Source organism: Rhodococcus sp. NPDC049939, from assembly GCF_040656415.1.
Classification (GTDB): Bacteria; Actinomycetota; Actinomycetes; order Mycobacteriales; family Mycobacteriaceae; genus Rhodococcus_F.
The window spans coordinates 1-57,671 of the sequence record NZ_JBFAMC010000007.1 but is presented as its reverse complement, the minus strand read 5'-3'; the positions used below and the strand labels follow the sequence as shown (position 1 = coordinate 57,671).

The 57,671-nt window shown below is 64.1% G+C and carries 50 protein-coding genes (1 of these 50 running past the window's edge); 18 read left to right on the top strand and 32 right to left on the bottom strand.

What is annotated here, in order from left to right:
• The 22 genes from ileS to AB0I57_RS19180 all read right to left on the bottom strand — a co-directional run.
• On the bottom strand, window positions 1-1,473 hold the 5' end (the start) of the coding sequence (gene ileS / locus AB0I57_RS19285; protein ID WP_358338905.1) for an isoleucine--tRNA ligase. The gene continues 1,692 nt to the left of window position 1, outside the view; 1,473 of the gene's 3,165 nt are visible here — the first part of the coding sequence; it begins with the start codon at window positions 1,471-1,473; its stop codon lies off the left edge, out of view.
• A gap of 237 nt (window positions 1,474-1,710) precedes the next feature.
• Complete coding sequence (locus AB0I57_RS19280) at window positions 1,711-1,917, bottom strand: hypothetical protein (RefSeq protein ID WP_358338902.1); 207 nt, start codon at window positions 1,915-1,917, stop codon at window positions 1,711-1,713.
• Between the two features lie 50 nt (window positions 1,918-1,967).
• The gene (locus AB0I57_RS19275) at window positions 1,968-2,804 is read right to left on the bottom strand and encodes a DivIVA domain-containing protein (RefSeq protein WP_358338899.1); all 837 of its coding nucleotides are present in this window, start codon (window positions 2,802-2,804) and stop codon (window positions 1,968-1,970) included.
• Between the two features lie 100 nt (window positions 2,805-2,904).
• Window positions 2,905-3,207: a YggT family protein gene (locus AB0I57_RS19270; protein ID WP_358338896.1), complete on the bottom strand. Its 303-nt coding sequence runs from the start codon at window positions 3,205-3,207 to the stop codon at window positions 2,905-2,907.
• Between the two features lie 134 nt (window positions 3,208-3,341).
• Window positions 3,342-4,019: a cell division protein SepF gene (locus AB0I57_RS19265; RefSeq protein ID WP_358338893.1), complete on the bottom strand. Its 678-nt coding sequence runs from the start codon at window positions 4,017-4,019 to the stop codon at window positions 3,342-3,344.
• Between the two features lie 85 nt (window positions 4,020-4,104).
• Window positions 4,105-4,830, bottom strand: coding sequence for a YggS family pyridoxal phosphate-dependent enzyme (locus AB0I57_RS19260; protein ID WP_358338890.1), 726 nt, complete (start codon window positions 4,828-4,830; stop codon window positions 4,105-4,107).
• A 57-nt stretch (window positions 4,831-4,887) separates the two neighbouring features.
• Window positions 4,888-5,619, bottom strand: a complete 732-nt coding sequence (gene pgeF, locus AB0I57_RS19255; RefSeq protein ID WP_358338887.1) for a peptidoglycan editing factor PgeF — start codon at window positions 5,617-5,619, stop codon at window positions 4,888-4,890.
• Window positions 5,616-6,806: a cell division protein FtsZ gene (gene ftsZ, locus AB0I57_RS19250; protein WP_358338884.1), complete on the bottom strand. Its 1,191-nt coding sequence runs from the start codon at window positions 6,804-6,806 to the stop codon at window positions 5,616-5,618. Before ftsZ ends, pgeF begins: the two co-directional genes overlap by 4 nt.
• A gap of 212 nt (window positions 6,807-7,018) precedes the next feature.
• Window positions 7,019-7,657 carry an FtsQ-type POTRA domain-containing protein gene (locus AB0I57_RS19245; protein WP_358338881.1) on the bottom strand — a complete coding sequence of 213 codons (639 nt, stop codon included), beginning with the start codon at window positions 7,655-7,657 and terminating at the stop codon, window positions 7,019-7,021.
• Between the two features lie 245 nt (window positions 7,658-7,902).
• Window positions 7,903-9,411, bottom strand: a complete 1,509-nt coding sequence (gene murC / locus AB0I57_RS19240) for a UDP-N-acetylmuramate--L-alanine ligase (RefSeq protein WP_358338878.1) — start codon at window positions 9,409-9,411, stop codon at window positions 7,903-7,905.
• Complete coding sequence (gene murG / locus AB0I57_RS19235) at window positions 9,408-10,562, bottom strand: undecaprenyldiphospho-muramoylpentapeptide beta-N-acetylglucosaminyltransferase (RefSeq protein WP_358338875.1); 1,155 nt, start codon at window positions 10,560-10,562, stop codon at window positions 9,408-9,410. Before murG ends, murC begins: the two co-directional genes overlap by 4 nt.
• A complete protein-coding gene (ftsW, locus tag AB0I57_RS19230) occupies window positions 10,559-12,094 on the bottom strand; it encodes a putative lipid II flippase FtsW (RefSeq protein WP_358338872.1) in 1,536 nt (511 codons plus the stop codon). The genes murG and ftsW overlap by 4 nt, the downstream gene beginning before the upstream one ends.
• Window positions 12,091-13,590, bottom strand: coding sequence for a UDP-N-acetylmuramoyl-L-alanine--D-glutamate ligase (gene murD, locus AB0I57_RS19225; protein ID WP_358338870.1), 1,500 nt, complete (start codon window positions 13,588-13,590; stop codon window positions 12,091-12,093). The genes ftsW and murD overlap by 4 nt, the downstream gene beginning before the upstream one ends.
• A gap of 4 nt (window positions 13,591-13,594) precedes the next feature.
• On the bottom strand, window positions 13,595-14,674 hold the full coding sequence (gene mraY, locus AB0I57_RS19220) for a phospho-N-acetylmuramoyl-pentapeptide-transferase (RefSeq protein WP_358338867.1): 1,080 nt from the start codon (window positions 14,672-14,674) through the stop codon (window positions 13,595-13,597).
• Window positions 14,671-16,185: a UDP-N-acetylmuramoyl-tripeptide--D-alanyl-D-alanine ligase gene (murF, locus tag AB0I57_RS19215; protein ID WP_358338864.1), complete on the bottom strand. Its 1,515-nt coding sequence runs from the start codon at window positions 16,183-16,185 to the stop codon at window positions 14,671-14,673. The genes mraY and murF overlap by 4 nt, the downstream gene beginning before the upstream one ends.
• On the bottom strand, window positions 16,182-17,786 hold the full coding sequence (locus tag AB0I57_RS19210; protein WP_358338861.1) for a UDP-N-acetylmuramoyl-L-alanyl-D-glutamate--2,6-diaminopimelate ligase: 1,605 nt from the start codon (window positions 17,784-17,786) through the stop codon (window positions 16,182-16,184). Before AB0I57_RS19210 ends, murF begins: the two co-directional genes overlap by 4 nt.
• 171 nt (window positions 17,787-17,957) lie before the next feature.
• The gene (locus AB0I57_RS19205) at window positions 17,958-19,808 is read right to left on the bottom strand and encodes a penicillin-binding protein 2 (RefSeq protein ID WP_358338858.1); all 1,851 of its coding nucleotides are present in this window, start codon (window positions 19,806-19,808) and stop codon (window positions 17,958-17,960) included.
• Entirely contained in the window at window positions 19,805-20,476 is a 672-nt protein-coding gene (locus AB0I57_RS19200; protein ID WP_358338855.1) for a hypothetical protein, read from the bottom strand. The genes AB0I57_RS19205 and AB0I57_RS19200 overlap by 4 nt, the downstream gene beginning before the upstream one ends.
• Window positions 20,473-21,489, bottom strand: coding sequence for a 16S rRNA (cytosine(1402)-N(4))-methyltransferase RsmH (gene rsmH, locus AB0I57_RS19195; protein ID WP_358339069.1), 1,017 nt, complete (start codon window positions 21,487-21,489; stop codon window positions 20,473-20,475). The genes AB0I57_RS19200 and rsmH overlap by 4 nt, the downstream gene beginning before the upstream one ends.
• Before the next feature lie 198 nt (window positions 21,490-21,687).
• Entirely contained in the window at window positions 21,688-22,119 is a 432-nt protein-coding gene (gene mraZ, locus AB0I57_RS19190; protein WP_358338852.1) for a division/cell wall cluster transcriptional repressor MraZ, read from the bottom strand.
• A 498-nt stretch (window positions 22,120-22,617) separates the two neighbouring features.
• Window positions 22,618-23,067 carry a DUF3040 domain-containing protein gene (locus AB0I57_RS19185; RefSeq protein ID WP_358338850.1) on the bottom strand — a complete coding sequence of 150 codons (450 nt, stop codon included), beginning with the start codon at window positions 23,065-23,067 and terminating at the stop codon, window positions 22,618-22,620.
• A gap of 246 nt (window positions 23,068-23,313) precedes the next feature.
• Complete coding sequence (locus tag AB0I57_RS19180; RefSeq protein WP_358338847.1) at window positions 23,314-23,874, bottom strand: SAV_6107 family HEPN domain-containing protein; 561 nt, start codon at window positions 23,872-23,874, stop codon at window positions 23,314-23,316.
• Window positions 23,875-23,951: 77 nt separating this feature from the next.
• Between AB0I57_RS19180 and AB0I57_RS19175 the strand changes: the two genes are divergently transcribed.
• The 5 genes from AB0I57_RS19175 (at window position 23,952) to AB0I57_RS19155 (ending at window position 28,925) form a co-directional block, all read left to right on the top strand.
• Entirely contained in the window at window positions 23,952-24,563 is a 612-nt protein-coding gene (locus tag AB0I57_RS19175; protein WP_358338844.1) for a GNAT family N-acetyltransferase, read from the top strand.
• A gap of 25 nt (window positions 24,564-24,588) precedes the next feature.
• Complete coding sequence (locus tag AB0I57_RS19170; RefSeq protein WP_358338842.1) at window positions 24,589-26,163, top strand: NAD(P)/FAD-dependent oxidoreductase; 1,575 nt, start codon at window positions 24,589-24,591, stop codon at window positions 26,161-26,163.
• Entirely contained in the window at window positions 26,160-26,993 is an 834-nt protein-coding gene (locus AB0I57_RS19165; RefSeq protein ID WP_358338839.1) for a carotenoid biosynthesis protein, read from the top strand. Before AB0I57_RS19170 ends, AB0I57_RS19165 begins: the two co-directional genes overlap by 4 nt.
• A gap of 79 nt (window positions 26,994-27,072) precedes the next feature.
• Window positions 27,073-27,741, top strand: a complete 669-nt coding sequence (locus tag AB0I57_RS19160) for a DUF3153 domain-containing protein (RefSeq protein ID WP_358338836.1) — start codon at window positions 27,073-27,075, stop codon at window positions 27,739-27,741.
• The gene (locus AB0I57_RS19155) at window positions 27,738-28,925 is read left to right on the top strand and encodes a glycosyltransferase family 2 protein (RefSeq protein WP_358338833.1); all 1,188 of its coding nucleotides are present in this window, start codon (window positions 27,738-27,740) and stop codon (window positions 28,923-28,925) included. The genes AB0I57_RS19160 and AB0I57_RS19155 overlap by 4 nt, the downstream gene beginning before the upstream one ends.
• Here AB0I57_RS19155 and metF read toward each other — a convergent pair.
• Window positions 28,918-29,859, bottom strand: a complete 942-nt coding sequence (gene metF, locus AB0I57_RS19150; protein WP_358339066.1) for a methylenetetrahydrofolate reductase [NAD(P)H] — start codon at window positions 29,857-29,859, stop codon at window positions 28,918-28,920. The two genes, AB0I57_RS19155 and metF, sit on opposite strands and share 8 nt — an antisense overlap.
• Window positions 29,860-30,061: 202 nt before the next feature.
• Between metF and AB0I57_RS19145 the strand changes: the two genes are divergently transcribed.
• The 4 genes from AB0I57_RS19145 to AB0I57_RS19130 all read left to right on the top strand — a co-directional run bounded on the left by AB0I57_RS19145 (window position 30,062) and on the right by AB0I57_RS19130 (window position 35,418).
• Window positions 30,062-31,159: a polyprenyl synthetase family protein gene (locus AB0I57_RS19145; RefSeq protein WP_358339063.1), complete on the top strand. Its 1,098-nt coding sequence runs from the start codon at window positions 30,062-30,064 to the stop codon at window positions 31,157-31,159.
• Between the two features lie 7 nt (window positions 31,160-31,166).
• Window positions 31,167-32,723 carry a phytoene desaturase family protein gene (crtI, locus tag AB0I57_RS19140; RefSeq protein ID WP_358338830.1) on the top strand — a complete coding sequence of 519 codons (1,557 nt, stop codon included), beginning with the start codon at window positions 31,167-31,169 and terminating at the stop codon, window positions 32,721-32,723.
• Window positions 32,724-32,850: 127 nt separating this feature from the next.
• Window positions 32,851-34,461, top strand: a complete 1,611-nt coding sequence (locus AB0I57_RS19135) for an alpha-(1->6)-mannopyranosyltransferase A (protein WP_358338827.1) — start codon at window positions 32,851-32,853, stop codon at window positions 34,459-34,461.
• Between the two features lie 6 nt (window positions 34,462-34,467).
• Window positions 34,468-35,418: a phytoene/squalene synthase family protein gene (locus AB0I57_RS19130; RefSeq protein WP_358338825.1), complete on the top strand. Its 951-nt coding sequence runs from the start codon at window positions 34,468-34,470 to the stop codon at window positions 35,416-35,418.
• Here the strand turns inward: AB0I57_RS19130 and AB0I57_RS19125 are convergent, their stop codons facing one another.
• Window positions 35,419-35,787, bottom strand: a complete 369-nt coding sequence (locus AB0I57_RS19125; protein ID WP_358338822.1) for an Rv2175c family DNA-binding protein — start codon at window positions 35,785-35,787, stop codon at window positions 35,419-35,421.
• A 110-nt stretch (window positions 35,788-35,897) separates the two neighbouring features.
• Between AB0I57_RS19125 and pknB the strand changes: the two genes are divergently transcribed.
• Window positions 35,898-37,973 (top strand): Stk1 family PASTA domain-containing Ser/Thr kinase, encoded by a 2,076-nt coding sequence (gene pknB / locus AB0I57_RS19120; protein ID WP_358338819.1) that lies wholly within the window; start codon window positions 35,898-35,900, stop codon window positions 37,971-37,973.
• Window positions 37,974-38,018: 45 nt separating this feature from the next.
• Here the strand turns inward: pknB and AB0I57_RS19115 are convergent, their stop codons facing one another.
• Together AB0I57_RS19115 and AB0I57_RS19110 are read right to left on the bottom strand one after the other, a co-directional pair.
• Window positions 38,019-39,404, bottom strand: coding sequence for a class II 3-deoxy-7-phosphoheptulonate synthase (locus tag AB0I57_RS19115; RefSeq protein WP_358338816.1), 1,386 nt, complete (start codon window positions 39,402-39,404; stop codon window positions 38,019-38,021).
• Window positions 39,405-39,460: 56 nt separating this feature from the next.
• Window positions 39,461-39,952, bottom strand: coding sequence for a polyadenylate-specific 3'-exoribonuclease AS (locus AB0I57_RS19110; protein ID WP_358338813.1), 492 nt, complete (start codon window positions 39,950-39,952; stop codon window positions 39,461-39,463).
• Between the two features lie 67 nt (window positions 39,953-40,019).
• Between AB0I57_RS19110 and AB0I57_RS19105 the strand changes: the two genes are divergently transcribed.
• The gene (locus AB0I57_RS19105) at window positions 40,020-41,339 is read left to right on the top strand and encodes a glycosyltransferase 87 family protein (RefSeq protein ID WP_358338810.1); all 1,320 of its coding nucleotides are present in this window, start codon (window positions 40,020-40,022) and stop codon (window positions 41,337-41,339) included.
• Window positions 41,340-41,366: 27 nt separating this feature from the next.
• Here the strand turns inward: AB0I57_RS19105 and AB0I57_RS19100 are convergent, their stop codons facing one another.
• From AB0I57_RS19100 to AB0I57_RS19075, 6 genes are all read right to left on the bottom strand, one after another.
• A complete protein-coding gene (locus tag AB0I57_RS19100) occupies window positions 41,367-42,128 on the bottom strand; it encodes a lysophospholipid acyltransferase family protein (protein ID WP_358338807.1) in 762 nt (253 codons plus the stop codon).
• A 137-nt stretch (window positions 42,129-42,265) separates the two neighbouring features.
• Window positions 42,266-43,252 carry an ROK family protein gene (locus tag AB0I57_RS19095; RefSeq protein ID WP_358338804.1) on the bottom strand — a complete coding sequence of 329 codons (987 nt, stop codon included), beginning with the start codon at window positions 43,250-43,252 and terminating at the stop codon, window positions 42,266-42,268.
• A gap of 105 nt (window positions 43,253-43,357) precedes the next feature.
• Window positions 43,358-43,774 carry a hypothetical protein gene (locus tag AB0I57_RS19090; RefSeq protein WP_358338802.1) on the bottom strand — a complete coding sequence of 139 codons (417 nt, stop codon included), beginning with the start codon at window positions 43,772-43,774 and terminating at the stop codon, window positions 43,358-43,360.
• Window positions 43,771-45,012 (bottom strand): ArsA family ATPase, encoded by a 1,242-nt coding sequence (locus AB0I57_RS19085; RefSeq protein ID WP_358339060.1) that lies wholly within the window; start codon window positions 45,010-45,012, stop codon window positions 43,771-43,773. Before AB0I57_RS19085 ends, AB0I57_RS19090 begins: the two co-directional genes overlap by 4 nt.
• On the bottom strand, window positions 45,009-45,446 hold the full coding sequence (locus AB0I57_RS19080; protein WP_358338799.1) for an SRPBCC family protein: 438 nt from the start codon (window positions 45,444-45,446) through the stop codon (window positions 45,009-45,011). Before AB0I57_RS19080 ends, AB0I57_RS19085 begins: the two co-directional genes overlap by 4 nt.
• Before the next feature lie 167 nt (window positions 45,447-45,613).
• A complete protein-coding gene (locus AB0I57_RS19075; RefSeq protein WP_358338796.1) occupies window positions 45,614-45,988 on the bottom strand; it encodes a polyketide cyclase / dehydrase and lipid transport in 375 nt (124 codons plus the stop codon).
• 170 nt (window positions 45,989-46,158) lie between these two features.
• Between AB0I57_RS19075 and AB0I57_RS19070 the strand changes: the two genes are divergently transcribed.
• The 7 genes from AB0I57_RS19070 to AB0I57_RS19040 all read left to right on the top strand — a co-directional run bounded on the left by AB0I57_RS19070 (window position 46,159) and on the right by AB0I57_RS19040 (window position 57,198).
• Window positions 46,159-47,970, top strand: a complete 1,812-nt coding sequence (locus AB0I57_RS19070) for a long-chain fatty acid--CoA ligase (protein WP_358338793.1) — start codon at window positions 46,159-46,161, stop codon at window positions 47,968-47,970.
• A gap of 308 nt (window positions 47,971-48,278) precedes the next feature.
• Window positions 48,279-50,522 (top strand): Ig-like domain-containing protein, encoded by a 2,244-nt coding sequence (locus tag AB0I57_RS19065; protein ID WP_358338790.1) that lies wholly within the window; start codon window positions 48,279-48,281, stop codon window positions 50,520-50,522.
• Window positions 50,523-50,677: 155 nt separating this feature from the next.
• Window positions 50,678-52,090 carry an Ig-like domain-containing protein gene (locus tag AB0I57_RS19060; RefSeq protein WP_358338788.1) on the top strand — a complete coding sequence of 471 codons (1,413 nt, stop codon included), beginning with the start codon at window positions 50,678-50,680 and terminating at the stop codon, window positions 52,088-52,090.
• A 229-nt stretch (window positions 52,091-52,319) separates the two neighbouring features.
• Complete coding sequence (locus AB0I57_RS19055; RefSeq protein ID WP_358338785.1) at window positions 52,320-53,768, top strand: Ig-like domain-containing protein; 1,449 nt, start codon at window positions 52,320-52,322, stop codon at window positions 53,766-53,768.
• Between the two features lie 202 nt (window positions 53,769-53,970).
• Entirely contained in the window at window positions 53,971-55,428 is a 1,458-nt protein-coding gene (locus tag AB0I57_RS19050; protein WP_358338782.1) for an Ig-like domain-containing protein, read from the top strand.
• A 140-nt stretch (window positions 55,429-55,568) separates the two neighbouring features.
• Window positions 55,569-56,204, top strand: coding sequence for an Ig-like domain-containing protein (locus tag AB0I57_RS19045; protein ID WP_358338779.1), 636 nt, complete (start codon window positions 55,569-55,571; stop codon window positions 56,202-56,204).
• 94 nt (window positions 56,205-56,298) lie between these two features.
• A complete protein-coding gene (locus AB0I57_RS19040; protein WP_358338776.1) occupies window positions 56,299-57,198 on the top strand; it encodes an Ig-like domain-containing protein in 900 nt (299 codons plus the stop codon).
• Window positions 57,199-57,671: the final 473 nt, after the last annotated feature.

Sequence of the window (57,671 nt, the reverse complement as noted above, 5' to 3'; positions counted from 1 at the left end):
TGCCGGGTCGTCGGACACCCACACCGGGATTGGACTGCCCCAGTATCTATTTCGGCTGATGTTCCAGTCTCGCGCACCTTCGAGCCACTTGCCGAACTGTCCGTCGCGGATGTGTTCGGGCACCCAGGTGATGTCCTGGTTCAGCTCCACCATGCGGTCTCGGAACTTCGTTACCGCGAGGAACCATGACGGAACCGCCATGTAGATGAGTGGTTTCCCGCTGCGCCAACTGTGCGGATAGGAGTGCTCGATGGTTTCATGCCGCAGCAGCTTTCCGGCAGCTTTGAGATCCTTGATGATAGCCGGATTCGCGTCGAACACCTGGAGACCCTCATAGGGGGGCACCATTGCCGTGAACCTGCCTGCCGGGTCGAGCGGCTGAACGATCTCGATCCCGTTGGCTGTCGCGCACTCCATGTCCTCCTCACCAAAAGCCGGGGCGAGGTGCACGATGCCGGTGCCGGACTCCGTTGTGACGTAGTCGGCGGCGAGAATGCGGTGTGCGTTTTCGTGCCCGGAAAAGAAGTCGAATGGCGGGTCGTAGCTGAGCCCGACGAGATCCGAGCCGGAATGAACGGACACCACGGTCGGTGATTGACCCAATTCACGGGCGTAGTGCGCCAAGCGATCCTGGGCCAATACGTAGCGCTTGTCCTCCACTTCAACCTGGACGTAGACGATGTCGGGGTGAACGCCGACCGCGAGGTTCGATGGCAGCGTCCACGGAGTGGTCGTCCAGATGAGCGCATTCGCGCCGTCGAGCGGTCCGCCGCCACGCAACGGCATGTCGACCGTGACTGCTGGATCCTGACGCATCTTGTAGGCGTCGTCGAGCCGCGTCTCCTGATTCGACAGCGGCGTCTGCTCGTACCAGCTGTACGGCAGAACGCGGAATCCCTGATAGATCAAACCCTTGTCGAAGAGTTCCTTGAATGCCCACATCACCGACTCCATGAAGTCGAGATCAAGGGTCTTGTAGTCGTTGTCGAAGTCCACCCACCGCGCCTGACGCGTGACGTAGTTGCGCCATTCGTCCGTATAGCGCAAGACCGACGACTTGCAGTACTCGTTGAAACTCTCGAGACCCATGACTTCGATCTCGGACTTGTCTTTGATGCCGAGTTGCTTCTCGGCCTCGAGTTCCGCGGGTAGTCCGTGACAGTCCCAACCGAATCGGCGCTCCACCTTCTTGCCCCGCATGGTCTGGAACCGTGGAATGACGTCCTTTACGTATCCCGTCAGAAGGTGGCCGTAGTGCGGGAGACCGTTGGCGAACGGCGGGCCGTCGTAGAACACGAACTCGGAAGCACCGTCACGTTGGGCGATCGAAGCGCGGAAGGTGTCGTCTTGCTCCCAACCTGCGAGCACGCGTTGCTCGACGCGCGGGAAATTGACGCCGGCATCCTGCGCGATGCCGTAGTCGACCTTGGGGTAGGACTCATCGTTGCTGTTCAGGTTGCTGGTCTCGGTCACCGGCGATCTCCTCGTGCCTGACGTACTCGGCACGGGGACGATGGAGACGCCTCCTGCGTCACCACCGCGGTACCACCCCGCTTGCAACCCCGGAGGGTGCCTCTCGGTGCCGGGCTGTGACGGGCCCACCCGTTCGGTTCTACTGAGCCGGAATCCGGCCGTTCTTCCGAAGGCTCCCCGGTGATGGCCGGATCTTCGCCTTGGTCTTGCTGTCTGGAATTCGTTACTGAATGAAGTCTAGTCGGCGCAGCCGGGTCCGACACGGTCGGCGTCGTTACGAAGGCCGACCGTCTTCTTGTCCGAGAGGGCACTCACGAGCAGCAGGACCGCTCCGGCGACGCACACTACGATGCATCCCCAGGCCCAGATGACCGAACCAGTGGTCAGGGCCACCACCAGGAGCGCGAACCCCACCGCCGCGAGGGCGAGTGTCATGACCAGCATGGCTCACCTCTATCCGGGCCCGGCCGGCTGGGCATTCCCCGCCCGCTCAGTCAGCTGCTGCCCTTGGCGTAGGACTGGCTGTAGTTGGATTGCGATCCGCCTTGCGCGAACGAATCCTGACCTCCGTCGACCGGAACGGCTGATCCCCGCTGCTCCAGTTCCTCGAGCTGCGATTCCAGATACGACTTCAGGCGCACGCGGTACTCGCGCTCGAAGGTCTTGAGCTGTTCTATGCGACCCTCCAGCACGGAACGCTGCTGGTTGATCGTCGCCATGATTTCAGTGTGCTTCTTCTCGGCATCGGCCTGAAGCGCGTCGGCCTTCTCTTTGGCTTGACGCAACTGAGTCTCGGAACGAGTCTGCGCGTCCGTTATCAGCGCTTCCGACTTCTGACGAGCATCCGAGATCATTGTCTCGGAACGAGTGCGGGCATCGCTTACGAGCTGCTCAGCGTTGGTGCGTGCATTGCTGAGCAATTGCTCGGATTCGGTCTTCGCATCTGTCGTAAGGCGGTCTGCCATCTCCTGGGCAAGGCCCAGGACCTTTGCGGCCTGCATGTGGGCATCAGCGCCCTGAGCAGAGGCTGCCGCCGCGGCGGCAGGTGCCATCGCGGGAGCCTTCGGTGGTTCGACGTCGTGAGCCTGCTCCGCCTTGCCGGCGGGACTCTCAGCAGTCGGGGTGAGTCGAGGGCTCTTCTTCTCGTCGGCAAGCTCCTGGTCCAACTCGGCCACTCGCTGACGAAGGTCTGCGTTCTCCTCGATCAGGTTCGACAACTCTTGCTCGACGAGATCGAGGAACGCATCGACCTCATCCTCGTTGTAGCCCCGCTTGCCGATCGGCGGCTTGCTGAACGCGACATTATGAACATCAGCTGGAGTCAGCGGCATGGAAGGATCCCTTCGCGCGTCTTTGGCGGTCGAGCAAGCAATCAGTTACAAGCAGTCTACGGAACAATGAAACAAGACTCGATCAACGCTGACCATTCTGTCACACCAAACCAGTGGCACGCGCTTGTCCCTGAACGATCGACATCAGGATGAAGACGATGAACAGCAAGACCATGATGGAAAGATCCAACCGCACCCCACCGAGATTGATCGGGGGGATCAATCGCCGAAGCAGTTTGACGGGTGGATCCGTGACCGTGAATACCACTTCGAGAAGGACGACCACGATGCCGGTCGGCCGCCAGTCCCGTGCGAAAGTTCGGATGAACTCGATAATTATTCTGCTGATGAGCAGCAGCCAAAAGACAAACAGCACCAAATAGATCACCGAGAACAAGGCCACACCTTCACTCTGCCTGACACAATCCGCTTCATTCAAACCACCAGTGCGGCCGGGGCGCTGCCGCCACTGTCACCGCCTCCGCTCCGCTGCGGATATTCGATCCCGCGGATCGCTGAACCAGCCCCGCCCGAGGTCTACTTCTGACTGTAGAACCCTGTCTCCGCGATCCGCCGACGCTCGTCGGCGGACACATCGATATCAGCGGGCGAAAGCAAGAACACCTTCGTCGCCACCTTGTCGATGGATCCACGCAACGCGAATGCGAGTCCCGCCGCGAAATCGACGAGTCGCTTGGCGTCGGCGTTGTCCATTTCGACCAGGTCGATTATGACGGGCGTGCCTTCTCTGAACCGCTCTCCGATGGTGCGAGCCTCGCCGTAGTCGGCAGGGCGGAGCGTCGTGATCTTGGACAGGGGACCGCCCTCGTCGAAAACGGAGCCGCGGTGGCTCTCCACGCGCTCCGAGCGGCTGTCAACGGCAAGCGCGCCACGGATGCTGCCACGGACGACGCCGCTCGTACCCGGACGTGGCGATCGGATGCCCGCAGGTTCTACACGCGAAGAGTGCCGCGAATCCTCGTAGCGATCGAACTCTTCGTCTCGGTCATCACGGCGACCGGGAGCGTAGGCAGCCTTGCCGAAGGCCGGTTCCGCGAAGTCACGGTCGTCGCGGTCGGGATACGGGTCCCGTCCACCGTCGCGGACGGGCCGAGCAATCCGCCGAGCTGGTTCGGGCTCGTCCAGATAGTCGTCCTCATAGTCCTCGAGGGGAACCATGCCGAAGTAAGCCTTGAACTTGTGCAGACTGCTCATTGATCGACCTTCCTTGGCGTGGCGGACAAAATCCTACTGCACCCAGTAGCGGCGGTGCGGACCGACTGTCGATCACCAGGGCGATCTATTTCGAGGTTATAGGCCTCGAACCCAACAGAGCAGTTCCGACACGCACGCAGGTGGACCCGTGTCGAACAGCATGCTCGAGATCATTCGTCATCCCAGCCGACAGTTCCGTCGCCTGCGGGTGCTCGAGTAGTAATCGCGCGTGGATCTCCTGCAGTTGCCCGAATGCCGCATCCGGATCGGCATCGATGGGCGGAACCGCCATCAGCCCGCGGTAATCCAAACCGGGTGACGACTGCACTTGCTCGGCGAGGTATTCGAGATCGGCGATCGCGGCTCCACCCCGTTGTGGGTCACCGTCGAGACTCACTTGGAGCAGTACCCGTATAGGTTCGGTCCGCTCCCCCGCCGCGAGAGCGGTTGTCGCAGCCCGTCCCAACGCGGCGACGAGCCGTTCACGGTCCAGAGAGTGAATAGCGTAGACCCACCGCGCCACCGCCCGGGACTTGTTTCGCTGGAGATGGCCGATCATGTGCCACCGCACCGACTGATCGGCCACCTCGGCACGAAATGCCCTGATCTTGGAAGTGGCCTCCTGCTCCCGCGACTCCCCGAAGTCCCGGCACCCGAGGTCATAGAGAATGCGGACGTCGGACTCCGGAAAGAATTTGGTGACCGGAAGGAGTGAAACCTCCGAGGGGTCGCGATCGGCCGCCCGGCACGCCGCATCGAGTCGTTCGCGCAGCGCCTTCAGCGCGGCATCGATCTCGCCGACTCGGTCCATCGTCTCCACTCCTACACCGAAGTTTCTCATCGTCGCCGACACCGATCACACGCCTGTCTACCCAGTATCCATCCAGATCACCGCCGCGAGCCGACCCGTCGTCGCCTCCCTTCGGTGACTGAACAATGTTCGGTCCTCGATGGTGCACCGCGGATCCTCCGCGACCCCCGAGATGCCTGCATCCAGAAGTTGCCGGCGAATGCCGGCCCGCAAATCGAGCCCGGGCGTTCCCTTGGTCGTGCGAGTAGCGCTACCGGGGAGCACCTTCTCGACATCGGCCTGCATCGCGGCGGGAACCTCGTACCGGCGACCGCTCGCTGCCGGTCCCAGAAAACCGCCAATTCTGTCTGTCCGCGCACCCAAAGCCACCATGGCGTCGAGAACCCGAGGAACGATGCCGATGCGGGCGCCGACTCGGCCCGCATGAACGGCAGCGATCACGCCTGCCTCGTCGTCGGACAACAGCACCGGGACGCAGTCGGCACTCAGAACTGTCAGCGCGAGTCCCGGAACCTTCGTCACCAGGGCGTCCGTAGCGGGCACGGCCGTGTCCCTAGGTCCGTCGACCACACTCACGTTGCGCCCGTGAATCTGCTCCATCCAGATCAGATGGTCGCGATCGAGACCGATCCGCTCGGCCAGCCGACGTCGATTCGCTTCCACGGCCACAGGGTCGTCTCCGACGTGATCACCGAGGTTGAACGAATCGTAGGGCGCAACGGAAGCGCCTCCCTCTCGGGAGGTTACGACCCTCCGAACCCGGAACTGTGGAGTTGGCCGCGAACTCAACGCATGAAATCTGGCACGTTGATATCGTCTTCGCTTTCCTCTTCGAACTCGGGCGTACGAGGCGCGCTCCTGCCTGCAAGTGGCGGCAGACTGTCCGAACTCCGGCGCGGAGCCGCAATCGTTTCGCGTGCCACGGAGACCGATTCGCTCTGCAACTCGGCCGACCCGACATCGCCCGCCCGGGCAGCACCGATCGCGGTACGACTTGCCGCGCCTGACTCGACGGGACGACGAGTCGGAGTGCCCCCGTCGAATCCGGCAGCGATGACGGTGACACGCACCTCGTCACCCAGCGAATCGTCGATGACGGTGCCGAAGATGATGTTGGCGTCGATGTGGGCAGCTTCCTGCACCAGCGACGCGGCCTCGTTGATCTCGAACAGACCCAGGTCGCTTCCACCGGCAATCGACAGCAGCACGCCGCGCGCACCCTCCATCGACGCCTCGAGCAGCGGTGAGTTGATCGCCGCTTCCGCAGCCTTGATCGCCCGACCCTCGCCGCGTGAGGACCCAATTCCCATCAATGCACTGCCTGCCCCCGACATGACGCCCTTGACGTCGGCGAAGTCGACATTGATCAGGCCTGGAGTCGTGATCAGGTCGGTGATGCCCTGAACCCCGTTGAGTAGAACCTCATCAGCGCTGATGAAGGCGTCCATCAGACTGACCGCGGCGTCGCCGAGCTGCAACAGGCGGTCGTTCGGGATGACGATGAGCGTGTCGCAGGACTCCCGCAGGGACTGAATCCCCGTGTCGGCCTGGCTTCCCCGCCGCTTGCCTTCGAACGAGAACGGGCGCGTCACGACGCCGACCGTCAGTGCCCCGAGCTTGCGCGCGATGCTCGCTACGACCGGCGCGCCGCCGGTTCCCGTACCGCCGCCCTCTCCTGCGGTCACGAACACCATGTCGGCGCCCTTGAGGACTTCCTCGATCTCATCCTTGTGATCTTCGGCGGCCTTACGACCGACTTCGGGGTCCGCGCCGGCGCCGAGTCCCCGGGTAAGTTCTCGACCTACGTCGAGCTTGACGTCGGCGTCGCTCATCAGCAGCGCTTGTGCATCGGTGTTGACGGCAATGAACTCAACTCCCTTGAGTCCCTGGTCGATCATCCGGTTGACCGCGTTCACGCCGCCGCCGCCGATGCCGACGACCTTGATTACGGCGAGGTAGTTGTGCGGGGGCGTCATCGGCTCTCGCCTTCCGTGAGTGTGAATCGCGCTTTCGTACAACACATCAGCCGAGACAAACTCTCGACCTAAACCATAGGGTTACGTCTATGTCAAGTGCTCGACTAAAGCGAAACGCTATGCACCGGTTTGGTGATACGCCATTAGGCGCGCCGAGGCACGCCAAGTTATTTGACGAACCCCGTCCGGTTTCGCATCCGAGTCCCGCGCTCTCATCGTACCGTTGGCAGATCGGGACTCGACACGTCGTACGCCTGTCCGGCCTGGGTCAGTAGGGCCAGAGTGACGGCGCCCTTGCGCGCGGAGTTCTCTGTGCTGCCCCACATCACGACTCGGCCGTCGTGCAGGGTCACCACAACGTCCGAAATCGAGTTCGCGGCAATCTGCCCCACCTGACCTCTCAGTTGCGGCGGCATCGACTCCAGTACGTCCAGCGCGGCCTCCGTCGCTGGGTCACCCCAACCGGGGTTCTCCGTTACCAGTCGCGGAACACCGGGTGGCGGTGGCGCGATCTCGTAGTCGATTGCGTCCCGGTCGAGGAGGTGAGTCCCGTCCGGGGTGTCGATGAACACAACGGGGATCCGATCGGTCACAGTGACCCTGATCGAGAACGGATACACACGTTGCACCCGCACAGATTCCACTCTCGGAATATCGGCGACGCGTTGCGCGGCCGACTCGGTGTCGACACGCAACAACGGCTGCCCGTGTGGGATGGCCAAGGTCGAGCGAATCTGTTCCTCGGGTATCGACGTCGTACCCGTCACGTCGACCTCACGCACCGAAAGCAGCGGCGTGAAGAAGATGACGGCGCCAAGCGATACAACCACGAAGACACCGATGGAGCCCATCACTACCGGTCGGCGGTACCACGGCCTGTGTGGCTTGTCGGCTGCAGTCGACCTCCTTGGCGCCGAGGCCGATTCGCGCGTGCGCCCCCCGCCGGAATCGGCCGCCGCCGAGGTCCGTCTACGCGATGTCGTACGCTTCGCAGCCGTACCGCTGGCGCCGGTCGTACGCGCCTGGCGCCGATTGCGCTCGGCGGATCGGCGGCCAGGGCGACCAGGCCGCTCGGACCGACCACGCCGCTCGCGCGTCATCGCAGCGAGTCTTGGCGCTGGCCCGCGCGCAGGGCATCGAGGATCTGGTTCCCGAGCATCGTCACGTCACCTGCACCCATGGTGATCACGACGTCCCCAGGCGATGCGAGAGCCGCTACCTGGCGAGGCACTTGCGACAGGTCCGGTTGATAGTGCACCGGCTTGGACACTGCCTGCGCTACCAGCGCGCCGCTGACACCCGGGAGCGGTTCTTCTCTGGCCCCGTAGACGTCGAGGACGACTACCTCGTCTGCCAGGTCGAGTGCGTTGCCGAACTCTTCTGCAAACGTTGCCGTGCGAGAGTACAGGTGGGGCTGAAAGACAACGACGACCTTGCCTCTGCGCACTGAGGCGTCGTTTTCGGAACGGTCGGCCTCATGGGGTTGGCGAACCAGATCGGCCGCGGCACCGAGTACGGCGCGCACCTCCGTCGGGTGATGGGCGTAGTCGTCGAACACACGGATCCCGTGTTCGCGCCCCGTGAACTGGAACCGGCGGTGCACTCCCCCGAATCCGGCAATGCCTTCGAGGATTTCGTCTATGTCTGCGCCGGCTTCGCGTGCGGCGAGTACAGCGGCGAGGGCGTTGAGTGCCATGTGCCGGCCCGGCACCCCCATCCGGACGGTCCTCGGCGCAGTTTCTCCTGCCAACTGGAACTGCAGGACTCCGCCGACGTCTCTGGCTTCGAAGCTGAGCAGGCGCGCACCCACCTCGACGCCGTCTACTGGCTCGAACGCGCCATCCGAGTTCTCGGCGCTGCCGTACCCGAGCACCCGCACCTCCGCCAGTCGCTTGTTCATCCGCTGCGCAAGCGCCGCGGATCCGGGATCGTCGAGACAGGCAATGAGCAGGCCACCGGGTGAGAGTCGGGCAGCGAAGTCGTCGAATACCTGGGTGTATGCCTCCGGGGTACCGAAGTGGTCGAGATGGTCGGCCTCGATGTTCGTCACGATGGCGACATCGGGGTCGTACTGGAGCAGAGAACCATCGCTCTCGTCGGCTTCGGCCACGAACACGTCGCCGCTGCCGTGATGAGCGTTGGTACCCGCCTCGTTCAGTTCACCGCCGACGGCGAACGACGGATCGAACACGCAGTGCTGCAATGCCACCACCACCATCGACGTCGTCGAGGTCTTGCCGTGCGTACCCGACACCAGTAGCGTGCGGTGCCCCCGCATCAAAGAAGCGAGGACCTTGGGCCGCAAGGTCACCGGTATTCCACGCCGCGCCGCCTCCACCAGCTCCGGGTTGTCCTTGGGGATCGCGCCCTGCGTGGTGACAACCACCGTCGGGCCTCCCGGCAGAAGATCGAGGGAGCTGGCCGAATGGCCGATCCGAACCTGCGCGCCACGAGCACGCAGGGCCAGGACGCCACGGCTCTCCTTGGCGTCGGATCCGGATACCTGTCCTCCCCGTGCCAGCAGGATACGTGCGATTCCGGACATTCCGGCCCCACCGATCCCCACCATGTGGACGCGTTCCAACTCCGCGGGCAAATCTGTCATCGGGTTCCCCTTGTCAGCGCGGCCACGTCGAGCACGATCCGCGCAACGTCGGCGGCTGCGCTGCGGTGACCCGCTCCAGCCGCACGGCGACCCATGTCCTCGAGTCGCGCGGGGTCGCGCAACAGAGGGATAACGGTCTCCGCGACGAATCCTGAGGACAGGTCTCCATCTGCCACGATCATGCCACCTCCGGCCGCGACGACCGGTTGCGCGTTCAGTTCCTGCTCACCGTTGCCGTGCGGCAGCGGCACATACACAGCAGGCAGGCCTACAGCCGACACCTCTGCGACGGTCATCGCGCCGGAGCGGCATATTGCGACGTCGGCAGCCGAATAGGCGAGGTCCATCCGCGACAGGTACGGAACCGCTATGTAAGGAGGCGCACCAACCGTCGCGGGAACTGGAACGTCGAGGGTGTTCTTCGGCCCATGAGCATGTAGGACCGACACACCGGCCTCCGCGAGTGATCCGGCCGCACCCGAGATCGCGTCGTTGAGCGACCGCGCGCCCTGAGACCCACCGAAGACCAGAAGGACCGGCCCCTCCGATGGGAGTCCGAAGTATTCCCGTGCCTGCGCCCGCAGCGCTTTTCGGTCCAGACCGGTGATCGCCGCCCGCACAGGGATACCGAGGATCTCGGCTTCCGAGCGACCTCGCGCCGCGACACCGGACCCACCGACCGCGGCGAGAACACGTGCGGCACGACGCGCACCGATCTTGTTCGCGATTCCGGCGCTCGCGTTCGCCTCGTGGACCACGATCGGAATCCGACGCCTACGTCGAAGCAACCCCCGGCCGGCAGCCAGGTATGCAGGCACCGAGACATAACCTCCGAAGCCGACGATCACATCGGCTTCCGTCTTGTCGAGCACCTCACGCGTGCGCCGGACCGACTCTCGGAGTCGACCCGGAAGCCGCAGCAGATCGAGGGAGATCTTGCGCGGCAGCGGAACCGGAGGAACGAGTTCCAACGGGTAACCACGCGCTGGAACAAGGGTGGTTTCGAGTCCACGCGCCGTGCCGATTGCTGTCACCGTCACGTCGTCGTCGATCGCCTTGATCGCGTCCGCCACTGCCAGAGCGGGTTCGATATGCCCTGCGGTACCACCACCGGCCACAACCACCGACAGGTTCGACTTGTCGCCGCTCACCTACGAAATCCTCGCTCTCCTGCTCGGCTACCCGAGCTTCGCTTTTGGCGTACACCGCGTTCCGGTCTACCGCCCTTGCCGCCGCGTGCGGGCCGGCCATTCTCGTAAGAAACGCTGCGAGTCCGGGCAGCAGCCTCACGACTGGCGCGCCGGTCGGCTTCTGCACGCCGTACCGCCTCGGCCCGCGCCGCCTGTGCACGCACCGGCGAGTACGCATCCGGCTTTCGGACCAGGCGCCGCCAGAACCAGCCGTCCTGGCCCGAGTTCAGCGCCGCGACTGCCTCCGGTTCGTGGCGCGCTGCATTGGCTACGAGGCCGAACATGAACAAGGTCGTAGCCGTCGAAGTCCCGCCCGCCGAGATCAACGGCAACTGCAGTCCGGTGACCGGCAGCAACCCGATCACGTAACCCACGTTGATGAACGCCTGGCCTGTGATCCATATGGTGGCCGTACCGACGAGCAGCCGAAGGAAGGGATCTACCGACCGCACAGCGATACGGAGTCCGGTGTAGACGAACAAGCCGAACAGCCCGAGCACCGCTGCGCCCCCGACGTATCCGAGTTCCTCACCGATGATCGCGAAGATGAAGTCGTTGTGAGCATTCGGCAGGTAACTCCACTTCGCGCGACTCTGGCCCAGACCACGCCCCAGTATCCCGCCATCGGCGAGCGAGTACATCGCCTGTCTCGACTGATAGCCGATGCCCTGGGGGTCGGAACCCGGATTGAAGAACTCGCGCATCCGCGCCGAACGGTAGCCTGCGGTCAGCGCCAAGATCACGGTACCGACGAAACCGGTGCCGACTATCGCGACGAACAACTTGAGCGGTAGTCCCGCCAACCACAGCAACGCCAGAACGATGACGGCCAGCGAGACCGCCGTTCCGAGATCGGGTTGCAGAAGGACCAGCACCAGGACAACCAGCGCGGACGGAACGAGCGGAACGAGCATGCCCCGGACACTCGGGATGTCGGTACGCCGCGACGCCAGAAGGTGCGCACCCCAGACGGCCAGTGCGATCTTCGCGATTTCGGAGGGCTGCAACCCGAATCCCGCGATGGTGAACCAACCACGCGAACCCTGGGATTTCGTGCCGATGCCGGGGATCAGCACCAGCACGAGGAGAATGACCGTTCCCACGAACGCCAGAAACGACAGTCTGCGCACCATCCGGATCGGGAGCCACAGCGCCGCGAAGAAGAGGGCGAAACCCACGCCCGCGAAAATCACCTGACGGGTGAACAGGGTGTAGGCCGAACCGTCCGAGGCGTACGCTTCCACGCTCGACGACGACAACACCATCACAAGGCCGAGCACCGTCAGCAGAACGGCGATGGTTACCACCAGGTGGAACGAGGCCAGCGGCCGAGACAGCCAGGTCCCGATCCGAGTTCGCGGTGCCCGTGGCTGCGGCTTACGCGTCTGCGGAGCGGAGGGTGCTCGACGGGTCACTCCCGTCGCCGCGGCCGTACGAGCAGCGGGCCGAGGTCTGTCGGTAGGGCGACGGGTCCGCGATCCGGCGGAAGTCATCGTAGTTTCCTGGAAATGTCCGATTCGCCGAGTCCACGAACGGCGTCCGTGAAGCTACACCCCCGGTGGCCGTAGTTGTCGAACATGTCCAGGGACGCGGCAGCAGGCGCCAGAACGACGGCGTCGCCCGTTCTCGCCAGCGCCGCAGCCTCACGGACGACGACACCCATCAGGGCATCGACATCGGTATCCGAGGGGAGCACCACCCGGATCGCCGCGGTCTGCGGAACTGGAATCACTGTTTCATCGTCTCCCGTTTCGACACAGACGACGGGTACCTCGGGGGCGTGTCGCGACAGGGACTGTGCGAACTCCTGCGTATCTTGTCCCAGTAGAACGGCTCCGACAAGACGTCCGGCCACTTCCTCGACGAGATCGTCGACCCGTGCACCCTTGAGTAGTCCGCCTGCTATCCAGACCACCCGCTCGTGAGCGAGTATCGACGACCGCGCCGCGTGCGGGTTGGTGGCTTTGGAATCGTCCACGAAGGTCACACCGCGCACGACGCCGACGGGGGCCGCCCGGTGCGGTCCCACCACGTGGGTGGCGAGCCCCTGCGTGATGGCATCCGACGTGACATCGACCGCCCTCGCAAGCGATGCGGCTGCGAGGGCGTCCATCAGACCGGCAGGTCCGGACGGGGTGACTCCTTGCGCCGGAGCCAACCGCTCGCCGTCGGCGAACGCTCGGTCGACGAGATAGCCGCCTTCGATGCCCAGCTCGCCCGGTGCAGGCACACCCAGACGGAAGCCCAGAGTCCGAGGGGCCGGTGACGAAGAGAAGAGCGACGACGCCACGGCGTCATCCAGGCCGAGCACCGCCACTTCCCCGGACAGCGCGCGTGACTTCGCGTCGATGTACGCCTGCATCCCCCCGTGCCAGTCGAGGTGGTCCTCCGCGATGTTGAGGATCACGCCCGCCGCCGGACGAACGGAAGGAGCCCAATACAACTGAAACGAGGACAGCTCGACCGCCAGCACCTCCGGCCGGGGCGAAGTCTCCCTCAGTGCGTCGAGCACGGGAAGTCCGATGTTGCCGCAGGCCAGGCTCGGTCGCCCTGCCGCCTCGAGGATGGAGTGAAGCATGGAGGTCGTGGTGGTCTTGCCGTTGGTCCCGGTGACGACCAGCCACCGTCGAGGTCGTCCGTACAGCCCGGATTGATCTACGCGCCAGGCGAGTTCGATGTCGCCCCACACCGGTACGGACTCCCCCGCAGCTGCAGCCAGCACAGGAGCGTCCGGCCTGAACCCTGGGCTTGCCACGACCAGCGCGAATCCAGCGATGCGGATCGGATCAGCGAGCAACTCGTCGATCAGGATGGTCGGGGTGCCGAGACGTGCCAACGCGGCGAGGGCGGAGGCATCCGAGTCGGTGACCGTGACGAGGGCGCCGAGGTCCTCGAGGGGCTCGATAGTGGCCCTGCCCGAGATGCCCGCACCCGCCACCAAGACACTACGACCACGCAGCCAGTCGAGCCCTCGTCGTTCCTCCGACACGGCGTCAGCCTCCGACCGCTGCCAGGTACTCGCTGTAGAACAACGCAAGCCCGATCGCCGATGCTATTGCTGCCAGCAGCCAGAAACGGATGATCACCGTGGTTTCCGCCCACCCCGCCAGTTCGAAGTGATGGTGGAAGGGAGCCATCCGGAAAACCCGTCTTCGGCTGGACCGGAAAACCGCGACCTGGACCACCACCGATGCCGCCTCGGCGACGAACAGCGCACCGATCACGACCATGAGAAGTTCGGTGCGAGTCGTGATCGACAGGCCCGCGAGAAGACCGCCGAGAGCGAGGGATCCGGTGTCGCCCATGAAGATCTTGGCCGGCGCAGCGTTCCACCACAAGAACCCGATGCACGCACCGGCAGCTGCCGCAGAGATCAGCGCGAGATCGAGTGGATCCCGGACGTCGTAGCAGCCTGCTACCGGACTCGTCACACACGCGTTGCGGTACTGCCAGAACGTGATGATCACGTATGTCCCGAGCACGAGGCTCATCGAACCGGCGGCAAGGCCGTCCAGTCCGTCGGTGAGATTGACAGCGTTCGACCAGGCACTGACCAGCAGATAGCAGAAGGCGACAAACACGATTGAACCCAACGACACTGTCGCGATGTCGCGAACGTACGACAGGTGGGTGCTACCGGGTGTGAGGTCGTTCGCTCCGCGGAACTGCAGGGCCAGGATGCCGAACGCCACGGCGGCGACCAACTGACCGATCAGCTTCGCCGTCTTGTTCAGTCCCAGATTGCGCTGCTTGCGGATCTTGATGAAGTCGTCCAGGAAGCCGACACCACCGAGGGCGGTTGCCAGACCCAGCACCAGCAGTGCAGATGCCGACGGGCCGTCCGCGTTGAAGCCGATCCCGATCAGATGCGAACCCCAGTAGCCGGCCCACAATCCAGCCAGAATGGCGACGCCACCCATCGTCGGGGTGCCGCGTTTCGAGTGGTGACTGGCCGGGCCTTCGACCCGAATTTCCTGGCCGAACCCTTGACGGGAGAACGCCTTGATGAGAACGGGAGTCAGCATGATCGAGACTGCGAGCGCGATGCCCGCCGCGAAGAGAATCTGCCTCACCGCACGGCCTCCGAACCCTTCGGTCCGTTGCTCGAGTCCAGCACCGTCTCCGCGACCTCCCACAACCCGACGGATTTCGACGCCTTGACCAGCACCAGATCACCCGGTTCCAATTCTTCTTCGAGTACGGCTACAGCGCCGGCGATGTCGGGGACGAGGATCGACTCTTCGCCCCATGAACCTTCCATCACCGCCCCTTGGTGCATGGCGCGGGACGGTCGTCCCGTCCCGACGACGATCAGTCGGCTCACGTCCAGACGCACAGCAAATCTGCCGATGGCATCGTGTTCGACCACTGATTCTGGACCCAGTTCGCCCATTTCTCCGAGTACAGCCCAGGTCCGACGCGCGGCCTTGCGATCAGTCCTCGCCATCGAAACCAGCGCTTTGAGGGCTGCCCGCATCGAGTCGGGGTTCGCGTTGTATGAATCGTTCACCACCGTGACCCCGTCTGGACGGTCGCGAACATCCATCCGGTGGGCCGACACCGCAGAGGCCCCGCCGAGCGCCCGCGCGACCTGATCGAGATCGGCTCCACATTCGAGCGCCACCGCTGCCGCGGCGAGCGCATTGCCGATCTGATGTTCACCGTGCACGGCCAGCGACACCTCGATTTCGCCCGCCCCAGTGGTGAGAGTGAAACGGGCCCGGGCCTTCTCGTCGAGGGAGATATCGGTTGCCCGCACGTCCGCGAATTCCGATTGACCGACCAACACAACCCGTGCCGATGTCCGCGACGCCATCGCCGCCACCAGCGGGTCGTCTGCGTTCAGGATCGCGACACCACCGTCGGCGGCGGCGGGGAGTGATTCTACGAGTTCGCCCTTGGCTACGGCGATCGCATCTCGCGAACCGAACTCGCCGAGATGCGCCGTTCCTACGTTGAGGACCACCCCGATCTTCGGAGCCGCAGTGTTCGCGAGGGCGGCTATGTGCCCGAGTCCGCGAGCCGACATCTCGAGGACGAGGGCCCTCGTGTCCGTGTCCGCCCTGAGCGCGGTCCAAGGGTGTCCGAGCTCATTGTTGAACGATCCGGGTGGCGCGACCACTGGACCCAACGGACGCAGGACAGCGGCGATCAGATCCTTGGTGGACGTCTTTCCTGCAGATCCAGTGACTCCGACGACGGTCAGCCCACTCGCGACGAGGTCGTCGACGCAGGCCTTGGCGAGTGCTGCGAGGGCCTCCAGCACAGCTGCGCCCGATCCGTCGGCATCGTGCTCGAGCGCCATCGCGCGGCTGGGAACATCGCTGGGCGTCGCGGCGACCACGATGGCAGGTACACCTACGGGCCGGGCGGCCAGGACCGCAACCGCGCCCGCCTCGACGGCCTCTGCAGCATGATCGTGGCCGTCGACTCGAGCACCGGGCAGGGCGAGGAACAGTCCCCCAGCGGTGACTTTGCGCGAATCGAATTCGACTGTCCCGGTCACCTCCGTGCACGGGTCGTCGACGTCGTGCAATTCACCGCCGACGATCTGCGCGATCCTAGCGAGAGTCATTGGAATCATCTCGTTCCTCCGACTACTCGGTCGATCGCGGCGCCCAGTACGTCGCGGTCGTCAAATGGGTACTTCACCCCGTTAATCTCCTGACCGATTTCGTGTCCCTTGCCCGCAACCAGAACCACATCGCCTGCCTGCGCCCAACCAACGGCGTCGGCGATTGCCTTCGCGCGGTCGGCAACTTCCCATATCTGTCCCCGCTCGGATTCGGGTACCGAGAGGGCTCCCTCACGGATCGCAGCCCTGATCGTGGCCGAATCCTCGGTGCGCGGATTGTCGTCGGTTATCACCAAGAGGTCGGCGCCGCTTGCCGCCGCCGCACCCATCTGTGGCCGCTTCTCCTTGTCCCGGTCACCGCCGGCACCAACGACGATGGCGATCCGGCCCTGCACCTGTTCACGCAATGTCGCGATCACCGCTTCGAGCGCAGCAGGTTTGTGCGCATAGTCGACAACGGCAAGGAAGTCTTGTCCCCGATCGATCCGCTGCACCCGGCCGGGCACGTCGACGGAGGCGACACCCTCGACGGCATGGCGCGGATCGATACCCAGTGCCGCGCACAGGGCAACGGCGAGAGATGCATTGGCAACGTTGTATCGGCCAGGCAGTCGGAGCACCACGTCGAGCTTCGTCCCATCGGCAGCGGTGAGACCGAAGGTCTGTGTACCCGATGCCGAGGCAGTAGCGGGCCCTGCTGTCCACGACGCTTCCTGCGCCGCCGTGGACACCGTCGTCACGACCGAATGCGCTCCGCGCGCCACATCGGCCATGCGTTGTCCCCATTCATCGTCTACGCAGATGACGGCCCGTTCCGCGCGCATCGGCGAATCGGCAGAGAACAGTCGGGACTTGGCCGCGAAGTAGTCCTCGAAGTCGCGGTGAAAGTCCAGGTGGTCGCGGGAGAGGTTCGTAAAGGCACTCACGTCGAAGCGAACTCCGTCGACACGACCGAGGGACAGCGCGTGACTGGAAACCTCCATGACCACGGTATCGACCCCCTGCTCCAGCATGACCGCGAACAGGGCGTGGAGTTGCGGGGCCTCAGGGGTTGTGAGTGCGCTGGGTACCGTGCGACCACTCATTCGGGTCTCGATCGTGCCGACCAGGCCTGTCGTTCGCCCTGCCGCGATGAGTGCAGACTCGAGGAGATACGACGTCGTGGTCTTGCCCGACGTTCCAGTGATGCCGATCACCTGCATCTTCTCGGAAGGCCGACCGTAGATGGTGGCGGACAATTCGCCCAGGACCCCGCGCGGGTCGTCGTGGACCAGCACCGGCACCTTGGACGCAAGTTCTGACACGCGCTCGAAACCGGCGGCGTCGGTGAGGATGGCGGTCGCTCCGCGTGCGAGTGCCTCGGCCGCGAACTCTGCCCCGTGCGTTCTCGCCCCGGGAAGGCCCGCGAAGAGGTCGCCGTCCCTGATCGACTGAGCACGCAGGCTCACTCCGGTCACGATCACATCCGCAGATCCGGCGGCTGCCTCTATTCGGGCGCCTGTCAGTGCAGCCAGTGCGCCGACCGTGCTACGGACCGGCTGATCGGGGCGAAGACTGTCGGAGACCTTTACCTCCGATGACGCCGACTGCGGGTGGGGCGGAACGGGCACCGGACTCCTCTCGGATGTCGATTTCACTGTTGACAATTGCACCGTGCACGGTTCGGCGCGAAGTGCCGATGCGGCAACTCACTGTGCCCACGCGAAAAGCTGTGCTCACTGAACGGCCGACGTGTCAGATTACCGCGACCGATCTGGTAACCGGATTCGGCCGACCTTCGTTCAATCGACTTGCAACACCAGCCTGCGCCCAGGGTCCGGGGACAACGGCACGCTGTCGCGCTGAAGCATCCAGGACGCGATGTTGTGGAACAGGGGTGCAGCCGACTGCCCGCCGGAACCGTCTGTGCTGCGTATCGGCGCGTTGAGCATGATTCCGACGACGTACCGCGGGTCGTCGGAAGGAGCGATCCCAGCGAAAGTGATCCAATACCGCGAGTTCGAATAGCATCTGCACGCGGGGTCGACCTGCTGCGCGGTTCCGGTCTTACCGCTGATCTGGTACCCGTCGACGGCTGCCTGCACTCCGGTTCCGCGTTGGTTCCCCGTGTCGTTCTGTGTGACGGCCCGGAACATGTCACGCACGGTCAACGCGGTCTCGGGGCTGACGACGGTCACCTCCTCTGGCTTTTCGGTGTCCGTTCGGTTCCCGTCCGGGTCGATGGTCGCCTTGATGATGCGCGGCGGAATACGGACTCCGTCGTTGGCAATGGCCTGGTACATGCCGGTCATCTGCAACAAGGTCATCGACAGGCCCTGACCGATGGGAAGATTCGCGAATGTACCTCCCGACCATTGGTCTCGGCTCGGTACGCTGCCGGCGCTCTCGCCGGGAAGTCCGACGTCAGTGCGTTGGCCCAGGCCGAACCTCGACAACATCTGCGCGTATCGGTCTTCGCCCACTCGCTGGGCCAGCATCAGGGTACCCACATTCGAGGACTTCCCGAACACACCCGTGGTGGTGTACGGGACCACACCATGGGCCCAGGCGTCCTTCACCGTCACGCCTGCCATGTGGATGCTGCCGGGGACCTCGAGAACCTCCTCCGGCGTAGTCAGCCCGTACTCGATCGCGGCGGCGGCCGTGACGATCTTGTTGACCGAACCGGGTTCGAAGGGAGTGCTGACCGGAAGGTTGCCCAACTGGACGGATCGTGGATTGTTGCCGACTCCGATGGCCGGGTTGAACGTGTCGTCGTTCGACATTGCGAGGACCTCGCCGGTGCGGGCATCCAGAACGACCGCTGATGCGTCCTGGGCGCCCGACAAGTCCTTGGCCGATTGCACCTGTTGCTGCACGTAGTACTGCAGGTCGGAATCGATGGTGAGTTCAACGCTCGATCCGTCCACAGCCGGTTGCTCATCTCGCGAACTACCTGGGATCACCGCCCCGTCGGACCCCCGGTCGTATGTCCGGGACCCGTCTGTGCCGGCGAGCGTGGAATCGAGAGAGTCCTCGAGACCGAGCAACCCGTGACCGTCCCAGCCGGTTGCACCGATGATGTTCGCCGCAAGAGACCCACCCGGATACTCACGGACGTCCTGTCGTTCGAGACCGACCTCCGGAAATTTGTCGTTGATCTGCGCGGCGACCGCGGGATCGACGCTGCGGACGAGATAGACGAACGTCTCGTCGCTGTGAAGTTTCTCCAGTAGGGCCTCCTCGGGCGCGGCCTTGCCGAGCTGGTCGTGAATCTCCTTCGCTATGGCCTCGAGCCGGGAATCCACATCGGGTGCGCTGTCGCTGTCGGCTTTTGCTTCAGCAAGATCGTTGCGCACACGTTTCGGCTGGAAGGTCAGGGCCTTTGCTTCCATGGTGAACGCGATGGGATTGGCGTTGCGGTCCATGATCGAGCCACGCAACGCCGGATCCACCTCAGTGGTGGTGCGCTGATTCGCCGCCTCAGCTGACAGTCGCGGAGCGTCGACGACCTGGATCCACAACAGCTGCAACGCAGCAACACCGAGCGCTCCGAACATCACTATGCGTCCGATCCGCTGTCTGAACGGAAAGGCCGCCGAACCGGTGCCCTTGGGGCGCCGGTTCCGACCTCTCGGGGCGGTTCGGCTCACCCGTGACCACCGGGCGACACAGTCGACGGCGTGGAGGACGACGGCATCACCGGAACGAGTTGCTCACCCCGAGCCTGCATTTCCGTATCGCCACCGGTTTCGGTGGTAGCAGGCCGTGATGAAGCGGCGGCATCACGACTCGGCGCGACGGGGACCAGGACCCCCTCGTTCGTGGACGGTGCAACCACATCGAGCGGCGGCACCGGAGAACCGGAGGCCGGGGCGGGAGTTCCGACGACCTCGACGCTACCGTCCTCGTGGACGACCAGGCGTGCAGGATCCTTAGCAGGCACCATGCCGAGCTTGGCTGCTTCCTCCGCCAGTTTCGGTGCGGAGTTGGCTGTCTCCACGTCACGTTGCAGCGCAGCCTTCTCCTGCGCGAGAAACTGATTGTGCGCACGCGCGGCACTGAGCTGATACGAGTCCTCAGCGGAACGAGTGGTCAGCAAGAGGGTCGTGACGAGGCCGAGACCGAGCAGACCGATGATCGTCGCCACGAACGGGATGCGAGCGGCGAACGCGGTGCGGTTCCGACCCGACGCGGCAACTGCAGAGCTGCCGTGTGCGGATGCACGCCGGCTTCGCTTCTCGTATGCCCGCTCTGCGGCTCCTGACCGTTTATCCGCACGCGCGGGCCGCGTTTCAGTGGAACTCACCTGAATCGTCATGCCGCCGACCTCCTGGCAATTCTCTCCGCAGCGCGCAACCGCACCGGGGCTGATCGTGGGTTTTCTTCAACTTCTCGTTCGGAAGCACGTTCCGCCCCTCGAGTGAGGATGCGGAACTCCGGACCCATCCCAGGTAGTTCCACAGGAAGCCCTTCGGGGCTCTTCGACTTCGACCTGGGTGCAATTTCCTGCTTGACGACCCTGTCTTCCAATGATTGATACGACATGAACACGACGCGCCCCCCGACGGTCAATGCGTCGAGGGCAGCCGGAACCGCGGCGCGTAGTGAATCGAGTTCACTGTTGACCTCAACCCGAAGAGCTTGGAACGTCCGTTTGGCGGGATGCCCTCCCGTACGACGGGTCGCTGCGGGGATGGTGCGATACAGCAATTCGACCAGTGCCGCGCTGGTGGTGAATGGCTCTTTTGCACGCTGCCGCACGATCTCGGATGCGATCTTGCCCGCGAATCGCTCTTCACCGTAGGAACTCAGGATCCGAGTGAGGTCGCCGCGGGCGTACGTGTTGAGCACCTCCGCCGCGGTGATCCCACTGGTCGGGTCCATACGCATGTCCAAGGGTGCGTCGATCGAATAGGCGAACCCGCGATCCGACTCGTCGAGCTGCATCGACGACACACCGAGATCGAACAGGATCCCCTGAACCGACTCCTTCGCGGGAAGTCCCGCGCGAACGAGCGCATCCTCGATTCCGTCGTAGCGGGTGTGTACGAATGTGACTCGGTCGACATACGACGCGAGCCTGCCGCGAGCTATCTCGAGCGCATTCGGATCGCGGTCGAGCGCGATCAATTTCAGCTGCGGATAGGTCCGAAGGAAGTGCTCGGCATGCCCACCGAGACCGAGGGTGGCATCGATCATCGTTGCTCCCCCGCCCTCGGGATCGTTCACTGTGAGGGCTGGGTCCAAGAGTTCGACGGCACGGTGAAGCAAGACCGGGATATGACCGAAGTCATCGGCGGACGAGGAACTAGCTCCCTCCTGTTCCACCATCATTTCTCGGGCTCCTGATTCTGTGGTGCGGGTGAACCTGTCCGGTGCCCGGGGGTTCACCGATCGAACTTCTCTTGCGGCCAGCTGTCGTAGCGAATGCCTCGGGGTCCCTGTCCGAGAAGGCCACCTGGCGCTGGGGAAGTGCGTCAGGGTTCCGTCGGACAGAGGCCTCGCGGCATTCGTGGGTCCTGCTCGGGCTCAGACGATCTCGCCGAGCACGACTCCCGTTGCCTGTGAGTAGCTCTCCTCGTTCTCCTCGACGTAGGTCTGCCAGGATTGCGCATCCCAGATTTCGAGGAAATCGACCGAACCGACAACTACACAGTCCTTCGAGAGACCTGCGTAGCGACGGTGATCTGCCGAGAGGGTGATGCGCCCCTGGGCATCTGCATACTGCTCGTCGGTACCGGCAGCCAGTCCACGAACGAAAGCTCGCGCTTCCGGATCGCTTCTCGACGCTGCTGCGGCCTTGCGCGCAAGAGCGGTGAACTCCTCCCGGGGATACACCGCCAGGCTGTGATCCTGACCCTTGGTGACCATCAACCCTCCCGCCAGTGCATCCCGGAACTTCGCGGGTAATGTGAGCCGCCCTTTGTCGTCGAGCTTGGGCGTGTAAGTACCGAGAAACACTCGACACCTCCCCCGCGTTCATGTCGAACACCACACCCCGGACGGTTCACCTTGCTCCCCGCTGCGCTCCACAGTACCCCACATTCCCCCACCCATTAAGGACAAATGCGAGTGTCGCCCTCCAATTTTCTCGATATATGCAGGTCAAGTGAATAAATGAAGGTGGGGGAAATTGGGACGCGGCCGTTGACATATCGGATCAATTTTCGTTTTGCACAAGCTCTTCACCCGCGTGAAATGACGTCGAATCACCGACAGCCCAGGTGAGAGGCCGCCACGCAAGCATGTGTCACCACAACAAGGAGCGCCACGGGCGCCACGGGGCAGCGAAAAATACCCGAGTGGGTGGTTGTGGGGAATCGCTCGACCGGGCCGATTCATGGATCCAACCGAATTTCGCAGACCGGCTACCACGCCGAATTGTCACGACACACTCCACAAAAGCGTCGGCGGCACGACATATATATGTCGTGCCGCCGATGCTCTGAGCGAACAGTACTACTCTTGGTCGAATCTCTTTTTGAAGCGGTCTTCCATTCGTGACGAGAATCCGCCACTCTTGCGGCCACCTCTGGGCTTACCTCGATCGGACCCACCGGCCTGGCCTTGTTTTGTGGTCGAGGCCTGTGAGGACGAACCATCCTTCGATTCCTGTCCGGACTTGCTCTTCCCTCCACCCCAGAGGAGCAGAACTCCGGCACCGAACATGATAATGAAACCGATCAGACTGACGACCGGAAAGTTGCCCGGTCTGATGATCGGTAGGGCGACGCCGGCGACGAGCAGGACAAGCCCCAGCGCAAACAGGGCGATCGCCTGCAATCGACGACGACTCGATGCCGCACGTATGCGACCACCTCGCACTGTCGAGGCAAATTTGGGATCCTCGGCATAGAGAGCGCTCTCGATCTGATCGAGCATTCGCTGCTCGTGCTCGGAGAGTGGCACGGTCCCTCCCCCGGCACTGGAATGTTGGCCACCACCTCGCGGTGCGAGGTGGTGGGTAACCGTCTTCTGGCGGCTACCTAGATCTAATAATACGAGCTGTTCGATTCCCGTACCACCTACTCTGAGTACGAGTTCGCGACCAATCTTACGGACTCCCACGCGATCCCCGTTCGGCACCCCACGATCGCACGAGCGCGCCGACGCCCGCGGCAACCCTGGCCGGGGCCTTCTGTTCGATGATCCCGGCTAGGACGCCCGCAAACCGAGACCTATGTCATACCCGATTCGATCTTCTACGGCCTGCAGAAACCGCCCGACATCCAAGAAGAACTCGTCGGCCTCCCAATCGGTCAAGGTGCGCGACATACCGGCTTCGATTGCGGCTCGCGTAGCCGAATGGCCTGCAAAGTACTCTGCCCAGTTCGCCAAATCCGGGGCGGCATCGGCAAGGAGAACCCATGCGTTACGCGTTCGCGCCCTTCGAGTACCGGATGACCCCACCTCGGCAGTCGCCAATATCGCCGCCGCTCCTCGCAGCGCAGCCAGATACGCGCTGTGGAATCGGTCCGCCGGCGAGCTCGCTCCCGCCGATTGTGACAGGAGCGCGTCTGCGCGACCGAGAAGTACCGACCCTCGCCTGGACGCCGGGGGCGGTGCGCTTCCTGCTCGACGGGAATCCCCGAAGGGTGGTCCCGAAACCGCGCTAGTCGACACTTCGAACACCTCCAAACCCCGGTGCAACCACCCCGCCGGGCATAGTCGGGTATGTAGAGCGAGGGTCCGGTGATGCCCGCTTCCCTCGAACATCACCGGATCCCTCATATCGAACATCAGTTCGATCTATTCAATATAGCTGTGCCCACTGACACGTCTCCAAGAGAAAGGTGAGACCGGTAGACACGCATGCCGACCAGACCCCCCTTGTAGTCGAGCTCTCTGCTGCCGAGTTCCGCGACCGCCTTCACGAGGCGCTGTCGGTCTACGTCGCCGCCATGGGCTACCCCCACGGCACCGAATACCACCGAGCGCCCATGTGGAGCGAGCATCTTCGGCGCCCGGGATGGTGCGCAGTCGCCGCGCTTGTCCCGGTCGGCGACGGATCTGCCCAAGACGGCTCCTCTCGACTGGTAGCGATCGCATACGGGTACAGGGGCGCTCCCGGACAGTGGTGGCACCAGCAGGTCCGCTCGGGGTTGCGGCACTCCGGGTGGAGACGCGAGAAGATCGACGGACTTCTCGGCAACTACTTCGAACTCACCGAACTGCACGTGCACCCGTCCGCCCAGGGGCATCAACTCGGCGAGACGTTGCTCCTGCGCCTTCTCGAACGCAGACCAGAGCAGGGTGTCCTGCTTTCCACGCCTGAGGTGACGGACGAGGACAACCGCGCCTGGCGCCTGTATCGACGCCTCGGCTTCGAAGATGTCCTGCGGCACTTTCGATTCGGCGGCGACAACCGCCCCTTCGCGGTGCTCGGACGAAAGCTTCCGCTGTGATTTCTCCCACGGGAAGGTCTGCCCCATGATCGATGCGGTGGTAGTGGGTTCGGGACACAACGCCCTGGTGTCGGCGTGTTACTTGGCGCGATCCGGATGGTCCGTCGAAGTGATCGAACGCGACGACGTTCTCGGTGGAGCCGTATCGACGGTGCAGCGATTTCCCGGACACAAGGTCGACCGCGGTTCATCCGCGCACATCATGGTGCGCCACACCGGGATCGTCGAGGAACTCGACTTGGGAGCACACGGCCTGAGATACCTCGATTGCGATCCGTGGGCCTTTGCGCCTGCACCGGTAGGTTCGGACAGGCCCGGTATCGTATTCCACCGCAGCCTCGCCGCGACGTACCAATCCATCCGAGAATCCTGTGGTACCGCCGACGCCGACGCGTACCGCCGTTTCGTCGAAGTATGGGGTCCGCGCAGTGCCCGCGTCATGCGCGCGTTCTCGAAGCCGCCCACCGCACCCGCGCTGCTCTCCTCCTTCTGGGGACTCGAGGCCGCCGACGGCGGCATCGACCTCTCCCGACAGTTCCTCGGCTCAGGGGACGCCCTGCTCGACGAGTACTTCGAAAGCGAACATCTCAAGGCAGCGCTCGCCTGGTTCGGCGCCCAGTCGGGCCCACCGATGTCCGAACCCGGCACCGCTCCCATGGTCGGATTCGCCGCCCTCATGCACACCATTCCTCCAGGCCGAGCGGTCGGCGGGAGCGGCGCCCTGACCGTTGCCCTCGCATCCCGGCTACGTTCGGACGCAGGCACGGTCTCGCTCGGCGATTCGGTCACAGCTCTGACTCGTCAAGGCGACGTGTGGACGACCCGGACGTCCTCGGGCCGCGAGATCCGATCTCGCGTAGTGGTGGCGGGCTGTCACGTACTCACCACCCTGGACCTGCTCGAACGCGGCGGTTACGACAGCCGGACGATCGATCGCTGGCGTCACCGGATTCGCATCGGGCCAGGAATCGGGATGGCTGTTCGACTGGCCACCGACGCACTCCCCGACTACTCGAGTGCGCCCGATTCCTCAGTCACCCACGGGCTTCAACTGCTGGTATCCGATCGCGCGCACCTACGACTCGCTCACGGCGCCGCCCTGGCCGGAGAACTCCCCCCGCGTCCTGCGGTTCTGGGAATGAGCTTCAGCAGCCTCGACCCCTCGATCGCACCTGCCGGCGAGCATCAGGTGACCCTGTGGTCGCAATGGCAGCCGTACCGGCTCAGTGGTAGTCGACGGTGGAGCGATCTGGCCGGGCCCGAGGCCGATCGGATCATCGCAGAAGTCGATGCACTTGCTCCCGGGTTCAGCGCATCGGTGCTCGATCGGCACGTGCAGTCGCCGCAGGATCTCGAAGAGGAAATGGGCCTGCTAGGTGGCAATGTCATGCACGTAGAGATGTCGCTGGACCAGATGATGATGTGGCGTCCATTACCCGAACTCTCGGGGCATCGCGTCCCCGGCGCCGACCGCCTGTATCTGACAGGGGCCTCGACACACCCCGGTGGCGGCGTATCGGGCGCGAGTGGCCGGAGTGCTGCGCACATCGCACTCCGAGATGATCGGCGCGGTCTACGACGCCTGTGGGCGAGGCGATGAGCGCCCGCCTCTCGGCTTTTCTCGCGGCGGCGGCGATCGGGGCGCAGATTCTCTATCCGCTGGTTCACGGCGGTGTACGCGACGTGGTCACCGTAGTCGTAGTCGTCCTTCTCGCTGCGGCTTGTATTACACACGCGGCCGCCACCCGGGGAGTGCGTTGGGCTGCCGGGCTGATGGTCGCGACCGCTGGAATCGGTCTGTTCTCCGAGGTTCTCGGCACGGCCACCGGGTACCCGTACGGCTGCTACGACTACGCCGTCGACCGCCTGGGACCAGCGCTCGCGGGTGTTCCCCTCGTGGTACCCCTGGCGTGGACAGCCGGCTTCTACCTCGTGTGGTGCGTGGCGTCATTGCTTACGCGGGGCCCGCTCCGGCGGCCGATCCGCATCATCTTGGTGACGATCGGCGTCGTCGGGTGGGACCTGTATCTCGACCCGCAGATGGTCGCGGACGGCCAGTGGACCTGGTGTGTCACCGATTCCGGCCTGCCCGGCCTTGAACACATTCCGCTGACCAACTACGCCGGATGGATGCTGATCGCGGTGCTGATGGCCGTAACTGTCGACCGACTCGACGATCGGATCAAGGCCCCGATCGAACTCGAGGCCGGCGCAGCAGCCCAGAACCGTGACTATGTCCCGATCGCCTTGTTCCTGTGGACATGGCTGGGTTCCGCGCTCGCCCACTCCGTGTTTCTGGACGCCCCCGAACTGAGGTACTCCGCCATCTACGGCTGGATCGTGATGGGAATCTTAGGAGTTCCCCTGCTCGCCTCCCTGCTGCGGCGCAAACGCCGACACCGGATGTACGCCACGGACCCTCACGCCTGACACCGTTGCGCGCCCCTGGCACCATACGACTGTGCAATCGCCCTCAATTCCCACACACAGCCGCTCGAGGCGCCGGGGTTTGTCCCTCGCGGCCCTCACCCTCCTGCTCGTTCCCCTGCTGGCTGGTTGCCTGCGCGTTCAGGTATCGATGGGAGTGTCGGCCGACGACAGGGTGTCCGGCCAAATCGTGGCTGCCGCCGTGCCCGAGAACGATCAGGACGAGGGCCCGCAACTCACGCCCCCCGCCGCACTGTCGTCCAAGATCCGCGTCCAGGAATACAAGCAGGACGGGTACGTGGGCACCCAAGCGTTCTTCAGTGACCTCACTTTCGGCGACGTACAACAACTCGGCTCGATGTCCGACCAGGCGAGCGGCAGTTTCCAGATTTCGTTGCGCAGGACCGGAGATCTCGTGACCCTCGAAGGGAGGGCCGACCTCACTTCTGTACCGGCTCAGGGCACCGACGTGCAGTTCACTGTCGCCTTTCCGTCCGCGGTGGTGACGACGAACGGAACACGCCAAGGCGATTCCATCGTGTCGTGGACACTCCCCGCAGGCGACACCTCGACCATCCGCGCCGAGGTGCGCTACCAGGATCCCAACACACGCAGTTTCGCGGGTTGGGCCGGCATCGTGGGCGGAGTGTCCCTTGGGGTGGCCGTGATCGTCGCCGCCCTCGCCTGGATGAACCGCAACAAGGAACCTGTGGTCGGTGGTCACCACAACAAACACCGCTCGAAAGCATGATTTCGTCGCCGATCGGGCGCGGAACTAGCCTGTCGCCGATCGGGCGGGCCGTTCGAATCGGTTCGCTGATCTCTGTTGCCGGATTCGCCACGGCCGCCACGAATCTGTGCCGTGCCCCGCGGTTACCCGCTGAGCCCCGCCCGACCACCGAACCCGTCACGGTGTGCGTTCCGGCTCGAAATGAATGCGACCGGCTACCTGACCTCCTCGCCGACCTACGCCGCCAACGTGGTGTCGAAGATCTGTCCGTGCTGGTCTACGACGATGCTTCTACAGATGGAACGGCCGCGGCGGCAGAGGAGGCGTGTGCTGGAGATCCCCGTGTGTCAGTGGTCCGGGGCACCGAGGATCCCCCGGACGGCTGGGTGGGCAAGACCGCCGCGTGTCATCGAGCAGCCGAACACGCCGCCGAGCAGGGGCGCGGCCACAGCGGAGTTCTCGTATTCCTCGACGCAGATGTGAGACTCGGCCCGCAAGCCCTGAACGCGGCATGTTCTGCACTACGCGAATCACGCGCGGGCCTGCTCAGCCCGTGGCCGTTCCAAGATGCACGGTCGATCACCGAAATCCTCGTGCAACCACTGCTCGCGTGGACGTGGGCAGCGACACTCCCCATCCGGGTCGCCAACCGGTCGCGACGACCGTCCATGGCGGTGGCGTGCGGGCAGTTCCTCGTCTTCGATTCCGCGGAGTACCGCCGAGTCGGAGGTCACCGAGCCGTGGCCGACAGCCTCACCGAAGACCTCGACCTCGCACGCCTGCTCCGCCACCGGGGCGGAAGGACCGAAGTCGCCCTCGCAGGCCGGTCCGCGTCATGCCGGATGTACGTCGACGCCACCACTCTGCGTGGTGGCTACGACCGCTGGCTGTGGACGGCCTTCGGTTCCCGTATCGGCGCGGTCGCCGTGCTGAGCACGGCGCTGCTGGCTTACGTCGCGCCGCCGATTGCGCTGGCGGCCGGACGTGGTCGCACACGCAGGTGGGGCGCGGTGGGGTACCTCGCGGCGACGGCTTCCCGACTCTGTGCCCGGGCGCTCGAACGTGGCCACCCGATCACTGTCGCCGACGCGGCCACCGCATCCACACACCCACTGTCCGTCCTCGCGGCAACGCTGTTGACGGTGTCGTCACACCGCAACCACCGCCGCGGTCGAACCCGGTGGAAGGATCGGATGCTCAGTTGACCGACGCGTGGCCCAATCCCACTTTGTCACCGAGACGTGCCAGCACTTCACTAGTGGCGCGGGCAAAGTTCAAGGTGATGAAATGCAGGCCCGGAGCACCCTCCGCGATGAGTCGTTCACTCATTTCGGTGGCCAGGTCTATCCCGATCTCACGCACCGCGGCGCGGTTCTCCTCGGGGCCGTCGCCGGCGGCCCGGTCTAGCCGAACCTCCAGTTCCGGCGGGAGACGCGACCCAGACAGTTCGAGCATTCGCCGGACCGATCGCAGCGACGTGATCGGCATGATTTCGGGAATGATCGGCTTCTCACCCTGCTCGGCGTCGTAGGCCGAAACCCGATCCCGCAAACGCAGGTAGTCGTCGACATCGAAGAACATCTGGGTTATCGAATACTCGGCACCAGCGCGCAACTTCGACACCAGGTATCGGGTGTCGTGTGCAAGATCGGGAGCCCGGTAATGCCCCTCCGGGAACGACGCCACCCCGACGTGGAAGTCACCGAGATCGCGCACGAGCCTGACGAGTTCTTCTGCATACTCCAGGCCCTCGGGGTGCTTCTGCCATTCACCGAGTGGATCGCCGGGTGGGTCTCCGCGCAGGACCAGGATATTGCTGATTCCGCGGTCGGCGTACGCCCCCACCATCGAGCGCAGTTCGTCGATGCTGTGCGCTACGGCCGTCAGATGCGCAACCGGAAGGAGAGTCGTCTCCTCGGCAAGTTGCCCGGTGATTCGGACTGTACGATCGCGCGTCGACCCGCCCGCACCGTATGTCATGGAAACGAAAGCCGGACCCAGACGCTCGAATTCCCGGACTGCACGCCACAAACGCGCCTCGGCCGCCTCGTCCCTGGGCGGCGAGAACTCGACTGAAAAGGGGACCCGGCCGTTTTCGCAGGCCCGAAGCCGGTCGACGACGGACGGGGTGTGGGTCACCCAACCCTCGCTGGCCCGTCCCCTGACGGAATCGAATGTCACCCTCCAAGCATAGATACCGCCCGAGGCCTCGCGCGTAGTGCGTCCTGGTGGCCGTCCGGCCACCCCGTAACCAAAGGCGCCACGGCTGCGCTCGAAGGATGGCCCACTATGGTTGTCTCCACGCCCGTCGCCGCGCTCGGTGCACGCGAGAAACTCGACCCTGGAGGCAACGCTGTCCGTTGGAAGGCGCCCCGGCGCACTCGAAGCTGAGATCGACGTTGCCCTCGCCGAGTTCTTCACCAGCCGGAGGGGGCAGATCGACGCGGTCGGCGGCGGCTTTCGCGAAGCGGTGACGATCCTCGAGAATTTCGTCCTTCGTGGAGGAAAGCGGGTCCGCCCGGCTTTCGCGTGGACCGGCTGGCTCGGCGCAGGCGGAGACCCACGCGGCCCCCAGGCCGCGCCTGTGCTCCGCACCTGCTCTGCGCTCGAGCTCGTACAGGCATGTGCACTCTTGCACGACGACATCATCGACGCCTCCACGACTCGCCGCGGCGGCCCTACTGTGCACATCCAGTTCGAGCAGCACCACCGCGACGGCAACTGGAACGGCGATTCCGCTCACTTCGGCGAGGCTGTCGCCATACTCCTCGGCGATCTCGCGCTGGCCTGGGCGGACGACATGGTCCGGGAATCCGGAATCGGTCCCGAGGCATTGGTGCACATCTCTCCTGTCTGGTCTGCGATGCGGACCGAAGTACTGGGTGGGCAGTTCCTGGACATCACCAATGAAGCACACGCGAACGAGTCGACGGATGCAGCCATGAAGGTGAATCGGTACAAGACCGCGGCCTACACGATCGAGCGGCCACTTCATCTGGGGGCCGCGCTCGCCGGCGCCGACGACGACCTCATCTCGGCCTACCGGCGCTTCGGCACCGACATCGGAATCGCGTTCCAATTGCGCGACGACCTTCTAGGGGTGTTCGGAGATCCGGCAGTGACGGGAAAGCCTTCGGGCGACGACCTCCGGGCAGGCAAACGAACCGTCTTGTTCGCCAAGGCATTGCAGCGCGCCGACTCCGTGGACCCGGAGTCCGCCGAATGGCTACGCTGCAGTGTCGGCACCGACATATCGGACTCGGAGGTAGATGCCTTGCGGGACGTGATCGCCTCGCTCGGCGCGGTCGAGGACGTGGAGATGCAAATCGAGGAACTGGTAGAGAATGCGCTATCGGTTCTGGCAGCCAGCACGGCCACGCCCGAAGCGAAACAGCAACTGACCGAAATGGCGGCCGCTGCGACGCGGCGCACGTACTGAGGTCGGCGTGGCTCGCACACTCCGCACGGTGCCAGGCCGCACCGACCACGTGGTGGTTGTCGGTGCAGGACTTGCCGGTCTGTCTGCTGCTCTTCACCTCACAGGAGCAGGCCTGCGTGTCACCGTCCTCGAGCGAGAATCGTCGCCGGGCGGCCGAGTGGGCACCTACACGGGTCCGGGCTACGACATGGACAACGGCGCCACCGTGCTCACAATGCCCGAACTGGTCCGTGACGCACTCGCCGCCGTGGGCGCCGACCTCGAGTCCACCCATCCGGCGCTGATCCTCGACCGCCTGTCACCTGCCTATCACGCACGGTTCGCAGACGGTTCGTCGCTGGACGTCCACTCGGACCCGGATGCCATGGTCGCGGAGATCACCCGATTGTGCGGACCAGAGGAATCGGTCAGATACCTGAAGCTGCGACGCTGGCTCGGTCGAATCTTCGACGCCGAATACGACAGCTTCATGAATGCGAACTTCGATTCGCCGCTCGATCTGGTCTCCTCACCCAAAGCAGCGTGGGATCTGGCGAAACTCACAGCACTCGGCGGCTTCGGCCGACTCGGGGCGCGGGTCGATCGCACGGTCACCGACCCGAGACTTCGCAGGATCTTCACGTTCCAGTCCCTGTACGCCGGGGTCGCACCCGCCGACGCACTCGCGGTATACGGAGCAATCGCGCACATGGACACCTCGCTGGGCGTCTACTACCCCCGCGGTGGGATGCGAACGATCGCACTGGCCCTTGCCGATGCGCTCACGACTGCCGGCGGCCAGATCCGATTCGAAACCGAGGTCACGCGCATCGAGAGCACTGGGGGCCGCGCAGGCGCCGTCTGTACCGCAGAGGGTGACCGGATCGATTGCGACGCACTGATCTTGACGCCGGACACGGCGGTCGTCGACGATCTCCTGCGTCCAGTGACACGGCGAAGGACCAGGCGGGTACGCGTGTCGCCGTCTGCAGTGGTCCTGCACGGAACCGTGCCCACCGCGGTGAGTGCGCAGTGGCCTGCGCGGCGCCATCACACGATCGACTTCGGTCTCGCCTGGGAGAAAACGTTCGCGGAGATCACAGCGCGGTCGGGCCGCGGGCGCCTGATGAGTGACCCTTCACTCCTGCTCACCCGGCCCGCCGTATCCGACCCGGGCCTGGTCATCAACAGGGAGGGAATCCTCGTGGAACCCCTGTCGGTGCTGGCACCGTGCCCAAACCTGCACAGCGCCCACCTGGACTGGTCTCGCTTGACCGAGCCTTACGTGAACGAACTCCTGCGTGAACTCGAGACACGCGGATACACCGAAATCGTGACGCACTTCGCAATTGACCATGTCGACACCCCGCTGACCTGGCTCGGCAAGGGGATGTCCGCGGGCAGCCCGTTCGCGGCCGCACACGTGTTCCGACAGACAGGACCGTTTCGGCGTCCAAACCTGGTCACAGGCCTGGACAACGTCGTCCTCGCCGGCTCTGGGACCGTTCCTGGCGTCGGAGTTCCCTCCGTTCTGTTGTCGGGCAGACTCGCCGCCGCGCGGGTCGTGGGGCCGTCGAAAGCCTGAATTCGGCGGCATTGAACGCACGGGATGGTGAAGACCGGTTCCAATAGCAATTAAACTGACTCCTCGACCATCCGATTCGCGCGATGACGAGCGCAACCGAACTCACGTCGGGGAGATATCTGCAGTCATGACGTCCTCTGCCCGGCAAGCGAACGTCGCGCCTGAGACGACCACGCCACGGTGGCCGCGGCTACAGATCGTGGCCGACTTCCTCCGTAGCCCCGAGGGGCACGCCGCGATCCTTGGTTTCGCCGGCGCGGCAATGATCACCTTCGGCGGGTTCGGCGCGGGCAGCGTCCGCCGTGTGGACCCTCTCCTCGAGTCGATGCACCTGTCCTGGTTGCGGTTCGGCCACGGCCAGATCCTCTCGACCGTGATCATCTGGGTCGGCGTCGTGTCGATGATTGCGGCCTGGGTACGGTTGGGCCGCGCGACGCTCGGTGGGAACGTCAGCCTGGGACAGTTGCGGTGGATCGTGCCGGTGTGGATCGCGCCTCTGTTGCTGTCCGTGCCCATGTTCAGCCGAGATGCCTATTCCTACCTCGCACAGGGCGCCCTGCTGCGTGACGGGTTCGACCCGTACGCCGTGGGGCCGGTGGTGAACCCGGGAATCCTGCTCGACAACGTCAGCAACGTGTGGACCACGACCACCGCGCCCTACGGCCCGCTGTTCCTGCTTCTGAGCCAGGGAATCACGGCATTGACCGGCGACAACGTGATCGCAGGCACCATGCTTCTTCGAATCACGATGCTGCCGGGACTCGCCCTCATGGTCTGGGCAGTCCCACACCTCGCACGGCATCTCGGCGGCAACCCTGCCATCGCACTGTGGCTCGCCGTACTCAATCCTCTGGTCCTGATCCATCTCATCGGCGGTGTCCACAACGAACTCCTGATGGTCGGCTTGATGATGGCGGGAATCGCGCTTGCGCTGGAGCGTCATCACCTCGCGGGAATCGCGGTCGTGTCGGTGGCCGTGGCGATCAAAGCCACCGCGGGCGCCGCACTTCCCTTCATCGTGTGGATCTGGATGGTGCACGAGCGGGAGAAAGCCCAGGCAGAAGGCCGCCCACCCACATCTGCGCTCACGTTGTTCGCGAAGACCGCAGGCTCGGGATTCGCGGTGTTCGTGGTCATCTTCGCCGGGGCTTCCGCCGTCACCGGTGTCGGGCTCGGCTGGATGAGCGCACTGTCCGGCTCCAACAAGATCATCAACTGGTTGTCGCTGCCGACGATCGTCGCCCACGTCATAACAGTCGGAACCTCGTGGTTCGCCGATTTGCGACTCGGTGAGGTACTGGCGATCACACGTCCGATCAGCGCTTTCGCCCTCGTGGTGATCGTGCTGGCAACCTGGTGGCGGTACCGGAAGACCGAGCGCGACGCGATCCTCGGAATCCTGATCGTCCTGGTCGCGATCGTGATTCTCTCGCCTGCTGCTCTGCCCTGGTACTACTCGTGGCCGATTGCGATTGCCGCAGGTTTCGCGTTGTCGGTGAGAACGTTGATGATCCTCGTCGGGTTGTCCACTTGGTTGATGCTCGTATTCCAACCCGACGGATCGATCGGCCTCTACACCTTCCCCCACGTAGCACTCGCAACGTTCGCGGCGGTAGTCGCCGCGAAGTCGCTGCGGTCGGTCGACCCGCTGCGTCTTCGCACCCCGCGTCAACGCCCACAGGAGGTCGAACGCACGTCCAGCCCAGCGCACGCTACGCCGGCACCCGCCGTCGAGTGACGCGCCGTGATCGATCTGTCGGATAGTTATCGATACTGTGGCGCGGTTGCTGCGGAGCACGGACGCACCTATTACCTGGCGACCCGGTTGCTTCCCCCACGACGGCGGTCCGCGGCGCATTCGTTGTACGGGTTCGCCCGCACAGTAGACGACATCGTCGACGTCGAACCAGGACTGTCTAACCAGGATGTTGCCGCGGAGCTCGATCGAGTCGACGCCATGCTGCGACTGTGTTTCTCCGATCGAAGGGCGGTCGGCTCGAGTACGTGCACCGCAGAAATGGCCCGGGTGCTACCCGCGTTTCTCGACACTGTGGCTCATTTCGACATCCCGCACGACTACTTCTTCGCGTTCTTGCACTCCATGCGGATGGATGTGCCCGGAACGCCAGCACACCGAGCCCGATACAGCACCATGGACGAACTACGGACCTACATGTACGGTTCGGCGGTCGTGGTCGGGCTGCAGATGTTGCCCGTCCTCGGGACCACCGGACGGATGGCGGACGCCGAACCATACGCCGCCGCTCTCGGCGAAGCGTTCCAGCTCACCAACTTCCTGCGCGACGTCGGCGAGGATCTGGACCGAGGCCGTGTCTACCTGCCGACAGGCGAGCTGAACGCGTTCGGCGTCGATACCGAACTACTCGAGTTCTGCCGGCGCACAGGAAGGACCGACCAGCGGATCGTGCGGGCGCTCGCCCACCTCATTTCGATCACACGGTCGGTGTATCGGTCCGCAGAACCCGGCATTGCCATGCTCGACCGCCGCGTGCAACCCGGCATCCGAACCGCGTTCGTGCTGTATTCGCGCATTCTCGACGAAATCGAACGCGGTGATTACCGGGTTCTCGACCGTCGCGCCACAGTGCCCCGGAGAGAAAGGTGGGCGGTTGCGCTCCCCCAATTCACCCGGCTCGCGCTACTCACGCGCAACCGGAGCCGCGGCAGCCACTGATCAGAAACCTAGAGCCTGAGCGCGCCGGATCACTTCGCGGGCAAGGTGACCATGCAGGGCCTGCGCGGGCGTGCCGGGCAGGCTGTCATCGCTGCGGAACATCCACAGCAGCATTTCCTCGTCGCTGAATCCACCGTCGTGCAGCACAGCGATCAGTCCGGGCAGCGACTTGACGATTCTGCCGTCATCGTCGAAGAAGACCTCGGGAACGCCTGGCACACCATCGCGACGAACGGCGAGCAACTGGTGGTCGCGCAGCAGCTGCTGCACTCGGGTGACCGGCACGCCTAGGTTCTTCGCGACATCCGCCAATTGAAGCAACGAGACGGAGGGGTCCAAGACATCGTCACAGTAAGGGATCGCACTCACTCCCCTAAGTTATCCCCTTGCTTCCCGCCTGACGCTACCGGTCGGTGTAGCTGGCTACGATTGAAGAGCCCGCGCGAGCGGGCCGCACACACACGGGGGGCATCGACACAGTGCACGATGGAGGTCAACGCTTGATCGGAAAACTACTCGACCGGCGTTATCGGGTGGACGCCACGATCGCGCGCGGTGGCATGTCCACCGTCTACCGGGGCCTCGACACTCGCCTCGATCGTCCGGTGGCCATCAAAGTCATGGATCCACAGTTCGCCTCCGATCCGGCGTTCATCACCAGGTTCGAGCTCGAAGCGCGCTCGGTAGCACGGCTCAAGCACCCGGCCCTCGTCGCTGTCTACGACCAGGGACACGACAACGAACACGTGTTCCTCGTGATGGAACTCGTAGAGGGAGGAACGCTCCGCGAACTCCTGCGCGAACGTGGACCGATGCCCCCGCACGCCGTCGCCGCGGTCACAGGTCCCGTTCTCGATGCGCTCGCCGTCGCTCACCATGCCGGGCTCGTGCACCGCGACGTCAAACCCGAGAACATTCTGATCTCAGACGGTGGCGACGTGAAGATCGCGGACTTCGGCCTCGTACGCGCCGCGGCCGCATCGACTGCCACGTCGAGTAGCGTGATTCTGGGCACGGCAGCCTACCTGTCACCCGAACAGGTGACATCCGGGGCCGCAGACACCCGCAGCGACGTCTACGCCACCGGCGTCCTCGTGTTCGAACTACTCACCGGGCGCACCCCGTTCACCGGTGATACGTCCCTTTCCGTTGCCTACCAGCGGATCAACCAGGATGTTCCCCTGCCCGGTTCCTTCATTGCCGGTGTCCCGCCCGAGTTCGACGATTTCGTCGCCGAGGCCACCAACCGCGAACCGTCCCACCGCTTCGCCAACGCAGAGCAGATGGCGACAGCGCTGCGCAGCATTGCAACCGCACTCGACCTGCCCGATTACCGGGTACCGGCACCGCGACGCTCGGCGCAGCACCTCGCGGCGGCAGCGACGCCTGCCCCATCACCGCATCCCGTCTCATCGGCCCACCGTTCCGCCTCGCCGTCTGCTGCGGGCCCCCCACCTGCCGCCCCGGTGCGAGTCCCACCCGCCGCCACGGTGCGAGTCCCACCGAGCGACGCTGTCGCCCCTACCACCGCGATACCCGAGAAACCCGGCACCCAGCACACTCGGCTCGTTACCACCCATACGCCACGCCCCCCGTTCGACGGGGGGCACGACCTCGCCCCCTCGGGCGAAGCCGGAGACGGATACCATTACGCGGACTTCGCCGTCCAGCGCCGACGGTCCCGGCGCACCACGATCGTGTGGCTGTTCATAATCCTGATGCTCACCCTGACAGTGGGAATCGGGGGTTGGTGGATGGGTTCGGGCCGGTATACCGCGGTCCCGTCCATCGAGGGTATGGACCGCGACGCCGCCTTGACCGCGATCGAATCGGCCGGGCTCACCACGGAAGTCCGCGGCCAGTACTCGGATGAGTCGGCCGCCGACACGGTGTTGGGAACCGATCCGACAGCGGGGTCACGGATCCCCCGTGACGGCACAGTGGCTCTCCTGGTGTCCCTCGGCAGGCCGACGGTCCCGGCCCTGGCCGTCGGCAACGAGCGCGGCCAAATCGAGCAGGAACTACGAGACCGCACGTTCACCCCTGTCGACGGTGGTGAAGCATTCAGCGCGAACGTTCCGACCGGTGGGGTGGCCGCGTTGGATCCACCGCCGGGAACCGAACTCACAACCGGTTCGGATGTCAAAGTCATCATCAGCAAAGGCGCCCCACCAGTTGACATTCCCGATGTCAAAGGGATGTCCGAGGCCGAAGCACGTGCCGCACTCGATGCGGTCGGCATCGTCGTGCAAGACACCACCACAGACTTCGACCGCAGTGTCGAGGCCGGAAATGCGATCACCACAGACCCGGAGGCCGGCACTCGCGTGGACGCTGGTACGAGCGTCACGTTGAGCGTGTCCAATGCAGTTCGAGTACCGTCGCTGGTCGGCGAGAACACCGGGTACGCACGTGAAGAACTGAACCGCCTAGGACTCGACGTAGAGGTACGTCAGGTTGCACGTACCGACCACTCGCTCGTCATCAGTCAGAATCCAAGCAGCGGCGACCTGGTGAGGCCGGGAAGCACAGTCACGCTGGTCTCACTGCCCTGACCCCGCGGGAGCAGGGCAGTGAGGGCCTGAGCAGACATGCGGCGGTCAGCCGCGCAACATCTCTGCCACCAGGAAAGCGAGTTCGAGCGACTGCTGCGTATTCAGCCTCGGGTCGCATGCGGTCTCGTAGCGACCGGAAAGATCCACGTCGGAGATGTCCTGTGCACCGCCGAGGCATTCGGTGACGTCCTCGCCAGTGAGCTCGACGTGGATGCCGCCGGGGTGGGTGCCGAGGCGGTTGTGAACCTCGAAGAATCCCTGGACCTCATCGACGATGCGGTCGAAGTGCCGGGTCTTGTAGCCGGTGGATGCCTCGTGCGTGTTCCCGTGCATCGGGTCGCACTGCCAGATCACCTGGTGTCCGGTTGCCTGAACCTTCTCGATGATGGGCGGCAGCACCTCACGAACCTTGCCGTTGCCCATGCGGGAGATGAGTGTCAAACGGCCAGGCATGTTGGTCGGGTCGAGACGCTCGACGTATTCGACCGCCATCTCCGGCGTGGTAGTGGGACCGATCTTCACGCCGATCGGGTTCGACAAGAGCTCCGCGAACGCGATATGCGCGCCGTCGAGTTGGCGAGTGCGGTCCCCGACCCAGAGGAAGTGAGCCGACAGGTCATACAACTTCGGATGGTCACCCTCGGTGTCCAGCCGCAACATTGCACGTTCGTAATCAAGGACGAGTGCCTCGTGGCTGGCGAAGATCTGCGCCTGTTTCAGGCTGGGATCCGAGACGCCACACGCGTTCATGAACTGCAAGCCTCTGTCGATCTCCGCCGCGATTGCCTCGTAGCGGGCGCCTGCCGGGGAAGACGAGACGAATTCGCGGTTCCAATCGTGCACCCTGTGCAAGTCGGCCATGCCCGAACCTGTGAGGGCACGGACCAGATTCATCGCAGCGCTCGCATTCGCGTAGGCCCTGACGAGCCGAGAGGGGTCGTGCGCACGCACGGCCTCATCCGCGACAAGAGAGTTGATCATGTCGCCGCGGTATGACGGCAACCCGAGCGCGTCGACATTCGACGACCGCGGCTTGGCATACTGCCCCGCGATGCGGGCGACCTTGACGACGGGCAGGCTCGCGCCGTAGGTGAGGACGACGGCCATCTGCAGCAACGTTCGGATGTTGCCCTTGATGTGCGGTTCTGTGTTGTCGGCGAAGGTCTCGGCACAGTCGCCGCCCTGAAGCAGGAAAGCTTCTCCGCGCGCCACCTGAGCCAGCTTCGACTGCAGAGCCACGACCTCACTGGCCACCGTGATCGGTGGCACGCTTTCGAGAACTGTCCGCATGGCGGCCGCATGACCTTCTGGCCATTGCGGCTGCTGCTCGGCGGGCCTGGCCAGAGCGGCGTCGAGCTGCTTTCGCATCGCGCCGGGCAGCGGCGGAAGCACGGGCAAGCGGTCAATCGGCACGTCGACAGTCCAATTCACCCCTACAGGGTATTCGCTCACACGGAAATTGGGCGACTCAGGTCACGCGAGCCAGGTCACCGCAGTGACCGCGCCGCCTGTACAGCCTCGAACTTCGCAAGGTTGTGCCGGGCATCCGCCAGGGCGTCGTGCGCGTCGCCGGGAGCGGAAGGAAGCGTTGGGCTGCCGTGTTCCTCCCAATATTGCCGGAGCTCATGCGTGTATCGGGGCAACGACTGCGGCAGTTGCGTCATGTCCCCCCAGAGCTGACACAGCGCGACGTGATCATAGGCAGCCACCCACGCCCAAAGCTCGGGGACTACGCCTGGCCGGGGAACCAGGAAAGCGAAGAGATCGTCGCGAATGCGGTCTCGGCTCTTCCACAGCGGTGACGACCGCGGCGGCAGCTTTGGCAGCACATTACTGCGCACCCACGCTCCCGCCCGACCTGGGTCGAAATCGGTTGACACCGCGTAGAATTCACGACCGTCCTCTGCGACCACCCCGATCGACACCAGGTCGATGGTGCGACCATCTTCGATGAATTCGCAATCGTAGAAGTAGCGCACGCCCGTAAACTATGCCTGACCCGCCCGCGTCAATCCGATCCACCCCTACCTTACGAAGGAGTCTTCGGTGCGCCTGACCTCGGACGGTCGATATCCAGCCATCCTCGTCACGGATTCCGTCGACGCACCGCCGGCGCCTCCACATCTTCGCATCGGGTGGTTCGCGGTCCGAGTCCTCATTCTCGCCGGGCTCGCTGTCGGCTTCACCTACAACCTGCTGGGCTTGCCCGGTTTCCGGGACTTCGGCCACTACTACCGCCTCGATCTCGACGTCTACCGCCTCGGTGGTTCCGTCTTCTTGGACGGTTCGACTCTGTACGGGTCGATGCCTCCTATCCAGATGGGCAACTTCCTACCGTTCACGTACCCACCGTTCGCCGCCATGGTCTTCAGTCCACTGGCGACGATGTCACTGGCGACGGCTGGGACCGTCGTGACGACCCTGTCGCTGATCGCTCTGCTCGGCGTGCTCGCAGTCACCCTCGACTCGCTCGGCATCGGGCCACGCAAGACGCTGGCATGGACTGCCATGGGGATGCTCGCGGTGTCCATGGCCCTCGAGCCGGTGTATTCGACACTGGACTACGGACAGATCAACATCGTGTTGATGGCCCTGGTAGTCGCCGACTGCCTCCCCCGGCAGACGCCGTGGCCACGAGGGTTGCTCATCGGCCTGGCCGCCGCGATCAAGCTGACTCCAGGCATTTTCGTCATATACTTACTGGCGCGCAAGGACTTTCGCGCATCGATGGTGGCTCTGATCAGTTTTGCCGCGTTTGCCGCAGTGGGCGCGATCGCTGCGTGGAGGGACTCGATCACGTACTGGACGCAGGCCCTCTTCGACTCCCACCGCATCGGCGCACCCGCCTACCCCGCCAACCAGAGCATCACGGGCGTGCTGGCTCGACTCGGGTTGAGCGACCCAGCTCGCACAGCGATCTGGCTGCTGCTGTGCGCCGTGGTTCTCACGCTGACGCTGGTGGCGATGGTTCGCGCGCTCCGGTCGGGTGAAACGACACTCGCGCTGGGGCTCAACGCGATCCTCGGCCTGCTGGCTTCACCGGTGTCCTGGTCGCACCATTGGGTGTGGTCGACGCTGGTCGTCTTCGTACTCGGGATCCTCTCCTACCGGCGCCGCAGTATCGCCTTGGCCATCACTGCCCTCTCCGGCCTGGTCGTCTTCATGTCGGCCGCCCACTGGAAACTGGGCGCGGGCCGTTGGAGTGGCACCCATTGGAATCTCTGGGACCAGTTCCTCGCCTCTTCGTACGTGTGGTGGGCGCTGGCAGTCGTGCTTGTCACGATCTTCTCGTTCCGAGCGCGACCGTCTCAGTCCGGCGACGACCGATCGAGGAATCTCAGCGATTCGACCGTTCCGGTCGGCTGAGAAGCTGGGCAGCTGGAAAGGCGCGCCTCAACTAGCCTTTGTGTCGGGCAAGCGCGTGACATCGGCGGCATCGGGTCCCGGGGCCACATTGGATACCGAGCCGCCCCCCGCTGCGGGTGTCGTCTTCTTCACGGTCGCCGCGTAGATGTCGACGTATTCCTGACCCGACAGCTTCATCAGCGAGTACATGACCTCATCGGTGATCGCGCGCTCGACGAAACGATTGCCGCCCATGCCCTCGAAACGCGAGAAGTCGATCGGCTCCCCGACTCGGATGGTGACCTTCGCCGGCCGCCACATTCGTGACCCGATCGGGTTGACCTTCGCCGTTCCGATCATGGCGACGGGAATGACCTTCGCCCCTGACTCGAGCGCCAACCGCGCAAGGCCCGTCTTGCCTTTGTACAAGCGTCCGTCGGGTGAGCGGGTGCCCTCGGGATAGATTCCGAGCAGTTTGCCATCCGACAGGACCCGAAGTCCCGCATTCAGGGCATCCTGTGCGGCGTCGGCGCCCGTCCGGTCGATCGGCACCTGGCCGACCACCGAGAAGAACCAGCGCTGGAATGCTCCCTTGATCCCGGTCCCCGTGAAGTACTCTCGCTTGGCGAGAAAAGTCATCCTCCGTCGTACCCGCAACGGTAGGAAGAACGAATCCAAGACCGCTTGATGGTTGCTCGCCACGATGGCTCCGCCCTCGGCCGGAATGTTCTCGATGCCCTTCACCGTCGGCCGGCCCAGCACCCAGAGCAACGGCCCCAGCAAGACATACTTGAAAAGCCAATAGAACATTCCGTCCCTCCCGTTCACAACCCAAGCCTCACTCGGATCGACTCTACTTTGGGTGGTTTGGGGCCGCTACACACGCCAAGGTACCCCGGACGGCATCGCTCTGCGGGGCTCCGCGGATCGGGCGGACGTCAGCTTGCCTATTCGGGTAGAACAGCTCGGGCAAGTTCGGCCGCTCCGATCATGCCGGCCGCCTCACCCAGCTGAGTCGGCCGGATCCGGGCGAGCGGCCGATGCCCTGCACCCGTCGTCAATGCGGCATAGTGCTCGCGGGCTTCGTCGATGAACAGTGGCGCCGAACTGGCGACACCACCCGCGATCACAACGAGATCCGGGTCGTACACGTCACCTACCAGCGCCAGTCCCACGCCCAACCACCGAGCGAATTCTCGCATCGTCTCCAGTGCCAACGGATCTCCGTCGTGCGCGGCGCCGCCGATGCGCAGGCCGGTCAGCCCACCTGGGTCGACGGCAACCTCTCTGGCGAGCAGCGTCGAAGTCGCCGGGTCCGCAGCCAACAGTTCGATCGCGGTGTCGACCAGGGCGGTTCCGCTGCAGTACCGCTCCCAGCAGCCACGTTTCCCGCAGGCACACGGACGACCGCCGGGAACGACCTGGATGTGCCCGAGTTCGGGCGCGACGCCATGAGTGCCGCGGTACAACTGCCCATCCGCGAGCAGCGCCGCGCCGATACCCGTGCCGATGGCGAGCACCAACACGTTCCGGCCACCGGAGGCCGCGCCGAATCGGTGTTCGGCCCATGCGGCGGCATTTACATCGTGTTCGAGAATCACCGGAAGACCCAACCGCGCTGCGAGGTCGCGGCCCACGGGAGCACCTACCCATGGCAGGTGCGGTGCGAACCGCACGGTGGTGCGGTCGGGTGTAACGAATCCGGCGACCGCCAACCCGACCGCTGCAACGTCGTGCCGCGCCCCCAACTCGCGCACCGCGCGGTCGAGACCGTTCTCGAGTGCCGAAGCCGACGCCGGGGTCGGCGACTGGAGCGAATCCAGCACCTCACCCGACGAATCGACCACCGATGCCCGGATGCTCGTTCCACCCACATCGATGCCGATAGTCAGTGCCGAACTGGCGTCCGTCGCGCTGCTCGCGGCATTAGTCATGCACACGATTGTGCCGAAGCAGGCTCCTGGACACGCCCCAGATCTGCAATCCGCGTCGTTCCCGCAACAGTCGCTTGCCGACAGCCGTGCCCGAACCGCGCAATGTCAGGGCTTGATCGTGACCTCGATCGGAACGAACGTAGAACCACCGGCCGGTGTTGCGTCGGGGGCACCGTCCGGGGCAGCAGACCCCGTTGCCGAAGCCTGTGCCCCGTCGGGTCTCCTGTCCGAGCCGTGGGCACTGTGCTCTTCGAGAAGCTGTCGCAACAGCGCGATCAGGACAGTCGCCTGCTCGGCAAGCAAGGTCAACAGGTCGTGTTGTTCACCGCGAATCAGTGCCGCAAGGGCGCAGACAGGGCACCAAGCACATCCCGACCACTGGCCGGTGCCCGAAGGCTCTGATTCGGGCGACTCCTGCACGTGCGGCGCCACAAGGCGTTGCACAATCGGCTCGAGACGGTCGAGGGCTGTCTCTGCGAGGACCCGCAGTTCCTCCATTACCTGCGCGTGATCATCGTTCATACCGGCCACACCTGGGGATCGGGCGTGAATCGCACAACGAGGTCGGTGCCGTCGAGTTCTGCGTCCGCAACCGCGCACCGCCGCAGCACAGAGGCGAGCCGTACCCGGCGGCGCACCCCTTCAGCCCCAACTACCAAGTCGTCCTCCACTCGCCCCAGCGTCAACGTCGACGGGTTCACGAGCGGCAGATACATCCGCATCGTGTACACAGAATCCACACCGGCTCCCGATTCCAGCCCCACCCGCACCGCAGGTGGGTTCTTCCCCAACACCGCAACCGCGTCCACGGTGTCGCAATACAACTCCCGGGCGATACTGCCGAGATCGGCCAACCCTACCGGCTCCGTGACCGACCGTTTCACGGAGAGGATCGTGGTGGCGCCTGCGCTGGCGGCGAGCTCCGAGAGCACTCTCTGTTGAAGCGCTCGTCTCCTGATCAACCAGGCCACACCAGGGTCCACGCTTCCCGTCGGTGAATCAAATTGCGGCAGAAGTTTGTTCACCAGGATTGCGTCGACGTGCAGCCCGGACAAGGCTGCGGCCACCACCGTGCGCCGGGTTTCGGCCAACACCATTCGTTCCGGTGTCGTCACTAGGCGCACAGTAGTTTTGGAGCGATCCGCAAGCAGTTCACGGACCCTGCCAACCGTGGACACCACGTGTTCGATCAATGCCACCAGCATGACCAGCCTCGGATCGGACCCCAATGCCGCGGTCATTCGGCGATGCTGCGGCCACACTCGCTCTATGTAGTCCAGAGCCATCGCAGGTGAGGCGAGTGTTCGCAAGCTGTCCGCGGTGGGGGGACAGTCGACCACGACGGCGTCGTAGTTGCCCTCGGTCGCGAACCGAACGATCTCACAGAGCCCGAGCACGTCCTGCACTCCAGGGAGACCGGTCAACTCCTCCGGTTCGAGCGCCGACACCTGACCGCCGTGCTCGTGAGCGCCTGCCGCAGCGAGAACTCCTGCCAGACTCCGGAATTGCGATTCGAGCAAAGAGAGCGTATCCAGCTCGATGACGTCGAAGTCGGTGTCTATCGACACGATCTCCCTGGCGCCGCCGATCCCGAGTACGTCGGCAACGGAGTGAGCCTGGTCGAGGGAAACGAGAAGCGTCCGATGCCCGCTCTCGGCGGCCGTTTGCGCTGTCGCGGCGGCGAGCGTGGTCTTCCCGACGCCCCCTTTTCCTACAAAGAATTGGACCCGGGCAGGTCCGGGTTCATGCTCGCTGTTCAGCCTTCTACCCGTTTCTTGAGTTCTTTGAGCGCGCTGTCAGTGATTGCTTTCTCTGCTTTTCGTTTGAACAAGCCGATCATCGGGATGGTGAGGTCGACGGTGAGTTCATACGTAACGGTGGTGCCGCCCTCAGCAGCTTCCTCGAGCACGTACGAGCCGAATTGCGACTTCTGGATCTCGCCCGATACGAGTTCCCAGCTGACGGATTTGCCATCGGGCGCCCAGTCGTAACGCAGCACGTATGTGTCCTTGACCATTCCCGCATCGAGCATGAAGCGCACTTGAGCGGCCCGGCCATGCTCTCCAGGCTCGACAACTTCGACGGATTTCGCAGCCGTGACCCATGCCGGATATGCGGCGAAGTCCGCGATCACGTCCATCACCCGGTCGGGCGGCGCCTCGATTCTGATCGACCTCTTGGTCCTCTCGGGCATGGAGTGAACTCTTCCTTTCACCTGACAGGCCCGCGCACCGATGGCCGGGCTTCGCCGTTAACGGTTTCCTATGTCTATGTCCTGATGTCTACGACCTGCCCGACTATCACACACGATCTCTGCGCCTCGACACAATGTCGGTTCGACCGCGGCGGGGCCGCTCGGGATCAGGATGGCGGTTCGCCTGCCGGTCGCCCCGCTTCGAGTTCCTTCTTCACCTCGAAGGACATCACCTTGCCCTCGACGCGACGACGACGGTTCAGCGCAGCCAGATCCAGGGATCCACCTGCGGGCACCGGTTCAGCGTGAAGGAAGTAGTGAACGACGACCCCGTCCATCACGGGCTCGAGCCACACCTCCATCGTGCCGCTGAGCGGACCGGTCACGGTCCAGCGGATGCCCTTCTCGGCGCGGTCCTCCCGGACCTCGAGCGTCAGATCGGGCCACCATCGGCGCCAGCGGCCTCGCGGCGCGATCGCCGCCGCGACCCTCCGCGGCGAGGCCACGATGAACGTCTGGTCTGCAACCTGAATGCTGCTCACAGAAACTAGCTTCACATACCACTGTTCCGCGCCCCCGCCCCGGTTCGGAACAACCCGGGTGACGTGGGCTCTTGCGCCCTCCGTCGGGCTGAACATGGATGATCCGGGGAACGGTCTAGAGTTGAACCCAGCAATCTTACTGCAAAGTTCTTTCTGTGTCGGAGGTTTTCGTGCCCGAGTTCAGCGCGCCACTGTCGTTCACCATCAAGGAGGACTCCTCCGCGGTCGACTCGGTGTTCGCCCATGCCGCTGCCGACCCGAAACTGGTCGTCTACAAGCGAAAGATCGGCGGAAGCTGGTCCGACGTCACATCCGCCGAGTTCGCGGAGCAGGTCACCGCAGTGGCCAAGGGCTTCATCGCTCTCGGCGTGCAGCAAGGTGACCGGGTCGCGTTGATGTCGGCCACCCGGTACGAGTGGCCCCTGATCGACTTTGCGATCTGGGCCGCAGGCGGTGTCACCGTGCCCATCTACGAGACATCCTCCGCCGAGCAGGTCCGCTGGATCCTCGAGGACTCCGCGGCCATATATCTCATTGTCGAGAACGCGGGGCATTCCGCCACGGTCGAGGCCGTCGCAGCCGAGGCGCCGGCGCTGCGAGGCGTCTACCAGATCGATCCTGCTAACGGGGGCAGCGGAGCCGTCGAAGAGCTCATCGCGCGGGGCACTGACGTACCGGACTCAGAGGTACAGGCCCGGGTCGCAGCGTTGAAGGCTGCAGATCCCGCCACTCTCATCTACACCTCGGGTACGACCGGACGGCCGAAGGGTTGTCAGCTCACCCACGCGAACCTCGTCGCCGAGTCGAAGGGCATCCTCGATTCGAGCCTCGGAACAATACTGAAGACCCCCGGTGTCAGCACTCTCATGTTCCTGCCGATGGCGCACGTCCTCGCTCGCGCGGTGAGCATCGCGTCATTCGATGCCGGCGCCACGCTCGGGCACACAAGCGACATCCCGAACCTCGTCCCCACGTTCGGAGAGTTCCGACCCGATTTCATCCTGTCCGTCCCCCGCGTGTTCGAGAAGGTCTACAACAGCGCGCGCAGCAAGGCGCACAGCGAGGGCAAGGGAAAAATTTTCGACGCCGCCGCCGAAACCGCGATCGCCTGGAGCGAGGCCCAGGACAAGGGTGGCGCCGGACTGGTCCTCAGGGCCAAGCACGCGCTGTTCGACAAGCTCGTATTCTCCAAGCTGCGCGTCGCCCTCGGCGGCAAGTGCCAGCTCGCGATCTCCGGCGGCGCACCGCTCGGTGCCCGCCTCGGTCACTTCTTCCGCGGGATCGGCATCACCATCTACGAGGGCTACGGCCTCACAGAGACGTCCGCCGCATTCGCCGTCAACACGATCGGTGAACAGAAGGTCGGCACTGTAGGCAAACCGTTGTCGGGCAACTCGGTTCGAATCGCCGAAGACGGCGAAATACTCTTGTCGGGACCAGTTGTGTTCGACGGGTACTGGCAGAACGAGAGTGCCACCGCCGAGGCTCTCGAGAACGGCTGGTTCCACACCGGCGACCTGGGCTCGGTCGACGCCGAGGGCTACATCACGATCACCGGACGCAAGAAAGAGATCATTGTCACAGCCGGCGGCAAGAACGTCTCTCCCGCACCGTTGGAGGACCGACTTCGCGCCCACCCCCTCATCAGCCAGGCCATCGTGGTAGGCGATCAGCAGCCGTACATCGGCGCCCTGATCACCATCGACGCCGAGTCACTCCCGGCGTGGAACGAGCGTCACGGCAAATCGTCCGACATGAAGGTCACTGATCTTCTCACCGACGCCGACCTGGTCGCCGAGATCGATGCTGCCGTTACCGAGGCCAACTCCCTTGTCTCGCACGCCGAGGCGATCAAGAAGTTCCGGATCCTCCCGGTGGACTTCACCGAGGAAACCGGTGAACTCACGCCCACCATGAAGCTCAAGCGCAACGTGGTGCAGCAGAGCTTCGCGGACGACATCACCGCCCTCTACACCACATAGACCCCCGCATCCGGGATCTTCGGTCTTATCGATCGAAGGGGTTTCGGCAACACTGCGTGGCAACAGATTCGGTGCCGCCCCATCGACGTGGGGCGGCCGAGTCATGCTCGAGGCCGTCCGTCTACGATCACCTATTTGTCGGTTGTGGGACCTGTGAGGGACACCACCACACCAGTCCTGGAAAAGGCCATTGCGTCTGCAACCGATGTGGTCTACTGCACGGAATTGTCAGCGCTGGATACTACGAGAAATCTGGACGGCCAGACGTCATTTTGGTGTCTTCGGTCCGTCGTGGAGGGGATATCTGCATGTTTGTCAGGAACATTCGCCGCGTAGTCGGCGGTGTGGGTACCGTGGCGATGGCCGCGGGACTCGCGGTGGCGGTCGGTGCCGGCACCGCGAGTGCGGCTTCCGAATCGAAAACGTGGAACGACGGCAACACCAAGTTCACCCGCACGATCAGCAACGTCGACCCCCGCGAGGGAGACACCTTCACCTCGAAGACGAAGATCTACAAAGAGTTTGGTGGTGTCACGGAGTACATCTACGAGGTGAAGGACTGGCACCCGGCCTGTCTGGAATTCGTATCGGCGAAGGTGGACGGGAAGAGCTACAGCGCCAGTACGGGTAACGATTGGGCCAAAGTCGAAGGCAACCTCACCAAGTGGCCGATCAGACCGATCCTGGACCCCCGCTCGCGAACGTTCGAATTCAAGTACCGAGTTGGCGCGGACTGTGAGCGCGATGTCGCGCTGAAGACGGGGCTGAGCTATGACGGCTCCCTCGGCAGCGGGTCGTACAAGACCAAGGGCCCGAGTATCACCGTCGACATGAACAACACGTCCACGACGCTGGGTCCGGTGCCTACTGCTGTGGTCGGAGCGCCGGTTACCCTGAGCGCCACGGTGACCGGTGGCCATGAGGGCGACAAGGTCGACTTCCACGACGGCGACACCAAGATCGGCGACGGCCGGTTGAACGACGACGGTGTGGCGACAATCGAGTGGACTCCGGACACCGATGGTGAGCACACACTTTCTGCGAAATTCCCCAAAACGTCGAGAGCGAATAGCTCGCAGTCGGATACGCAGACCGTAACGGTGGCTGCACCCGAAGTCACCAGCACCACACTGACCGGTCCGACCACCGCGCTGACCGGCGAAGAAGTGGCCTTCACCGCCCAGGTCACGCCGATTCCGACTGGTGGCACCGTCCAATTCAAGAATGGCGAAACCGATCTCGGCCCCGCCGTCGAGGTCAACGCGGACGGCGTTGCTACCCTGCCCCACACCTTCGGCGCCTCAGGCACCTACGAGATCTCCGCCGTCTACTCCGGTGCACCCTGGTTCACCGGATCGACCTCCGGCAACCACGCCGTCGAGGTCAACGAGGGCACCAGCACCACACTGACCGGTCCGACCACCGCGCTGACCGGCGAAGAAGTAGCCTTCACCGCCCAGATCACGCCGAACCCGGCCGGAGGCACCGTCCAATTCAAGGACGGCGAAACCGATCTCGGCCCCGCCGTCGAGGTCAACGCGGACGGCATCGCCGCCTTGCCCCACACCTTTGAGGCCGCCGGCACCTACGAGATCTCCGCAGTCTTCTCCGGCACCCCCGCATTCCTCGAATCGACCTCCGCCAACCACACCGTCGAGGTGTCCGAAGTAACAACCACCACACTGACCGGTCCGACCGCCACAATGGCAGGCGAAGAAGTGGCCTTCACCGCCCAGATCACGCCGAACCCGGCCGGAGGCACCGTCCAATTCAAGGACGGCGAAACCGATCTCGGCCCCGCCGTCGAGGTCAACGCCGACGGCATCGCCGCCTTGCCCCACACCTTTGAGGCCGCCGGCACCTACGAGATCTCCGCAGTCTTCTCCGGCACCCCCGCATTCCTCGAATCGACCTCCGCCAACCACACCGTCGAGGTGTCCGAAGTAACGACCACCACACTGACCGGTCCGACCAGCTCACTGACCGGCAGCGAAGTGGCCTTCACCGCCCAGATCGCGCCGATTCCGACTGGTGGCACCGTCCAATTCAAGGACGGCGGAGCTGATCTCGGCCCCGCTATCGAGGTCAACGCGGATGGCACCGCCAGCCTGACCCACACCTTCGACACCGCCGGTCCCCACGAGATCGCCGCCGTCTTCTCCGGCGCTCACGGCTTCATCGGATCCACCTCCGTCAACCACACCATCACCGTGGCCGAACCGGAACCAGATGATGTCGCGACCACGACGGTGCTGACTGCGCCTGCGTCAGCGAACAAGGGGGACGATGTAGAACTGATCGCGACGGTTTCCCCGGACCCGGCCGGTGGCACCATCCAGTTCTACGACGGCGCAACCCCGCTCGGATCCCCGGTTGAGTTGACCGACGGTAAGGCGACGCTTTCCCACGCCTTCACCGAGGCCGGTGATCGTCAAGTGGCTGCGGTCTACAGCGGAACGCAGGGTTTCCTGGGCTCAACCGCCCAGGCCGTCACTGTTAACGTCACCGACGAAGGCTCCGGCGGATCATCCGACAACACCTTCGGATCTTGAGATAGCACCACCGGCCGCCCGTCTTCGTCGACGGGCGGCCGGTCCGGTGTGTGGTCATCCGGTCATCTAGCACTTCTGTGCCCAGAAGTGCGCTATTGTCTACGCCGATCCGGCAATTGGACAATTGTCTGAATTTGTACTCGAGAGGAATCTGCATGCTTGACAGGAACATTCGCCGCGTAGTCGGCGGCGTCAGTGCGGTCGCGGTAGCCGCCGGGTTCGCAGTGACGGTCGGTGCCGGCACAGCGGGTGCGGCTTCCGACTCGGTCGTTTGGAACGACGGCAACAGCAAGTTCACCCGCACGATCAGCGACGTGAACCCCGCCGAGGGCGATATCATCACCACCACGACCAAGTTCGAGCGGACGCGCATCCCGGTCGAGTACATCCACGAGATCTCGGACTGGCACCCGACCTGCCTGGAGTACGTATCGTCGAAGGTGGACGGGAAGCAGTACGACATCGACAGCCAGGGTGACGACTGGGCGAAGATCAGGGGTGGGCTGATCGAATGGCCGGTGTACCCGAACGTCAACCCGAAATCGCACACGTTCGAGTTCTCGTACCGGGTCGGCCCGGACTGTGACCGCGGCGTCACGCTGAAGACGGGGATGAGCTACCAGGGCTCCATCGGCGACGGCTCGTACAAGACCAAGGGCCCGAACTTCACGGTCCAACTGAACGAATCGTCGACGACACTCGCACCGGTGCCGAGCGTGCAGGTCGGAGATGAAGTTGACCTGACCGCCGTCGTGACCGGCGCATTCGAAGGCGACACGGTCGGGTTCTACGATGGGGAAGTCAAGATCGCCGACAGCCCGTTGAACGGCGACGGAGTGGCGACCACGAAGTGGGTGCCGGCCACGAAGGGTGGGCACACACTTACCGCGAGGTTCGCGGCGACCCCGAAGACCGAGGGTTCACAGTCGGCTCCGCAGACCGTGCAGGTCTCTGAGGCCGATGCGGGGTCGTCGACCGTACTCGCCCCCATCGTTGGTGCGCAGGTCGGTCAGTCCACCGTTCTGAGGGCGACGGTCTCACCGGCAGGTGCGGGCGGCACAGTGATATTCACGGACGGCGGTGCAGTCCTGGCCGAGGTACCGGTCGAGGCCAACAGTGTGGCGACCTACGCGTGGGTGCCGTCCAACTCGGGCGACCACAACATCGCGGCGACGTTCACCGGGCGTCCGGGCGTCGCCGGATCGACGACCTCGGCCACCGTGAATGTGGCGCCGGCGCCGGTCGACAACATCGACTCGGTAACGGAACTCAACCTCCCTGACACCGCAACCGTTGGTGACCGGCTGACCATCACGGCGCAGGTGACCCCTGGTGATGCAGGCGGAACCGTCACCTTCAAGCAGGATGACTCCGTCTTCGCTACGTCCTCGGTCGATGCGAGCGGTCAGGCCACCGCCACGTGGGAGGCCGAGAATGAAGGCCAGTTCCGCATCACTGCCGAGTACTCCGGTGCGGGCAACGTGAACGCATCCGACGATGAGGCTTTCGTGGCCGTCTCGCCGGTCCCCACCGAAACAAGCAGCATGGAAAACGTTTTCGGTTCCTGATGTAGCTGACCCAGTGTGGCCCGTGCGAGTTCATCGCACGGGCCACACTGCCGTATCCGGACGCGACCCGCGTCGGCGGTATCCCGACGCGACCCGCGTCGGTGTTACCGGACTCCGGCCCGATACGTGGTCACCGGTCGCCTGGCATCACTGCGCCTGGAGTGCGCTATGGTTTACGCCGATCCGGTAGTTGGACAGTTGTCTGAAATAGTATTCGAGAGGAATCTGCATGGTTGGCAGGAACATTCGCCGGGTGGTCGGCGGCGTCAGTGCGGTCGCGATGGCCACCGGACTAGCGGTGACGGTCGGTGCCGGCACCGCGAGTGCGGCTTCCGAATCGGTGACCTGGAAAGACGGCAACACCAAGTACACCCGAACGATCAGCAATGTCAACCCGCGCGAGGGAGACATCATCACCTCGACAACCAAGTTCTACAAGGAGTTTGGTGGTGTTTCGGAGTTCATCTATTGGGTGACGGACTGGCACCCGGAATGCCTGAAGCTCGAATCGGCCAAGGTGAACGGCAAGAATTACGGCATCGACAGCCAGGGTGATGACTGGGCGAAGGTCAGCGGCAGCGCCACCCAGTGGTCGATCAACCCGATCAGGAACCCACGCTCACAAACATTCGAATTCTCGTACCGGGTCGGCGCGGACTGCGACCGCAACGTTGCGATGAATACAGGGATGACCTACAACGGCTCTCTCCAGAACGAAAAGCCGGCCAAGACCAAGGGGCCGAAGGTTTCGGTCCAGATGAACGCCACCACCACCACTCTCGACGCACCGTCCGTCGCGCAGGTCGGGCAATCGGTGCTGCTGAACGCGACCGTGGATGGCGGCGCCCAGGGCGACGACGTCGAGTTCTACGACGGTGCCACCCAGATCGGGACGGTTCCGTTGGGCGGTGATCGCGTAGCCACGTTGAGCTGGACACCCACCACCGCGGGTTCACATACCTTGTCCGCGAAGTATTTGGCGACCTCGAAGGCCGAGGGCTCAGTGTCGCCCGTGAAGAGCGTGGGTGTCACCCAGGTCGACGAAATCTCATCGACCGTGCTCGCCCCCATCACCGGTGCGCAGGTCGGTCAGTCCAACGTCCTGAGGGCAACGGTTTCGCCGACCGGTCCCGGCGGCACGATCGAGTTCAAGGACGGTTCCACGACGCTCGCCAACGTACCGGTCGATGACAACGGGATCGCCACCTACACGTGGGTGCCGTCCACCGCGGGCGACCACACGATTGCTGCGTCGTTCTCCGGACGACCGGGTGTGCTCGGTTCCACCACCTCGGCCATCGTGAATGTGGCTGCGGCGCCGGTCGACAACGTCAACTCGACAACGGTCCTGACCGCCCCCGACACCGCAGACGTCGGCGAGCAGGTGACCATCTCCGCGCAGGTGACCCCTGGTGATGCAGGCGGAACCGTCACGTTCAAGCAGGATGACTCCGTCTTCGCGACGTCCCCGGTCGACGCGAGCGGTCAGGCCACCGCCACGTGGAAGGCCGAGAATGAAGGCCAGTTCCGCATCACTGCCGAGTACTCCGGTGCGGGCAACGTGAACGCGTCCTCTGCCGAGGAGTTCGTGAAGGTAGGAGGCAACGGCGGCGGCGACAGCGACGGCGGCGACGGTGAGAGTGACGGCGGCAGCCTCGACAACGCCTTCGGCTCCTGAGATAGCTGAGTAGCACACGCTGTGTGGCCCGTGTGAGTTTCTCCCACGGGCCACACTGCTATGTCCAAGAACGCGACCCGCACTGTGCTGCAGAAGTCCGGTCAGATTCGTGAACTCCTAGTCGATTGGCACTACCTGCGCTATGGTCTACGCCGATCAAGCAGTTGGACATTGTGTCAAATCACACTCGAGAGGAATCTGCATGGTTGACAGGAACATTCGCCGGGTGGTCGGCGGCGTCAGTGCGGTCGCGATGGCCGCGGGATTAGCGGTGACGGTCGGTGCCGGCGCCGCGAGTGCAGCTTCCGAAGCGATCACGTGGACCGACGGCAGCAGCAAGTTCACCCGGACGATCAGCGACGTCAACCCTTCCGAGGGCGACATCATCACGTCCTCGATCAAGTTCCAGCGGACTGGTATCCCGGTGGAATACATCTATGAGGTCAAGGACTACCACCCCTCATGCCTGGAGTTCGTGTCGTCGAAGGTGGACGGACAGAACTACAACATCGAAAGCCAGGGTGAGGACTGGGCGAAAATCACTGGTGGAATCACCAAGTGGCCGGTCTACCCGAACATCAACCCGAAGTCTCACACGTTCGAGTTTTCCTACCGCGTCGGCGCGGACTGTGACCGCAACGTCGCGATGGACACAGGAATGACCTATGACGGCTCGCTCGGCAGCGGTTCGTACAAGACCAAGGGTCCGACAATCACGGTCCGGATGAATGCCACCACCACCACTCTCGACGCACCGTCCGTCGCGCAGGTCGGGCAATCGGTGCTGCTGAACGCGACCGTGGATGGCGGCGCCCAGGGCGACGACGTCGAGTTCTACGACGGTGCCACCCAGATCGGGACGGTTCCGCTCAACGGCGATCGCGTAGCCACGTTGAGCTGGACACCCACCACCGCGGGTTCACATACCTTGTCCGCGAAGTATTTGGCGACCTCGAAGGCCGAGGGCTCAGTGTCGCCCGTGAAGAGCGTGGGTGTCACCCAGGTCGACGAAATCTCATCGACCGTGCTCGCCCCCATCACCGGTGCGCAGGTCGGTCAGTCCAACGTCCTGAGGGCAACAGTTTCGCCGACCGGTCCCGGCGGCACGGTCGAGTTCAAGGACGGTTCCACGACGCTCGCCAACGTACCGGTCGATAACGACGGTGTCGCCACCTACACGTGGGTGCCGTCCACCGCGGGCGACCACACGATTGCTGCGTCGTTCTCCGGACGACCGGGTGTGCTCGGTTCCACCACCTCCGCCATCGTGAATGTGGCTGCGGCGCCTGTCGACAACGTCAACTCGACTACGGTCCTGACGGTCCCCGACACCGCAGACGTCAATGTCCCGGTGGGTATCTCCGCGCAGGTGACCCCTGGTGATGCAGGCGGAAACGTCACGTTCAAGCTGGGTGACTCAGTCATCGCGACGTCCTCGGTCGACGCGAGCGGTCAGGCTACCGCCACGTGGACGCCCACGAGCGCAGGCCAGTTCAGCATCACTGCCGAGTACTCCGGCGCGGGCAACGTGAATGCGTCCGCCGACCAGAAGTCCGTGATCGTCGGAGGCGTCCCCGGCGACGGCGACGGCGACGGCGACGGTGACGGTGACGGTGACGGTGGCGGCGGCGGCAGCCTCGACAACGTCTTCGGTTCCTGAGATAGCTGAGTAGCACACGCAGTGTGGCCCGTGTGAGTTTCTCGCACGGGCCACGCTGCTATGTCCAAGAACGCGAACGCTACACATTCATTTCAATGAGAACTGGACACTCTCGCCAGTTCTGGCTACGCTGCTCCGCCGTGACCTATGGAGTCGGCGCACCGAACAGCTACGCGTCCACGGGTGACGCGTCCGCGATTCCAGCCTTCGAGGGCCGCCTCGCCCCCGGCCAGGAGGTCACGCAAGGCTGGAACCTCGAGAACGAATCCGACCAGGGAGGCTTCGTCGAGGATTGCCTGGGCGAATGGAACAAGACTTCGCCGGACGTCAAGGTATATGCCCGGGCACAGCTCGGCGACGATTTCGGTAACAAGGTCGACCTGGCGCCCGACGTCGACGCAGTTGTAACGCTTACCACACCGGGCGGCCCGAACGACGTGATTACGAATGAGTCCGTTGATCTCTCGGCCCAGGTGAGGGGCCTCGCCGGCAATGCTGTCGGTGGCACGGTCCAATTCGAGGAAAACGGCACGGATATCGGCAATCCGGTCCAACTGGTCGACGGTCGTGCGATGCTGCCACACACCTTCACCGGCGAAGGCGCGCACGAGATCACTGCGGTCTACTCCGGAGCACACGCAGTCGAAAGCTCTTCCGGCCAGGCCCAAACGGTCACCGTCACCGCCCGAACGATTTCGGCTCGGAGCCCTTCGGATCTCTCGGCAGCCTGGGGAGTATCTTCGGAACGTAGCCGGATCGGTCTCGGGTTTGTCTGATACACACAATAATTGAGGCCCCGATGTGTCTCGGAACAGCCCGAATTTCTTCAAAAACTGGACGCTTGTGTTAGTTCTAGTTATGCTGCGCGTCATGACGACAACCATCAGCGCACCAGGCAGCTTGAAACGGCTGACCACTGCCTTCGGCGGCGCGATTCTAGCCCTGTTTCTGGCAATGTTCGGAGCGCTGGTGGCGCCCGCAACCGCCGCCGCCGACCCCAACGTCCTGGAGTACTCCGCGGACGAGGTGAACTGGGGAGACACGAGCGAGATTCCAGGCTTCGAAGGCGAACTCATCCCCGGCGGGGAACTCACCGCCACCTTCTATGCTAGGAACAACACCGAGCGGGGTGGGATTCTCCAGGTCTACCTGGGCGAATGGTCGAAGACTTCGCCCGACATGGAGGTGTACGTCCGGGTGGAGATCAACGACGCCTCCGGAGACGTCGTGGACCTCATCGACAACGTTGCTCAGCCGGGCACCGAACTGAATACGGTCCGCGTCGAGCCCGGCCAGACCGCCAAGGTGAGCCTCGTGGTCGGCATGCCCATCGATGCGGGCAACGCTTCGCAGGATCAGTCCGTTGACCCGGCGTTCAGCCTCGACTTCGAGGTCGACGCCGCTGCCGAGACGACCACCACCCTGGATGTCCCGAACACTGCAGAAACCGATAAGTCCGTGGAACTTTCCGCAGAGGTGACAGGCCCGGAGGGTGACGCCGTCGGCGGCACGGTCCAGTTCAAGGCGGACGGGGCCGATATCGGTGATCCGGTCGATCTGGTCGGCGGCAGCGCGACACTGGATTACACCTTCAGCGAGGCAGGAAACTACGAAATCAAGGCCCACTACAGCGGCACGGATGCCTTCAATGCATCCATCAGCGAGGGGGCCACGGTCGACGTCTCCGAGTCCGGCGACGGTGACGGCGACGGCGACGGCGACGGTGACGGCGAAGGCGGCGGAAGCCTGGAGAACATCTTCGGTTCGTAGCCGGCCGACATAGCTAGCGCACACGTAAAGGCCCCTCACCGCCGCGGTGAGGGGCTTTTGCGTGTCTGCCCTACTAACCGGGTGCCCCGCACCGGTGATTGCTGGTACATGGACGACAGGGGTTCAACTCGAGCACGATCCCGCCAAGCCGGTCCGAATAGCACTGAGTCCGGGTTCAATTGCCCGACCGAGCAATTAGAAGTCAACTGCTTGGTTCATTCGCCACTGGTGAAGGTCTTTGCGCAAGCACAGTCACTCATTCCCCTTGGCTGACCACTCGACGATGTGTCTCGTGAACCGCACCAGCCGAACCCACATGTGCGGTGATAACTACGCGTGAATCAGCCTGACCGCGTTGTACCGATGGCGCGGTCGCATCCGACTTATCGACAAAGCACGAGGCGGGGCCGGGGGGGGTTGGCCGCCGGCGCCGCCGGGGTTAAATTTTTAGAAACAAAATAAAAAATAAAGTG

Bases quoted from the DNA above. Each gene is read 5' to 3' on its own strand.
- ftsZ (WP_358338884.1), bottom strand. From the start codon at position 6,806: ATGACGCCCCCGCACAACTACCTCGCCGTAATCAAGGTCGTCGGCATC.
- AB0I57_RS19040 (WP_358338776.1), top strand. From the start codon at position 56,299: ATGACGACAACCATCAGCGCACCAGGCAGCTTGAAACGGCTGACCACT.
- AB0I57_RS19245 (WP_358338881.1), bottom strand. From the start codon at position 7,657: ATGGGCTCCATCGGTGTCTTCGTGGTTGTATCGCTTGGCGCCGTCATC.
- murF (WP_358338864.1), bottom strand. From the start codon at position 16,185: ATGATTCCAATGACTCTCGCTAGGATCGCGCAGATCGTCGGCGGTGAA.
- murC (WP_358338878.1), bottom strand. From the start codon at position 9,411: ATGACAGATTTGCCCGCGGAGTTGGAACGCGTCCACATGGTGGGGATC.
- AB0I57_RS19055 (WP_358338785.1), top strand. From the start codon at position 52,320: ATGGTTGGCAGGAACATTCGCCGGGTGGTCGGCGGCGTCAGTGCGGTC.
- AB0I57_RS19170 (WP_358338842.1), top strand. From the start codon at position 24,589: ATGATCGATGCGGTGGTAGTGGGTTCGGGACACAACGCCCTGGTGTCG.
- AB0I57_RS19095 (WP_358338804.1), bottom strand. From the start codon at position 43,252: ATGACTAATGCCGCGAGCAGCGCGACGGACGCCAGTTCGGCACTGACT.
- ftsW (WP_358338872.1), bottom strand. From the start codon at position 12,094: ATGACTTCCGCCGGATCGCGGACCCGTCGCCCTACCGACAGACCTCGG.
- AB0I57_RS19275 (WP_358338899.1), bottom strand. From the start codon at position 2,804: ATGCCGCTGACTCCAGCTGATGTTCATAATGTCGCGTTCAGCAAGCCG.
- AB0I57_RS19060 (WP_358338788.1), top strand. From the start codon at position 50,678: ATGCTTGACAGGAACATTCGCCGCGTAGTCGGCGGCGTCAGTGCGGTC.
- AB0I57_RS19260 (WP_358338890.1), bottom strand. From the start codon at position 4,830: ATGGACCGAGTCGGCGAGATCGATGCCGCGCTGAAGGCGCTGCGCGAA.
- AB0I57_RS19200 (WP_358338855.1), bottom strand. From the start codon at position 20,476: ATGACGATTCAGGTGAGTTCCACTGAAACGCGGCCCGCGCGTGCGGAT.
- AB0I57_RS19155 (WP_358338833.1), top strand. From the start codon at position 27,738: ATGATTTCGTCGCCGATCGGGCGCGGAACTAGCCTGTCGCCGATCGGG.
- AB0I57_RS19265 (WP_358338893.1), bottom strand. From the start codon at position 4,019: ATGAGCAGTCTGCACAAGTTCAAGGCTTACTTCGGCATGGTTCCCCTC.
- rsmH (WP_358339069.1), bottom strand. From the start codon at position 21,489: ATGGTGGAACAGGAGGGAGCTAGTTCCTCGTCCGCCGATGACTTCGGT.
- AB0I57_RS19180 (WP_358338847.1), bottom strand. From the start codon at position 23,874: ATGTTCGAGGGAAGCGGGCATCACCGGACCCTCGCTCTACATACCCGA.
- AB0I57_RS19100 (WP_358338807.1), bottom strand. From the start codon at position 42,128: ATGTTCTATTGGCTTTTCAAGTATGTCTTGCTGGGGCCGTTGCTCTGG.
- AB0I57_RS19050 (WP_358338782.1), top strand. From the start codon at position 53,971: ATGGTTGACAGGAACATTCGCCGGGTGGTCGGCGGCGTCAGTGCGGTC.
- AB0I57_RS19065 (WP_358338790.1), top strand. From the start codon at position 48,279: ATGTTTGTCAGGAACATTCGCCGCGTAGTCGGCGGTGTGGGTACCGTG.
- AB0I57_RS19135 (WP_358338827.1), top strand. From the start codon at position 32,851: ATGACGTCCTCTGCCCGGCAAGCGAACGTCGCGCCTGAGACGACCACG.
- AB0I57_RS19280 (WP_358338902.1), bottom strand. From the start codon at position 1,917: ATGCTGGTCATGACACTCGCCCTCGCGGCGGTGGGGTTCGCGCTCCTG.
- AB0I57_RS19080 (WP_358338799.1), bottom strand. From the start codon at position 45,446: ATGCCCGAGAGGACCAAGAGGTCGATCAGAATCGAGGCGCCGCCCGAC.
- AB0I57_RS19090 (WP_358338802.1), bottom strand. From the start codon at position 43,774: ATGAACGATGATCACGCGCAGGTAATGGAGGAACTGCGGGTCCTCGCA.
- AB0I57_RS19165 (WP_358338839.1), top strand. From the start codon at position 26,160: ATGAGCGCCCGCCTCTCGGCTTTTCTCGCGGCGGCGGCGATCGGGGCG.